Here is a 54500-nt window from a genome sequence, read left to right as displayed (position 1 = left end):
CGAGTGCCTCCTCCGGGGTGACGGTTTTCCACTCGCCGTCACCGAAACTGACCTGTACCATCCCGTCAGGGATGTCGGCCTCGACTTCGACGGCGTGTTCGGTGGCGATGTGTTCTGCGAGCCGGTCCTGTGCTGCTCGCGTCGTGGGCGCGACTGCGTGCCAGCCACAATCGTCGTTTGGACAGCGAAGCATTCGTGGCTGAGCAATCGGGGCAGATAGCTTAATGCTTTCCTAACAGCTGCTACCACGCCACACAAACGAACGACGGTGGGATGTCTCTCGCCTGACCGGACGTTCCCGATGCGAAGACGTCCACGAATTCGGGAAAACCGCCGAACGTGGCTCGTCTCGAGGCATACTTAATCGGCTATCTGACGTAGGTTCTGTATGGCATCGAGCAATCAACGATTCACGAATCCAGATCTCACGCCCGAGGAGTTCCGCGACCTCGGGTATCGGACGGTGGACATGATCGCGGAGTTTTACGAGGGTCTCGACCGGCATCCGGTGTTCCCCGCAAAGCACGAGCAAGATGTCGAAGCGCTGTTCGAGGAGCCACTGCCGATGGACGGGCAGGACCCGACAGCCATCGTCGAAGAGTGGCGGACCAAAATCCTGCCGAACGCGACCCACAACACCTCTCCGCGCTACTTCGGCTACGTGATGGGGTCGGGGACGATGATTGGCACCCTGGCCGAGGCGCTCGCCGCCGCGGTCAACATGAACACCGGCGGGTGGAAACCAGCCCCAGCCGCCACTGAGGTCGAACGGCGCACCATCTCGTGGCTGTCGGAACTCATCGGCTACGACCCAGATTGCGGTGGTTTGCTCACGAGCGGCGGAACGATGGCGAACTTCATCGCAGTTCTCACCGCGCTCAGAAACGTCGCCGAATACGATACGACCGTAAAGGGTCTCCAGACGGCCGACCGACCGGGGCGCTACACGCTCTACATGGCCGACCACGAGGGTCACTCCTCGCTGTACCGGGTTGCGGATATGCTCAACCTCGGACGCGAGGCAGTTAGATTGGTCCCGAGCAAGGATGATTTCACGATGGATACAGCCGCGCTCGAACGACTGCTCGACGAAGACATCGCGAACGGCGACGTTCCGTTCTGCGTCGTCGCGCAGGTCGGGTCGATTAACGTGAGTGCCATTGACCCGCTCGCGAAAATCGCCGATATCTGCGCGTCTCGCGGCCTCTGGTTCCACGCAGACGGAGCCTGTGGGGCCGTCGGCGCGATGCTGCCCGAACTCGAAGCGCGCTACGAGGGCCTTGACCGCGCGGATTCGATAACGCTCGACCCGCACAAGTGGCTGTACGTCCCCTACGAGTGTGGAGCCGTTCTCGTCCGCGAGGGGGACCGCCTGCGCCGGTCGTTCGACATGGAAGCGCCCTATCTCCACGGGACGCTCCCCACCGAGTACGAGGGTCACGATTTCTACCAGCACGGCCCGCAGATGTCGAGAGGATTCCGGGCACTCAAACTCTGGATGAGCCTCAAACACTACGGCGTGGAGGGCTACCGCGAACTCCTTCGCCAGAACATCGCGTGTGCTCATCACCTCGACGCGGTCGTGCGAAGCGAACCCGACTTTCAGGCGGTTCAGGAGCCAAACCTCTACATCTACTCGTTCCGGTACGTCCCCGCGGACCTCCGGGCCGAGGAACTGCTGGACGACGAAAACACGGCCGTCATCGACGAGTACCTCGATACGCTCAACCAGAAAATCGCGGACGCGATACAGGAGAGTGGGCTCGCGTTCTTCGGAACCACGTCGATTCACGACCGGACCGTGCTTCGGTTTTCGATTTGCTCTCACCGGTCAACGACCGCGGATATAGATGACGTGGTCGCGGCGATTCGCGCCGCTGGTGACGAACTCGACAACGCGGATAGACCGACGCTCGCAGCGACGAATCCGGACCTCGCACGGCGATAAAACGTGGGTGCGGGTGGTTCAGCAGGCGGTCGTTAGGAGTTGTTTTCGTCTTTGTCTTTGATGTCGACGTGCACTGGATCGTCGTCACGACGCTCCTCATCGCCCATCAGGCGATTTCGGAGGTCGTCCGTAAACGACTGGACACGGTCTTTGAGCGTCTCCATCTCGTCTTCGAACTCCTCTACGTTTCGTTCGACGTGATAGACCCGTGTGTGCGGAATCCGTCGAATCGTGTCGTTTCCCTCCTCGTCTTCCCCCGTCTTGATAATCCAGTGGTCCTGGAAGTAGGCGACGTGCTCGTTGTCGACAGTCTGTTCTGTCTTTCCGTCTGCACTTTCGTAGACGATAGTCGCCTGACCGAGGTCGTTTTCGACCATATCTGGTCACGTCGCCGGACACAGAAAGGTGCTGGGGCCACCGCCCGGTTGAAGGGGCTGAGGTCGGCCAGAAGAGTTAATTACGTTAGTTTTCGTCGTTGCGGTACATCCGCAGCCCGCGACTGCCCTTGTTCCAGACGCCGTTTTTGATGTGGCTGCGTTTGATGGTCACGTCGGAACTCATCCGGTTGAGTTTGACCGCTTCGTGCCCGGAGAGTGATTGGGCGTCGATGCGTTCGAGCCACGCGCCGTTGCTGTTTACGACGATTGGGACGTGATTGGCCGTCTGTGACCCGCGGTAGACGAGTACGTCGTCGCCGTTGAGGACGAGGCCGCGACGGAAGTGGGAGCCCGGCTGGTTGATGTTCACGACGCGGAACTCGCAGTTGTTGCGGTTGCAGCGAATCGCATGACGCCACGACTCCCCGTCTGCATTGCCCGTGATATCCACGTATTCGAGGTGGACCTTCCCGGCGTCGTCGCCGTTGATTTGAATCGCATTCCCACCTTTGGCGATGTCGATGTTGGTGTCGACGATTTCGGTCGGGCCAGCCTTCGACTGGACGACGATACCGTGACAGACGCGGTCACCGATGGTGATGTCGAGCCCGCGCAGGTAGGCGCTCTCGCAGTCGTTCATCACGGTGAGGGCGTGACCGTTCGGTTTTACGAGCCGAATCTTCGTGTTCACGACCATCATGTTCGGCCCCTCGTCGAGGCGGATGCCACGCTGGTTCTGGTTCTGGGGGTTCTGCTTGTCAACGACAACTTCCGCGCCGGTGACAAGACAGTCGTGACCGCCGAGACGGATGCTCGCTGCCTCGCTGTTTGCGTAGCGCCCGCCGTTGACGATGACTCGCCCGTTGGTCACGGCGTAGAGGCCGTTGTCCGGCCAGTCGTCGAGTTCGCAGTCTTTGAACTCGATTTGGCCCTTGTGGTAGCGACTGCAGAGGATGCCCGTCGGCCCACGCCAGAGGTCGCCCGGCGTGTCCTCGTCCCACGCGCCGCCGTCGTTCGCCCGGAATCGCTTGACCATGCCCTTGCCGTTCGGCGACGTGATAGAGAACAGCGCCGGGCCGAACGTGCCCGAGTCGTGGCGGCCGACGATTTCGATGTCGTCTACGAACAGGCCGTCGTCCACCATCGCGTCGATGGCTCGAATGCCCGTGTGCTTGCCCCGGAGGTCGACTTTGAAGCCCTGAAAGTGGAGGTCGACGCCCGGGTTGTAGTAGATGCCGAGGCGGAACAGGCGATACTGTGGCCCGTCGAAGTCGTAGTAGTTCGCCGGGACGAACGTGGCGTCGTCGCCCACCATTCCGAAGTTCCGAAAGCCCGTAAACCGGAACTGCTCGTCCATGAAGTACCGGCCCGGCGGGAACTTGAGCAGCGTGTCGTTGCCCGCGACACGGCGCAGAATCGGCGTGATGGATTCTCCGCCCGTCGGGTCCGCGCCCGCGTCCTCGACCATGTCGATGACTCGACTGTAGCTGTCGTCTACGTGGTCGTGCGCTTTCGCCGTACCAGAAGAAAGCAGCGTCGTCCCCGCCGCAGTCGCCCCGACTGCGCCCATGAACTGCCGCCGCCCGATGGTGGTGTGCTGTGCCTGCTGGTTTGCGTCGATGTCCTCGTTTTGCATGTGATTTGTGGGGTGCGATTCTCGGGCCCGGTCGGATGCCGTATGAGTGGAGTTGAGACTAAACCCGTAGCTATCGCGAAGCCGCATATTCGTATTTCGATGACAGTAATTCCCGTTTGAATTACTTTCTAATATTAACATTCTAGTAAGGATATAAAATTGTTATGATTTCAGTAGTATACTGACATAGATTAATTACTGTCTGGAAATATGAGTAATAAATGCAGTCATTAAGGGGCTATTAATTGAAACATAAAACCCTGAATTTCAGGTTTCTAGCGGCTAGAAACCCAAAATTCTCATTCCGCAATTATTCCGATGCATTCCTTCCTACACGTTCTATCATACTTTTCAAAAATCAGAGTAATGGACCGTTTCACACCGCTTAGACAGGTTCTAAACCCCGGAATTCGCGAGTTTCGTATCAATCTACTAGAGTAGTCTCTGAGCGGGGTAAACCGGGTTCATCGCATCGGCGTTCACGTCACTCGGGATGAATGTTTTGGCAATATTTGCTAGGTCTGCGACGCCATATTTTGGTCGTGCGCGCAGTCACCTCCGACCACGCGCGGTGCTCACCAGTTACGACAGGTCGGATTGAAGTCGAGGTGAGCCGTGGCAATAGTAGTCCCAACCGGATATCGAACCACGCGAGCTGCTCGCGCCGCTCTCCCGTTTGAACCGGGGTTCAGTTACGATTTACGCGTTGGCTTCCCAGCGCGAAAATACGATAGTCCAAACCGGATATCGAACAACGGTCGCAGATAAGCTGCTCCCTTATTCGAATCCGGCGCTCTTTCAGCGTTACAGCCGAGGCTCAACGTGGAGCCTCGGCAGAATATATAGTCCCAACCGGATATCGAACTGAAGTCGCTCCCTTTGGTCGCTCCAAACTTCGAATCCGGTGGTCAGTCACGAATATAGCCGACGCTCGCAGTTGAGCGTCGGCAAAGTTAGTAGTCCCAACCGGATTCGAACCGGTGTCAACGGCTCCAAAGGCCGCTATGATTGGCCACTACACCATGGGACTGCACTCACTTCGTTCGCTCATCCCACGTACCTCGCAGTTCCTTCGGAACTGCTCACCACCGCGAGACTCGATTTGCTCGCCTCGCGTGATTCGCAATCCGTACCGGATTGTTCATCACCATGGGATTGCACTGCGTTTGTCCCATTAGCCTTCACGCGTGGCGTGAAGACACCATAGGACTGCTCGATGTGAGACTTCACTTCGTCCTATCTGTTCCCTATACTTGAACGCTTCGAGAATCCGCAGACTAAGACGCGATTCAGTCGCGGTCCTGCATCATGACCGTGACCGGACCGTTGTCGAAATTGAGGAGCACCGACTGTGCGACGTCGCCGAACAGCGCCTTGCCGGAGGGCGAGCGACGCGTCCCGATGAGGAAGATGTGGTCTGCCTCGAAGTCCTCTGCGGCGGCGAGGATGCGCTTCGTGAGCTGGCCCACGACACTCACCGTCTCGTACTCAATGCCGAGATCCTTCAGCTCCTCAAGGCCGAGCTTCGTCGCGAGGCGGAGGGCCTCGTCCTCTGCCTCTTCGAGGGTGTAGGTGGTTTCCCCGGAAGAACCTTGACGGCGGGCCTCGTGGCGCTCGTCGTATTCTTCCTCGGGAAGAATCGAGAGGAGAACGAGTTTCGCGCCGCTGCCTTTGGCGAATTCACCCGCTTCGCGGACCAGTTCTCGGTTGCTGTCGAGGGGTTCGACCACGACCAATCCGGTTTGCATGGCAGGGGCTACACGACGGGATGTGATAAAAGGTTACGACGGGACGCGATTACGATTATTTCGCGGGGCTCGACTGGGAGGACGACTGGGAGAGCTCCAAGTCCTGGACGAGAAGCGAGCAAACGTCGTCCTCGGCGGAGAAGCAGTCAGGACAGCGTGAGTCGCGGTCGATAATCGTGTCGAGGCGGTCTGCCACCGTCTCGTCGATGACGCTTTCCAGTGCCTTCGCCTCGGCATTGAACTCCTCTACGTCCAGCACCTCGATGAGGAAGCGTTCGATGATGCAGTAGGTCTGGAGCGAGTCCCGCGCACGCATGATTCCCTCGTCGGTGAGCGATGCGCCTTTGTACTTCTCGTGGATGAGCAAGTCCCGGGCTTCGAGCTTGCCGATCATTTCGTTTACACTCGCGGGACTCACCTCGAGCATGTCCGCGAGTTTGCCCGTGGCGGCGGGACCGTCTTCCATCTGCTGGACGAGGTAGATTGCTTTCAGGTATTGGTCGGCGGTGTTCATTCGCGCGTCTCCATGAGTTTAGTCACTGCTTCGACACCCTCTGCTTCCTCTTCGCGGATGGACGCAAGGGTTTCGATGAGGCGGTCTCGGTCGATACTGAACGCGGTTTCACTCGCTTCGATGGCGTCGATGAGGTCGTCGTAGAACTTGTACGCCGTCTCCTCGTTACAGAGCTGGTCGTAGAGCAAACCGTCGAAATCCTCTGGCTTGGTGCGCCCGTAGCGTTCCGAGACGAGCATCTCGATTTCCTCGTAGCCGATGACCTCCGCATCGAGTTCGTCGATGAGCGCAGAGAGTCGCTCGCGGTGTTCTGCTGACTCCTCTGCGGCGTGTTCTAAGAGGTGGACGATTTCGTCGTCGAGTTCGTCCGCGCCGAGCGATTCGTAGTGGTGGTGGGCTCTCGCTTCGACGACTTCCTCTAAGACGACCCCAATCTGGAGCAGCCGAGCGAGCTGGTGGTCCGACGAGACGCGCTGGCCAAGGCTCATGGGGCGCACCTCGCATGACGACCAGATACCGTCGCCGTCGTGACCATTCGCATAAAGCTAGTTCGGAGAGACGGGAACTTAAGCCGTTCCCTACTCACCGGGTTAGTTGTGCAGGCGCTCTTCGATGAGCGCTTCGAGGTCGGTGCGGAACTCGTCGACCTCGATTTCGTCGAGTACCGGGACGAAGAATCCTTCGACGAGCATGTTCTTCGCCACCTGCTCTGGAATCGACCGGGAGGTCATGTAGAGGAGGTCCTCTTTGTCGACCTGTCCGACCGACGCCGAGTGGCTGGCCTCGGTGTCGTGGTTGTTGATGATGAGCTTCGGACTCGCATCTGCCTCGCTCTCGTCTGAGAGCATCAGCGTGCTCTCGCGCTGGTAGGAATTGGTGTCCCACGCGTCGCGACCGACGTCCTGGACACCCTCGTAGACCGAGCGGGCGGCGTCGTCGAGAACGCCGCGCGTGACGAGGTCTGCGGTCGTGTGCTCTGCCATGTGCCAGACGCGGGAGGCGATGTCGATGTGCTGGTCGTTGTGACCGAAGAACGCACCGATGATTTTCGTCTCGGAAGTGTCTCCATTGAGGTTCGTCTCGACCGAGGACTTCGTCATGCGAGAGCCGATGTTGCCCTCGATGAAGTTGATGGTCGAGTAGGTGTCCGTGTCCCCGCGCTTGAGCTGGTAGTTGTACGTCTCCTCGTCCAGGTTCTGGAGGGAGCCGTACTGTACGTGGCTGTTCTCACCAGCGACGATTTCGACGATGCCGCTGTAGTAGCGCTCGCCCTCGACTGCCTCACCCGTGGACTGGCGTTCGAGGATGGTCACCGAGGAGTTCTCCTCCGTGACGACGAGCGTGTAGTTGAACAGCGACCGCGAGTTCATCGTGGTGCGAATCTTCACGTCCTCTGCGTCGACGCCCTTCGGGACGTAGACGACGGTGCCCGTGGTGAACAGGGCCGTAGAGAGGGCGGTCAGGTAGTTCTCCTGGGTCGGAACGACGGAGCCGAAGTGCTCTTTGACGAGGTCTTCGTGCTCGTTCAGCGCTTCCGCGAAGGAGAGCACTTCGACGTTGTCGGGACCAACCTGGTCTTTTTCCTCCGCCGCGTTGAGCGGGTCGACGAACGACTCGAAATCCAGGTCTGCGAGGTTGGTCCAGTTGCGCCCCGGCGTCCGGATGACGTGGGGCATGTCTGCGTCCTCGAGGGCCGCGAGTGCGTCGAGACGGGTCTCGAGCATCCACTCGGGCTCGTCGAGTTGCTCGCTGATCTGGCGGACCTGTTCTTCGGTGAAGTTGGCGTGTACTTGCGCACTCATGTTATCCGAGGCTGCCCTCCATTTCGAGTTCGATGAGCCGGTTGAGTTCGACTGCGTACTCGATTGGCAGTTCTTCCGTGATGGGTTCGATGAACCCGGCGACAATCATCTGCTTGGCTTCGTCGTCGTCGAGCCCGCGACTCTGGAGGTAGAAGATGTCCTCGTCGCCGATCTTACCCACGGTTGCCTCGTGAGCGACGTCGACCTGGGACTCCTGAATCTCCATGTACGGCATCGTGTCCGAAGTGGACTCGTTGTCGAACATCAGTGCGTCACATTCGACGCTCGTAGAGGAGCCAGTCGCCCCACGCGAGATGTGGACGAGGCCACGGTAGTTCGTTCGGCCGCCGTCCTTGCTGATGGACTTGGACTCAATGGTGGACTTCGTGTTCGGCGCGTTGTGGTAGACCTTCGCGCCGGTGTCGATGTTCTGGCCCTTGCCGGCGAATGCAATCGTGATGTGGTTGTCACGCGCACCTGGTCCCTTGAGGATAGTCGCTGGGTAGAGCATGGTTGCCTTCGAACCCATCGACCCGGAGACCCATTCCATGGTCCCGTTCTTCTCGACGATGGCGCGCTTCGTGTTGAGGTTGAACGTGTTCTTCGACCAGTTCTGGACGGTCGAGTACTGGACGTGTGCGCCCTCCTTGACGAAGACTTCGACGCCACCGGAGTGGAGGTTGTGGACACCGTACTTCGGTGCCGAACAGCCCTCGATGTAGTGGACTTCGGAGTTCTTCTCCGCGATGATGAGCGTGTGCTCGAACTGGCCCATCCCCTCGGAGTTCATGCGGAAGTACGCTTGGACTGGCATCTCGACCGTCACGTCCTCTGGGACGTAGACGAACGACCCGCCGGACCAGACTGCGCCGTGCAGCGCCGCGAACTTGTTGTCGCTCGGCGGCACGCATTTGGTCATGAAGTACTCTTTGACGATGTCTTCGTGCTCCTGGACCGCCTGGTCCATGTTGCAGAAGATGACGCCCTTTTCCTCCCACTGTTCCTGCATGTTCTGGTAGACAATCTCGGATTCGTACTGCGCACCGACACCGGAGAGTGCCTTGCGCTCTGCTTCTGGAATCCCGAGTTTGTCGAACGTGTCTCGAATCTCTTCTGGCAGTTCGTCCCAGTTATCCACACCGCCGCGTGTCTCCACGTCTGGGCGGATGTATGGGACAATCTCGTTGATGTCGAGCTCCGAGAGGTCCGGCTGACCCGGCCAGTCGGTGGGCATCGGCATCTTCTGGAACTGCTTCAGCGCGCGCAGACGGCGCTCGAGCATCCACTCGGGCTCGTCCTTGTCTTCGCTGATGAGACGGATTGTCTCTTCAGTGAGGCCTTTTTCCGTTTTGAACGCCGACTTCTGCTCCTTTTTGAACTCGAAGCGGGCCTCGGTGTCGGTTTTCTTGAGGTGGTCTTCTTGTGAACTCATTGTTGTTAGTGGGTGTTTGTTCGCCAGTCCCTTTACGCTGTCTCGTAGACTTCTTCGCGAATCCAGTCGTACCCCTTGTCTTCGAGCTCCTCAGCGAGCGACGCGTCGCCGCTCTTTACGACCTTCCCGTCCATCATGATGTGGACGTGGTCTGGTTCGACGTAGTCGAGGATGCGCTGGTAGTGGGTAATCTGAAGGATACCCGTGCCGACCTCGTCGCGAAGCGCGTTGATGCCCTTCGAGACGTCCTGCAGGCGGTCGATGTCGAGCCCGGAGTCGATTTCGTCGAGCACGGCGATGGATGGCTCGAGGATGGCTGCCTGCAGCACTTCGTTTTGCTTCTTCTCACCGCCGGAGAACCCGGCGTTCAGGTAGCGCATCGCGAACTTCTCGTCCATGTCGAGGAGTTCCATCTTTTCTTTGAGAATCTGCTGGAACTCGGCGACACCGACTTCGCCATCGTCTGCTGGGCCTTCCATCGGGGAGGTGGAGTAGCCCGCTTCTTCTTCTTCCTCGTCGTCGTCCTCGCCGAAGATGAGGTCCTCGCGCTCTTCGAGTTTCGCGTTGAGCGCGGTGCGGAGGAAGTTAACCATCGTGACGCCCTCGATCTCGGCGGGATACTGGAAGCCGAGGAAGATGCCGAGTGCGGCACGCTCTGGTGGTTCGAGGTCGAGGAGGTTCCAGGTGCGCTTTGCCTCTGGAATCGCCTCGTCCAAGTCCGCGAACTCGTCTTCTTCGAGGTGGAGGAGGATTTCTCCGGCGGTGACCGTGTAGGCCGGGTGACCGGCAATAATCTTCGCCATCGTCGACTTCCCGGAGCCGTTCGGTCCCATCAGGGCGTGAATCTCGCCGGACTGCACTTCGAGATTGACGCCGCGGAGAATCGTCTCGCCGCCCTCTTCTGCTACTTCTGCGTGTAGGTTTTTGATTTCTAGCCTAGCCATTCTGGAGACACCTAAGTCGTCTTGAGATGGGTACGTCGCGCCCATAATCCTTTCGCAATCCTGCGCAAGACTTTTCGATTTCAGAAAACAGAATTTTGTGTTTGAGAAAAGAAAACGTCCGTCAATGCAAAGTCAAATTCCTGAAAATAGAACGGTTTTCGGTCCAATACAGTCTCTGTGTCTTGGTTTTTGCTAGAGAGACTCAAGCACAGATGAGTGAGCGTCGAAAACCGCCACAAAGCGTCCGAAATCCCTCCAGAAAAATTAACTATCTAACAGTCACATGAAGCTCCCGAGCCCAGTCTGCTCCTGTCCCGATTTGACTTCTTCCCAGGAGATGTCGAGGGCTTCGAGAATGCGCTCGATTGGTCCCTGTAATGTCTTTTCTAACATCTTGTCCCAGTCAACCTGGAACTCTTCTGGAACCTGGTCTGCGTACTCGAAGCAGATGACGTCCGGGTCGCGTTTGAACTCGCCGTAGAGCAGTTCGTCCGCCGTCATTCCGGCAGGGTCGATGCCGGTCTCCGTTTCGATACGTCGGAAGAACGCCGGGTGCACTTTCGCGAGATAGAGGCGCTTTGGCTTGCTCCCGCGCTGGAAGTTCGTCCCGAGCAGCAGGTTCGCGTATTTCGCCCCGCGTACGTGTGCGGTGTCGGTGTCGTAGTTGTCTAACTGCTTCCCGATACCGCCCGGAATCGCCACGTCGTCCAACCCGACGTTCCCTGCTCTGAAGTCCTCAATGACGTCGTGGACGTAGGTTTTCACCTTCTCTAAGTCCTCTCCGTGGACGATCATTTCGATGACCCGGAGCTGGACCTCCTTCGTGATGGGCGCGATGTCGGAGCGCTTGTACTCGAAGCCGGTGATGTCGATGTCGTCTACGTCTTTGCCTTCCTTCCAGATGATGTGGCCCGCGTAGCGCTTCTTCTTCCCCGCCTGGAAGAACCGCCGGTAGAGTTTCTCGAACTCGATTTGGAAGCGGTGGTTCTCTGCGTTCAGTTTCTCGCGCGCGAACTCGTCGTAGGCTTCGTTGATGTGTTCCTCGATGTCGAACGACTGCTCGATGGCCGACTCCTTGTCTACGTCTGGTCCGAGTTCCAGCATGATTGAGTCGGTATTGTGCAACACTAGTCCACCAACGGCATCGACGAAGGTCTCGTTCTTCTCGACGCTCAAGTCGTAGACGTAGCCATCGTGTTCGACTTCAGTAAGAACTGGGTCGCGACCGCTGCGGTAGTAGTCGCACGTTCGAATCGTGTATGTCCCCTTCGAGTCTCGATATTTCATCGAGTGTTTCTGGTTTTGTTGGGTCAAAAGCATGGAGAGCCCTGCAGCAAGCTCTCTACTAGTGGTTTCGTAATCGAAATTCCGTTTCGCATAGTCGTCTGCGTATCGTGGGAATTTTCGAGAGCCGTCACCTTCTACGAGGACTTCCAGGAAGACGTCTTGGAGCTGGTTTTCGAGGTGGAAGACGAATCCAGGGATACGCTTTCCACGAGACGTTTGTCCAGAAAACTCCCTAAAGAATACAGCAGAGAGTTCGTTCATCATCTGAAGCTTCAATGTCGTGTCGTTGTACGACACCGAAGCCGGTTCACCTCCTGTCTCGTACGAAACCGTCCGCTCCGCTTGTGAATCGCTTGCGATGATACTTGCGGTCGCTCCCTCGAAAAGACGGTGGTAGTCGTCTTTGAGTTGGGTAAGCCACTCTTGACGCGATTCCGAGATGCTCGCACCAAATTTCGAAGCAGTCGTCTCTTGTGTCGAGGAACTTCCCTCCGCTAAATAGGCAGCAAGAAGCCGAATCAGTGCGGCCCCGTCCGCACTTTGCAAGTCGATTCGGCGCTTCACTTTCACCGTTGACTGTAATCGACCGTGGTGTTCGTGACCGAACCAGACCCATTCGTCGTCTGCGTGGATATGCTTTATCTTCGTTTTTCCGCGCTCGGAACCAACACTCCTGCCGTCGGTGTATTCGCGTTCGTAACCGTTCAGCATCTCGTAGACGTCTATCGAGTCAACAGAGGCAACATCCGGAAACGATGGAATTCGAAGCGGCTCGCGAACGTCTGCAGGCGAGGCCTCGACGAATGTGCCATCGTTTTCGACCATGTAGGAGTGGTCGTGTGTTGTCGTAGACTCACCGAATTTGTGCTGCAGCCGAACCACTTTCTTGTCCGTCTTGTGGCGAATGACTTGCGTAATTGGCTGCCACTCTGCGTCCCCGGTCTCGCTCAGCGAGAGCGCGTTCCATCCGTCAAGCGAGCGGCGTGATTTCCCAACTGTCGAGTGGGCAACTGGACCTCCATCTGCAGTGATAAGAATGTCGGCATCGTCGGCAGATGCCAATTCGAACAATTGCTCGATTGGTATTATCTGGACCGTTCCAGACGGGTCTTGCACAACGATTGGTCGGTCACCAGTAACGCTATCGCCGTACACCACGTTGTAACCCAGGTCGTTCGCGGCCTGCTCGGTGAAGTTGATGACCTCACGGCCAGTCGCGGTCACCGCAGCGCCCATCTCCTTGTCGTACAGGCGGAATCGCTCCCAGCCCAGCACCCCGTATAGGGAGTTCATGATGACCTTCACGGCGGCCTGCTGGCGGTCGAAGCGGTCGTAGTCTGTCGAATCGGGGTCGTTCTGGTTGCGAAGTTCCTTCTTCTGTTCGCGTTCACTCAAGAGTTCGTCCACCATCTCTCGGATGATGCCGTCTGGCTGTTTTCGGAAGTGCGTCCCGTTCGGGGCTTTGAACGTCTCGCCCTCATAATCGGGGCCGACCTTGGAGTCGGGCGAGGCATTGATGGTGACCATGCACATCGGGTACAGCGACTTCAGGTCGAGCACCGTGACGTTCTCGCGGACGCCCGAGATGGGGTCGAACACCGCACCGCCTTCGTAGTCTTCGCTCTCAGCTCGGCCCTTCGAGGGCAGGGCGAAGTTGCCGTGGACCTTGTGCAGGACGTAGAGGTCCACCGCGTCGCCCGGCGTCGGCGCGTCTTCGAGTTTACACCCGACGAACGACGCCACCTCGCGCCAGAACGGGATGATTCCCTGCTTACGGTCGAGTTCGACGCACAACTCCACGTCGCGCAGGTTGTACTCCAGCAGTTTCGACGGGTTCTCCTCCCAGAGGTCGCCAATAGACCCGGCATAGCGCTCCTTTCCGATGCCGAGTTCGACTTCACCCACCGCGTCGAGGCGGTAGGAGTCGAGTTCGGTGAACTGAGTCCGTTTGTAGCCATACAGCAGGTCGAACACGACGCGTCCTTTGATGTTCGGCCCCTGCCAGTCAGAGCGCCAGACCTCGTCTACGCGCGAGAGACGATTGTAGTCGAGGTCGTACGCTGAACCGCGTTCGAGTTCTTCGAGGCGGTCTAAGAGGTACGGCGCGTCGAAGTCCGCGAAGTTCCACCCGGTCAGCACGTCAGGGTCGGTTTCGACCAGATAGTCGAGGAACGCCGCGAGCATCTCGTCTTCTGCCTCGAACCGGCGAATCTCGAACTCGATATCCCCCTCTATCGGGTCGTAGGCAGAGAGGTCGTCCGGTCCCGTCGCACCGTCGGGAGCCTCGTAGAGCCACATGACGTACTCGTCGTCGAACGAGTCGTGGCTGGTCAGGCAAATAATCGGCTCCTCGCCGTCTTCGGGGAAGCCGTTTCGGTCCTCGACTTCGATGTCGAACGTGTTCACGCGCAGGTTCGCATCGACGTCGACCGCCTCGATTTCCGTGTGCGGGACGTGGATGGCGCCGTCGTCGCCGCGGCGTTCTGGCACCCGAATTCCGCTTGTGATGTCCTTGTCGATGAGCAGGCGGTTCGGGAACAGGATGTCCGCCTCGAAGTGGTCGAAGCGGTCACGAATCTGCCCCACGTCGCGCGGCGTGCGCCCGAAGATTTTGGTCAGTTTCTCTCCCCGAATGCTCTCGTAGCCCTCTTCCCACCCCGTGATGACGTCCATGTCGAGTTTGTCGTCAGAGAGCGAGTCGGTCGGCGCGTAGAAGTACGGCCGAAAACCAGAGACGAGGACGTGTTCGAGTTCGTCGTCCGCCGTGCGTCCGAAGACGTGGAGGACGGGGGCTTCTGCGTCGCCACTGCCGACGAGCGTGTAATCGACCTGCGAGACGGCCAGTTCGATGGTTCCGGTGGCGTCGGGGAATTTCTTGGCCGCCGAGTCGACGACGTCCGCGTGCGTCGCGCCGTCGCCGGCGACCGCTCGTGCCTCCGCTGCGAGCCGGTCTGTCTCCTCCGCTGGCTCCGTGGCATCGAACTGGTCGAGCCCCATCTGCGTCATTGTAGGAAGAACTCGTCCAGCCGATAAAAACACCCGCGGTCCAGCGTCTACACTTGCAACATCCACAAAAGATTTAATGTGATAACACATATCATACTTCGAGGTGAAATGGCCTAATGTCAAACCACGCAAGTTCGCGTCGGCAGCCAGATAGCGCTGACAGACCAGAGCCAGCCGTCCCGGCAGGAGTCGAGACCACAGAGGTCTACGAGACAGAGGACGGAATTGTGCTCTATGACGCGGAGAACCCGCTTGCGTGGGTACAGGCCACGCACGCTGTTCGACTGAGTGACGTGGCATAAGGGGAGTATCGTGACGTGGCGACACGTCGGAGAATACTTTTTTGCGGACGACGTAGGACGAAGCGTGTTCGACCTAGAGGAAGAGGACTCAGACGCGTGGCCGGACGAGCCAACGGAGTTCGACCCCGAGAAGGACATCGGCCCGAAGATTCCCCAGGTCCAGATGCCAAAGACGGACATGTCGGACGTCCCAGACGACGTGTTCCGTACTTTCTGGTCGCTCGTCCTCACGTTCAATATCGCGTTGTTCGCCCTGAGCCTCGGCGCGATGCTGATGTACTTCCGTGGCCAGTTCCAGACCGGCGGAGCCGTGTTCGCACTCGGGGTCGTCTCACTGGTCTACGGCGTCGCAAAGTACCGCGCCTTCCAGAACCGATAACCGGCCTGCCTCCCTTCCTCTACCCATGCGGACGGTCACCGACGACACCGGACGACACCTCCTGCTCATCGCCGAGTCGAGCGACGCAAGTCGCGTTCGAGACCCGGAGACCGGCGAGGAGTTCTACGTCGAAAACGACCGACTGTCGCACGTCGACGGCGAATCGACCTTCGAAACCGTCGCCAGAAGCGTCGACGAACCCGTCCGAAAACTGCTCTCTGCGGTCCACACCGAGTGGGCGCTCGGCTTGCTCATCCACCTCGACGAGAACGGCCCCGTGTCCGCCCGCGAACTAATGGAAACCGACGACAAGTGCGAGAGCACGCTGTATGGAACCATCAGCGAGTTTCGCGCCGCCGGCCTCGTCGTCGAGGCGGACGTGTTCGGCGAGCGCGGCTATCGAACGACCGAGCGGGCGAGCGCGGCGCTACACCAACTCCGCGGGTAACTCCCGCGCCTCGCGTTCTGCACTCGACCGGTTGCTCGTCGCGTCTTTTTCCACCACGACGAGGTCGTCGGCCGCGCCGACGAGTTCCTCGTCGTGAGAGACGACCACGATTTGCTCCACCCCGAGCGTGCGCATCGAGTCGATGAGTTCGATGAGTTGCGTGACGTGCCCGTCGTCTAAGAACACCGTTGGCTCGTCGAGGATGAGCGGCGGCATCGGGGCAGCCCCGTCGATGCCTTCGGAGAGCAGGCGGTAGATGGCACAGCGCAGGCTCAGGTTGAAGATGGCGCGCTCGCCGCCGGACAACTGGTCGGGAGCCAGTGCCTCGCCGTCCTTCTGGAACACCGTGAGTTCGTAGTCGCCGTCGAGTTCGATGCGCGAATACGAGTCGTTCTGGTAGACGAGGTCGAACACCTCGTTCAACATTCGCTCCAGGGTCTCGACGTTGCGCTGGCGGAGTTCGCTGCGCAAGTCGCCGTACATGTGCTGGAGGTCTTCTGCCTCCTCGTAGAGTGAGTCGAGATGGGAGACGACAGACGCGACGCGGTCACGTCGTTCGCGGAGGTTTTCGAGGTCTTCGATGGCGTTTTCGAGCGCACCGATGGTTCCCTTGAGCGAATCGCGTTTGTCCGTGAGGTGGTCGAGTTTGTCCTCGTTCTCACTCAGGTAGGTCTCTGCGTGCTCTTTGCGGTTTTTCGCCGCCTCGATAGCCGACTCGTCGAATTCGGATTCGAGTTCCTGCTTTCGCGCGGTCAGGTCGGCGAGGCGCTCGCGGCGCTCCTCGTTCATCTCGGCGAGATGGGACCGTCGGTCGCGCTTCTGGGTCATCTGGACCTCGTTTTCCGTGATGTCAGAGAGAAGCGTTTGCATCTCGGTGAGCCGGGATTTCCGCTCGCGTAGGGCCGTCCGTTGCTGATTCAACGTGGCGATCGCCTGGCGCGCCACCGTCGCTTTTTCGGTCGCTTCACTCGCGGCCTCACGCTTCGATTCGGCTCGTTCTTCGAGCGTATCGGCTTCGTCGCGGAGGGTTGCCACCGTCTCGCGGCGCTCTTCGAGCGTCGTCTCGCGCTCTGCGACGAGCTGTGTGACGTTCTCCTTCTGTCGTTCTAAGTCGGCGACTGTCCGCTCTGCGTCGCGGAGCGATTCTGCCGTCTCGATGCGAGCTTCGAGGGCGGATTTCTCCTCCTCGAGTTCCGCGAGTTCGGCGTCCAGCGACGCGAGTTCCTCACGGTCGTCGTCCAGCGAATCGACGTGCGGAGAGTCCTCGACGGGCTGGCCACACTCCGGGCACTTACCTTCGTCGAGCAAGCGTTCTGCGTCCTCGATGCTGGCCTGCAGACTCTCGCGGCGGGCGCGAAGATTCGTCTCCCGGTCCGCCAATTCCTCGCGCTCGGCTTCGAGCGATTCGCGGAGAGTCGCCGCCTCGCCGAATTCGACTGGTGCGTCGTCGAATGCAGCCCGCGTGTCCGCGATTTCGTCGTCGATGTCGCCAACTTTCTCGCGGCGCTCTGTCAGCGTCTCCTCGTCTTCGGCGATGGCTGCCTCCGTTTCGGCGGCCTCCTCGCGCTTCTGTGTCGCCTGTGCGTCGAGTTCCTCAGCCCGCTCTTCGAGCGATTCCGCGTCGCTCGTGTGCGACTGGGCTTCGACGCTCCGCTCCCGGATCTGTTCGTGCAATTCGTCGTCTTCGTCCTCCACCGCAGCGAGTGCCTCCTCGACCGCCTCGGGGGTCGCTTCGTCGAGAGCGCTCGCTTCGACCTGCGATTCGAGGTCGGCGCGAAGTTCCTCGGTGGCTTCCCGGAGATTTCGAAGGCGTTCTTTGAGCGCGTCACGTTCGCTCTCGTCGGTGCGGATACTCTCGCGCACGTCCGAGATTTCCTCGGTCAGGTCGCCGAGTTGTTCGCGTTTCTCTTCGTACGCGTCGAGCGTCTCCTGGGCGTCGTCTCTCGTGTCTCGGGCCTTCTCCAGATTCCCCTCTAAACGCGAGAGCTTTTCCTCACAGTCTGCGAGTTGCGTCTCCGCCTCGTTGAGTTGATCGTGGAGGTTCTGCGCTTCTTTCTCCGCAATCTGGTCGTCGAGCTGGGTGAGACTCCCGTGTTGGTCGTCGAGCACGCTCCGCACGCCGAGGCGGGCGTCGCTCGCCCGTTCGCGATACTCCTCTAACTTCCCGAGCTGGAGGAGGTCGTCGATCATCGACTGGCGCTCGCGGGGGGTCGCGTTGATGAGTTTGTTCACCTCGCCCTGCCGGACGTACGCGCAGTTCACGAACGCCTCGTCGTCCATCCGAAGCAGGGACCGAATCTGTGTCTCCACGTCGGTCACGCCGTCGATGGTCCCCTCCGGCGTTTCGAGGATGCACGACACGGTTTGTGCTCGGTCGCCGCGCACCTTGATGCGGCGCTCGATACGGTACTCCGCGCCCGCGTGGGCGAACCAGAGTTCGACCGACGCCTCCTCCGCACCGATGGTCACGAACTCGTCTAAACTGCGGTCGAACCCGCCGGGGCCGTAGAGGGCGAAAAAGCACGCTTCGAGCAGCGTGGACTTGCCGCTCCCGTTTACCCCGTGGATGACCGTCACCCCGTGGTCGAGAGACAGGTTGGCGTCGTCGTAGCACTTGAAGTTCTCCAGGCGAATCTGCTCGAATTTCATAGGTACTCCTCCATCGACCGCTGGGTCTGCCCACCGCTTGACGACTCACTTGTGGCGTCCGCCGATTCGTCGGCGGGTTCGGCAGCGTCTTCAGCTGCGTCCTCCTTCTCTCCGTCTTCAGCTTCGTCAGCCGTTGTGGCTTCGTCTCTCACTGGCTCTCCCTCGGGGTCGGTTTCCGAGGCTATCTCTGTTGCTGTGTCGTCGTCCGTACCAGCCACCGCATCTGCGGATTCCGTGTCGGCTTCGTCTGCCGCATCGGCCGTTTCGGGTGCGGGTTCAGGTGACTCCGTGGTCGCTTTCTGCGTTGTGGATTCAACGGTTTTCTCGGTGTCAGTCTCTGTGTCCGCTGCCTCCGTCTCGGCGTGCTCCGGGCGAGGTGCGGCGGTGAACACCGAGAGGTCGTCTCCGTCGAGCAGTTCCCGGACGCGCGTTTCGACTTCGTCGCGGACGTTCGAGTCTGCGACTTTGCTGGCGCGAACCACCTCGTCGATTTCGATGGCGGCTCCGCTCAAGCCGAGTTCACGAACCCGTTCGCGGACGGCCTCGTCTGGGTCGGCAAAGGAGACGCTCACCTCGGTCTCAGGCGTTTCGTATTCGCGTTTGTCGTTGACGCGGGCGACGAGTGCCCCCCGTTCGGTGGCGAACTCCTCGACCGCTGCCTGCGAAAACGGTTCGCCGTCGCCCGTGATGGTGACGAGCGCGACGGCGTCGTCGAGGTCGTACTCGCGGACGCGCGCTCGCATCTCGTCGAGTCCCTCACCGTCACCGAGCTCAATGTCGATGAAGTGGAACTGGCGGGTGGGTAGTCCCCGGCGGGTGATGTCCACACCGTTTTCGAACGTGACGATGTTGTAGCCGCGTTCGTCGCGCTCGCTCGCGCTCGCGCGCTCGGTGGACCCACAGTAGGTGACCCACGTTTCACCGACCTGTTTTTTCGCGGGCTTGTGGTTGTCGCCGAGCAACATCGCGTCGAACTCGATGGAGGCCGTTTCGAGGAGCCCTTCCGTGTCCCAGTCGCCGAAGTCGAACGGCGTGAACAGGCCGTGGGTGACGAGCGCGGCGTGGTCGGCGTCGTGCGGTGCGAACTCGTAGTCTAACTGGTCGCGCCGGGAGGGCGGCACGAAGTCCAATCCGTAAAAAGCGGTGTTGCCGAGGACGTAGGGGTCGCTCCCGAGGCGCGTGGCGAGGCCGAGATTCTCGTAGAGGTCGAGCCACTGGCCGTTGCGCTTGCCCTCGTGGTTGCCGACGATTGCGAGAAACGGAATGTCGGCGTCGTCGAGCGTGCGAAGGACAGAGAGCGTCCCGAGAAGGTCCTGAAGGTCCGGTCTGCGGTCGTGAAAGAGGTCACCAGCGTGGATGACCGCGTCGACGTCCGCCGCCACGGCGTCGTCTACGACCTGTCGAAAGGCAGCGAGGAAATCCTCTCGGCGTTCGGCAGTGTGGTACTGCTGATAGCCGATGTGGGTGTCCCCCGTATGAATCACCCGAGTCATGTCCAGATTATTTTGCGTCTCGACGTAAAGGGATTCCGCGACCGGAGCGAAAGTGATTGGCGACGCGACGAAAGTCACGAACGGTTTCGATTGCGCGTCGGCCCGCTCCCGCGAGGTCGTCGTCGCCAGTGGCCGCACACCGTTCGACCGCGGCTTGGAACTGGTTGAGCGGAACCGCGGCGAAGAACTCGGCGGCGGCCTCCACGTCGTCGACGGCCGCGACGCCGCGGCGCACTAGGGCGTCGTCGGGTTCCGAAGTTATGTCGTCAGGTTCCGGAGGTATGTCGTCCAGTTTCGAGCGGGCGGCGTCCGATTCCGAAGCTGTGGCGTCGGCTGTAGGGGAGGCACCAACAGTCGGGGCGAACGCGAGGCGGCGAAGCGCACGTTTCACCGCGTCGGGGTCGGGAACGTCGTCTGACACGCCCCGCGATTGTCCCGGCTTCGTATATGAAGTTATTCGAGGTCGAGGGTGTAGAGGCGCTTTCTCGCGTCGGTGAAGGAGAATCGCGACGAAACCGCACCCGCGTCTTCGAGTCGGTTGAGCGCGTACCGGACGGTGCGCGGGGGCAACAGCGTCTCTTCGACGAGTTGTCCCTGCGTGAGCGTCTCGTTGTAGTCAAGCATCTTGGCAACGAGCTTTGCACTTGGTGGTAAGTCACGGACTGCGGCCCATCTGTCGTCCTCGGCGTCGGTTACGACTGGCTCCTGAGTACTCATTATCACAGTTCTACGAATACTCCGTATTAATATTTCCGGATGTAAAATATTACTAATAATCATACTGGCTCGGATGCCGGACTTTCAGGCTCGCCGTCATATGTGTCATTATTTGAGAGGGTTTACCCGAAGCCTCTTATGAACTAGCGACCTATGCCGGTGTAATGACTGATACTGTTGACGACGTGGACTTACCCTACGACGAGGACGCGTCACAGCAGGAGAAAATCGAAGCTTTGCGCCAGCGCTTGCAGATCGTCGAATCGCAGAACGAGGAGATGCGCGACAAGCTTCTCGACGCGAACGCAGAGAACAACAAGTACCAGCAGAAGTTAGAGCGACTGACTCACGAGAACAAGAAACTGAAACAGTCCCCGCTGTTCATCGCGACGATTCAGGAAATCACTGAGAAGGGCGTCGTCATCAAACAGCACGGAAACAATCAGGAGGCGCTCACCGAGGTCACGGACGAGATGCTCGAACAGATCGAACCGGGCACTCGCGTCGCGGTCAACAACTCCCTTTCTATCGTAAAGACCCTCGACGACGAGACTGACGTCCGCGCCCGCGTGATGCAAGTCGAGCACAAACCAGACGTCACCTACGAGGACATTGGTGGTCTGGACGAGCAACTGAACGAAGTGCGCGAAACTGTCGAGATGCCACTCGAGAACCCAGAAATGTTCGAGAAGGTCGGCATCGAGCCGCCGTCCGGCGTCCTGCTCTACGGCCCGCCGGGGACCGGCAAGACGCTGCTCGCGAAGGCCGTCGCGAACCAGACCAACGCGACGTTCATCAAGATGGCCGGGTCCGAACTCGTCCACAAGTTCATCGGCGAGGGCGCGAAACTCGTCCGCGACCTGTTCCAGGTCGCCCGCGACCACGAACCCGCCGTCATCTTCATCGACGAAATCGACGCCATCGCGAGCAAGCGCACGGACTCGAAGACCTCCGGCGACGCTGAGGTTCAGCGGACGATGATGCAGTTGCTCTCGGAGATGGACGGCTTCGAAGAGCGCGGTGAGATTCGCATCATTGCGGCGACTAACCGCTTCGACATGCTGGATCGAGCAATTCTGCGCCCGGGCCGGTTCGACCGCCTCATCGAAGTACCAAAGCCCGGACAGGAAGGTCGCGAGAAGATCTTCGAGATTCACACGCGCAAGATGAACGTAGACGACGACGTTGACTTCTCGAAACTCGCAGAGGAGACGGGTGAAGCCTCCGGTGCCGACATCCGTGCCATCTGTACGGAAGCCGGGATGTTCGCCATCCGCGACGGCCGCACCAACGTCACGATGAAGGACTTCGACAGCGCGTGGGCGAAGATTCAGGCCGAAGAAGAGGACGACGACGTCTCGAAGACCTTCGCCTGAGCGACACGGGATTGCTGTTTTCAAAAAGTTTCGACGCGACCCCTACGGAGTCGCCACACCCCACCTCGTTAGAGGATGAGGGTGATGAGCGCGAGGACGATGAAGATGATCACGAACCATCGCGCGACGTTCATCGTCACCCCAGCGACACCACGGGCGCCCACCAGCGCCGCGATGATGGCGAGGACGAAGAATACGACTGCCCACTGCAGGAATTGGCCAGAGAACGCCTGGAGCGGCATGAGCTGTGCAACCGATAGGACTGCTTGCGTTAGTTCCATGTAACGATAATTGGGTGTTGAGCAATTCGTTATGCAGTGGGCATCGACGGACGTACTCGAATAAGATAGCGTTATTCTGAAGCCTTCAGTCGAGTGAGCAGGTCCGCATACACGAACACAGGTCACTGTCAGTGGCAAGAGTGCGTGACTTTCGGTGTGCTTAAGCTATCTCCCACTCCCTGTACGCTCATTCGTACTGAGCGATGTCTCCCGCAGAACTCCTTGGCGCGGTGATGGTGCTGGTCGCGAGCGGTGTGCTCGGTATCCTCGCCCACGAGTTCGCCCACGCGCTGGCGCTTCGGGCGTTCGGCATCGCGTTCAGAATCGACTGGCTCCCCGACGGCCGCGAAGAAGGGTTGTTAGGAATGATTTTCCTCGGAAAACTCGCCGCCGTCACGCCCACCAGGTTCCCGCACGCCGACGCCGCGCTCCGATTGCGCATCTCCTCGATGATGCCACTGGCACTCCTCGTGCCGCTCGCGACGATTCCACTCGGCGTCGTTCCGGGGTCGCTGGTCGCTGACTCGCTTTTCGCCAAAGTGGCGCTCATCGGCTGGTGTGCATGTGCGCTGCCGAGTCCGCAGGATTTCTCTGTGCTGTGGTACGCACCGCGTGTCGTGGCGAAGAAGCGGGCTGCACGGAAGAAGTAGCCGGTCGATTACGCGCCGAGGGCGAGGAAGGCGAGATACGGCAGTCCGAACAGGACCACCGTCATCACGACGAGCAGGATGCCGTAGCTGAGAAACGTGCCGAGTGCGGCCGTAAACGAGGCGTGGTCGAACTGCGCGGGAAGGTTCATACGCGAGACGTTGCCCGGTCCCCTCTTGAGTCTTTTGCCGTCAGGTGCGGAGGATGTCGCCAATGCGACGAGCCGGACCGTTCAGGTCGGGATTCTTCTCGATGATTTTGAGCACCTCGTGGTCGGTGATGTCCGGGTAGGATTTTCCGATGGCCTCCTCGACGAAGTCACGTTCGAGGCGGAACTCAGACCCTTCGTACACGACGTCTATCCCATCTTTGTCGAACGAGAGAACCGTCATGCGGAGATGTTGCTCGCTCGCCCGTAAAAACCAACCGACCGCGTCAGCCACCCGTCAGACATTCGCGGAGGATTAATACGAACCGAGAGACGACATCACTACGTGCCACTGCGTTCGGACCCCCTCGATAAACTCAGCATCCCAGACGGGACGACCGTTGAGGAACACGACCTCGTGACCGACGGCGACGTGCTCGTCGGCGCGCGCAGCACGGTCGAATTTGGGGTTCGCGGACGCAACGTCATCGCCGGTGAGGGCGTCACCTTCGGCGGCGACATCGAAGCGGAGGGCGACTGTCGCATCGACATGTGGTCCGACATCGCCGGAAACGTCCTCGTCGGCCAGGACGCCTATCTCGGCGAGCGCGTCCACATCGAGGGCCAACTCATGGTCTCCGGCGACCTCGACATCGGCGACGACGTGAACATCGAAAACGGCTTCGAGGCAAACGGCTGGATCGTCATTCGCAATCCCGTCCCGACCATCGTCTTTCTCTTCATCTACCTCTCGCAACTACTCCGGCTCGGTGAAGAGGAAGCCGCAGAGGAGGTGCTCACCGAACTCGCAGACGGCGGCGAGCCAGAGGACGAACCAGTCGTCATCCCGCGCAACTCTCACGTCAGCGACGACGCCTGGCGAGTCTCGACGCCAGCGACCATCGGGGACGGCTGTCGGCTCCACGGGAACATTCGCGCGGATTCCATCGAAGTGGGCGACGACAACAACATCTTCGGGAGTCTGCGGGCGCGCGGAGACATCACCATCGGCGAGGGAACGCGCATCCACGGCGACGTGACCACGCGGAAGGGAACTGTCTCCGTGACCGAGGGAACGCGCGTCCTCGGCGACGTAGCCTGCGACGACCTGTTGCTCCACGAGGGCGCGGCGGTAGACGGGTCGATTCGGGCGCGCGGCGAGATTACACAGGTTCGCGAGAAACAAGACCGCGACCTCGAATAGACCGAAAGGCAATTTTGGGTAACCACGGTATGTGAGCACATGCTCTCTATCGCGCTCGCCGGGAAGCCAAACGCCGGCAAGTCTACCTTCTACAAAGCCGCGACCCTCGCCGAGGTTGACGTGGGCAACTACCCCTTCACGACCATCGACCCGAACCGTGGCGTGAGTTACGCCCGAACGGAGTGTCCGTGTCTCACCCGCGAGGAACGCTGTAACAACGAGAACTGCCACGACGGCAAGCGGTACGTCCCCGTCGAACTGCTCGACGTAGCGGGCCTCGTCCCGGGGGCACACGAAGGCCGGGGCCTCGGCAACCAGTTCTTGGACGCACTCACGAACGCCGACGTGATTCTGAACGTCGTGGACGCCTCCGGCGGGACGAACGCAGAGGGCGAACCCGTCGAAATCGGCGACCACGACCCCGTCGAGGACGTGACTTTCATTCAGGAGGAGATGGACCTCTGGCTCGCGGGCATCCTCAACCGGAACTGGGAGACGGTCACGCGCCAGTCGCGCTCGCCCGGATTCGACATGGACGACGCCCTGACCGAGATGCTCACGGGTGTCGGCGCGACAGAACACGACGTGACGACCATCCTGCGGAACATGGAGTACTCAGAGAACCCACAGGAGTGGACCGACGCGGACCGTGAACGGCTGGCCCGTGACCTCCGTGCTCGCACAAAGCCCATCGTCGTCGTCGGGAACAAAGCCGACATCGCGCCCCCCGAGAACATCGAACGCCTCCGCGAGGCAGCAGACCTGTTCGTTCCGGCCACAGCAGACGGCGAACTCGCGCTCCGACAGGGAGCCAAGGCCGGACTCGTCTCGTACGACCCCGGCGACCCGGACTTCGAAATCGTCGGCGACCTCTCGGGACCACAGGAGAAGGGCCTGGAGAAAATTCGCGAAGTGATGGCCGAGTACGGGGGAACAGGCGTCCAGCAGGCGCTCAATCTGGCCGTGTACGACCTGCTCGACCACATCACCGCCTATCCCGTCCAGAACGAGGGCAAGTGGACCGACGGCCAGGAGAACGTCCTCCCCGACGCCTTCCTTCTGCCTCGCGGTTCGACGCCCCACGACCTCGCGTACGCGGTCCACTCGGACATCGGCGACGCCTACCTGCACGCCGTGGACGCGAAGTCCAATCGCCGCATCGCAGAGAGCCACGAACTCGACGAGGGCGACGTCATCAAAATCGTCTCCGCGGCCAAATGAGCGAAACCGCGTGGCTGCCCATCGACGAGGTCAGGCCGAGCCAACTCTACCTGTCGAGTGAGAAACTGACCGCCGTCATGGGATGGTTCGACTTCGACGGGCCGACGTACGGGCCGCTTCCCGTGTTCGAACACGAAGGCGAGACGTACCTCGCGGACGGCCACACTCGCGCCTTCGTCGCCCACCTCGCCGGGTGTATGAAGGTGCCCGTCTCCTACGACCCAACCCTCCGGTCGAGCGACGACTTTCCAGTGTACCTCGAATGCATCGACTGGTGCGAACAGGAAGGAGTCGAAACGATTGCAGACCTCACGGGCCGCGTCCTCTCGCCCGAAGCCTACGACGTGGAGTGGATAGACCGCTGTCACCAGGTGGCAGAACGACTCGACTGACGAATCAGGCGACCCGTCTGAGAATCTCGTCTGCGAGGACGACCTCGGTTCCTGCAAGCCCAACCGAACAAAACACGGTGAGGTCATCCTCTCGCGCCCGCCCAGCGTGGTCGCCCCCGACGACGGTGGAGAGTTCGACCAGCTCGGCCCGACGGTCGCCCTCGATGAAGAACGGCTGTTTGTACTCCGCGTAGCCCTTCACCTGCGCCAGCGAATCAGTGACCACCGTATTGGCCCGCTTGACCGTCTCCATCGGGAGTTCGTGTGCGCCGACGTACTTTGGCCCGAGCGTGGTGACGTGCGCGCCGGGCGCGAGCCACCGGTGTTCGAACACCGGATTCCGACTCGTCGTCGCGCAGATGACGATGCCTGCCTCCTCGACGGCGGCTTTCGCACTCGCTGCGGCGACGACAGTCCCGCCCAGTTCGTCGTCGAGGTCCCGGACGGCCGCGTCGCGGTGGTCGGCTTTCGGGGAGTAAACTCGTATCTCATCGAGATTCCGCACGCTCGCGGCCGCCCGCGTCTGCATCCGTGCGTGTGGCCCGGACCCGATGACGGCCATCGTTCGCGCGTCCGGTTTCGCGAGATACTCGACGGCCACGCCGCCGATGCCGCCCGTGCGCAGGAGGCCAACCTGGTCGCCGAGCGCGATGCCCTTGAACGCGCCCGTTTCGCTGTCGAAGACGGCGACGAGTTGCGTGTGGTCTGGCGAATCGTCCTTGAACGTCTCGTAGACGCGGAAGCCGAGGGCCTGCACCTCGCCAGTCGCGGCCCCGGCGGTGAACACGAGCGACCCCTTCTCCACATCGACGCTGAACCGGGGCGGGGAGACGAGATTTCCGAAGGCGTGTTCGCGGATGGCGAGTTCCATCGTAGCGACGACGTCCGGCACATCGATGGCCGCGAGCACGTCGTCGTCAGAGAGGACGGGGAATGTCATTCTGCGACCTCGGGCAACTCGACGGTTTCCACGTCCCATCCATCTTCGGGAATCGTTGCCTCGATTTGCAGTTCGACGAGGGCACCCGGGAGAGCAAGGTTTGACATCCCAACCATCGTACTCGCCGGAAAGTGGGGGAGTGAGAAGAACTCGTGTCGAACTTCGTGAATGGCAGTTCTGGAGACTGGTGTCAACGCATCATCACGGACGTAAAATGTTGTGTGCGTAATGTCATCCAGCGTTGCGTCGAGAATATCGTCAAAGACCATTTGAACGAACCCCAACAGGGTTCGAACCTGTTCTGGAGCAGTATCGTCTTCGGGCCACGCCAACCCGGAGAGAGTGACCTCTCGGTATGTTTCGTGGTGGGTGACGACCCCGAGCGACGAGGCTGTCGTGTCGATAATTTCTGAGTCCATATCACTCTCCTCTGGAGCGATGACTGTCTTTTTCATACAGGAAAAACGGTTGGCTGGCTGAAAACTGTTCACCCGAGGGGGCGGAACCAGACGGCGACGAGCAACAGCGCGAGGAAGACGTAGGAGCCACGAATCAAGAGCATCGTCGCGAGTTTTGGGGTTGCGTGTCTGGCGATAAGTGCGACGACGCCGAACCCGGCGACGGCGAGCGTAGCACTCAACGGGAACACGCCGAGCAGCGAGAACGCGAGAACCGCACCGAGACCGAGCGCCATGAGGGCGTAGGCGACGCGGCGAGACCGTTCTTTGCCGAGGACGACCACGGCACTTCGCTTCGAGATGGAGCGGTCGTAATCGTAGTCTTTCGCGTCGTCGATGATTTTGATTCCCGAGAGGATGACGAGGAAGACGACTGCGAAGGCGACGACTGGGAGGGTAAGCGTCTGAGTCTGGACGTAGTAGCCCCCAAGGAGCGCGAAGGAGATGCCGAGCGGATAGCCCATCGTCGCGGTGACGGGATGCATGTCGAGTTGGGGGGCGTGGAGGAAGCCGATGAGCCACCCCGGAAGGGTAAGCAGCGCAGCCCAGAAATCGACGGTCAGGCCGATGATGATGAGGCAGGCGAAAAAACCGATAGAGGAGAGCGCGAGCGCGAGTTTCGCGCCGGGTGCGGAGAGGGGATGGTCGTCGTCCTCACCGCGGACGTAGAAGTCCACGTAGCCGTCCTTGACGTGGGCGGTGTAGAGCGCGAAGAACGCCGCGAGCATGTGGAGTCCCGCCAGCGTCGGGTCGAGGTCGATGGCGAGGACGGCCCCGAACCACGACGCCGCGATGGGCGGCAGCATGAACACGGGGTGAATCTGGGAGGCGAGGGCGCGGGTCGCCGCGGCCAGACCGGTTCCGTGGCGGGCAACGTGCATGCCTGTAGCATGGACGTGTTGGCTGATAAACGTGTGTGCGAAAACAGCAGGCGGGAGACCGGTCAGCGAACTGCCGTAACGGCGTCGCCCATGATGGAGAGGGCGGTTTTGAGGTCCTCGATGCCCGTCGCGTAGGAGATGCGGGCGTAGCCCTTTCCGTGTTCGCCGAACGCCTCGCCGGGCACAAGGATGACGCCGTGGTCGATGACTTCGTCGACGAAGCCGTCGGGGACTTTCGGCATGGCGTAGAACGCGCCGCGTGGACGCGGGGTTTCGAGGCCGATGTCCTCCAGCCCGTCTACGACCACGTCACGGCGCTCCTCGAATGCGGCGACCATCTCTCCGACGCAGTCCTGTGGCCCCGAGAGGGCGGCCTCCGCTGCGTACTGCGAGGGCGCAGACGCACAGGCCTGCGCGTACTGGTGGACGCGAAGCATGCGTTCGATTCGGCGGGTGCTGCCCGTGACCCACCCGAGTCGCCATCCAGTCATCGAGTAGGATTTCGAGCAGGCGTTCACGACGACGACGTTGTCCGACTCGGCGAATTCGAGTGGCGAGTAGTGTGCGCCGTCGAAGACGATGTGTTCGTACACCTCGTCTGAGATGCAGACCACGTCGTGTTCGTCCGCGATGCGGGCGAACTCCTGGATGTCTTCTTTCGATTGGACTGCCCCTGTCGGATTCGCTGGGCTGTTGATGACGAACGCGGCAGTGTCCTCGGTAATCGCTGCCTCGACTGCGGCGGGGTCCATCGTGAGGTCCTCGCGGAGGCCGACGGGTCGGGGAATCCCGCCCGCGATGTGGGTGAGCGCGTCGTAGGAGACGAATCCGGGATCGGGGTAAATGACTTCCTGGCCCTGGTCTACGTGCGCCTGGAAGGCGAGGTGGAGCGCCTCGCTGCCGCCAGCCGTGGCGATGACGTTCTCCGGGTCCACGGTGACGCCGTTGTCGCGTTCGTGCTTGACGGAAATAGCCTGACGGAGCGGGAGAATTCCCTTGTTCGGCGTGTAGGCGTCAACGGCCCCGTCTGCGATGGCCTGCTGGGCCGCTTCGCGAACGTGTGCTGGCGTGGGAAAATCCGGTTGCCCTATGCCGAGATTGATGGCGTCGGGGCCGGCCGCCTCGAACACCTTCCTGATACCGCTAATCGAGACCCGTTCGACTCGTCGCGCAAATTCAGTCATACGAAAACTCAGGTACGGGAGAGAATAACTCTGATGAGTGGTGTGTTGACACAGGCCTCGCGGCCTTCTTTTACGAATCTCGCGTTGCGATCAGTTCTCGAACTCTTCGCGAAGTTCATCGATGTGCAATTCCAGCACTGACAGCGCGGCGTCCGCGTCGGTGTAGCCACGTTCGTACTCGTTGTAGACGCTCTTCGATTTCCGCAAGAATTCGGAGACTGCGTCTTCTAAATCGCTCATAGAAATCCCTAGGACACGGACGTATTTCAAACTGTCAGAATGAACGCGCGGGAGACGGATTCGAACCCCGCCATGACACCGTCACAGACGAACCCTACCTGAAAGCGGCGCGGTTGCGTCGCGGAAGTGATTGCAGTATCAAAGCAGGCCTTGCGGTTTGCGGTGCAGGGCGGTAGCGGTGCGGCGACCGCCAGTGTAGCATCCGAACGCGCCGGTGGCGCGTTCGGCCTTTTTCATGAACGTTTTTGCAAGCGGGGTCGCTTCGCGACCCCCGCAGCAAAAAGGTTCATTGGAACATCCGAAGCGGCTTCGCCTGCGTACTTTCCTCGTCTGCGTCCTGCATGCGCTGGGCGAGTTGTTCTTTCGCCTCGCGGATTTCTTCGGCGCGGTCGACGAGGTCGTCGGTGTTCACGTCGATGTCGGCGATGGGTCCGATGCCATGCATGAGCAGAATGCGGGCAGCCTTCGGGTCGGGGAACTGCTTGTCGCTTTCGACGACGAGACCGACGCCGGTCAGGTCAAGTTCGATGGCGCGGTTGATGAGCGAGCCTGTCGGTCCGGTGATGACGCCGCCTTCAGTGGGGGACGCGATATCTGCGCGGTCGAGCAGCGAGGCCCCGTCACCGGTCGAGACGCCGTAGAGGGCGGGTTCGCCGTCGCCTTTCTCGGTCGGCAGGCCGGAGAGGAAGATGGGCGTCGCGCCGTGGTCTGCAATCCAGCCGGTGAGGCAACTCGAGAAATCGGCGGCCTGCGACGGCGAAACCGGAACGTCGCTCTGGAGGACGACGAGGTCGCGGTCTTCGTCCGCATAGAGGCGGACGGGCGCGCGGACGGTTGAGTCGCCCTCGCCGTAGACCGCGACGCGGGGAATGCCCTCGCAGTGGAGCGACCCGAAATGGCTCATCTCGAAGGTTTCGACGAGGTGGTCGGCCGCGATTTTTCCGACGAGACCGACGCCGGGGAGTCCTTCGACGAGTGTCGGCGCGTCGAATTCGAGCGACTCGTCGTGAATCTGGACGTGTGCCATATGCCCACATACTCGTGGAGATCGTATAAGCTTCCGGCCGGTGTGCGCGTTCGAAACCCACAAACGGTCGCCCGAAATAGAGACAGCAAATGGAGGCTCTGGAGCGGTACGAACCGCTGATGGACGACGTGACGGCCTACCGGGAGGCGTGCGCCCGCCCCCTGCCCTCCGTCGTCCGGGTGAACACGCTGAAAGCAACGGGAAAACAGGTTCGTGCGGCCCTCGACGAGGAGGGCGTCGGCTACGAACAACTCGAATGGAACGCAGACCTGTTCAAACTCGACACGCGCAGTCCGGGTACGACGTGGCCGTACTTCCACGGCTGGATTCACGGACAAGAAGAGGTGTCTGCGGTTCCTGCGCTCGCGCTCGACCCACAGCCGGGTGAGCGTGTCTTCGACACCTGCGCCGCACCGGGGAGCAAGACGACGCAGTTGGCAGCCCGGATGGACGACCGAGGCGTGCTCATCGCGAACGACAACAACCTCGGACGGCTCTCAGCACTTCGATTCAACGCGGAACGACTGGGCGCGACCTGTGTCGCGGTCACGAATCAGGACGCCCGCAACTTCTCGATGAAACCGTTCGACTCGCCAGACGAGGGTGGGTTCGACCACTTCGACCGCGTCCTCGTGGACGCGCCGTGTTCGTGTGAGGGGACGGTTCGGAAGAACCCGGACGTCGTGGACGAGTGGACGCTAAACCACGTCGAATCAATCGCCGGCATCCAGAAGGGCATCCTTCGGCGGGCGATGCAGGTGACGCGCCCCGGCGGGACGGTGGTCTACTCGACGTGTACCTTCGCCCCTGAGGAGAACGAGGCCGTGCTCGACCACGTCCTCGAACACGAACCGTGTCGCGTCGTTGATTTCGACCTCGACCTTACCCACGTCCCCGGTGTCACCGAGTGGCGCGGCGAGACGTACGACGAGCAGGTCACCAAGGCAAAGCGCATCTATCCCCAGCACAACGACACCGGCGGGTTCTTCTGCGCGAAATTGGAGGTGGAGCAATGAGCGAAGACGGCAACGTAGGCCAACAGTTCGACCGCCTCCCCGAGACCCACGACCAACAGGAGGTAGACGGCCGCGCCTCCCGCGAGCAGGTCGTGAGCTTCTGGCACGACCGCTACGGCGTGCCAAAAGATGTGTTCGACGACTTTTCCATCTGGGAGAAGGGCGCGGGCAAAATCTGGATTTTCGGCGGCGACGTGGCCTCGCCAATCCACATCGAGGGCCTCGGCATGAAGTTCCTGCGCACCCGCCAAGAACACTGGAAACCGACGACGAACGCTGCCCAGCGCTTCGGTCGCCACGCGACGAAGAACGTCATCGTGCTCGACGACGAACAGGCGGACCGGTTCGCCCACGGGAACGACGTGGACTACCCCGACTGGGACGGCGACTGGGGCTACCTCATCGCCGCTCACGAGCTGGCTGGCGTGACCGAGCCGATCGGCGTCGGCCTCTACCTCCACGGCGAACTGCGCTCTGTCGTGCCCAAGGGTCGGCAGTTCGATTAACCGAGGCGTTTTTCGAGTTCCGCCACTCGCGCTTCGAGCGCGTCGTAGCGCTCTTTCGGGACGTACCCCTCCAGATTCAACCCCTCGACTGGCAGTCCCTTGAAGTCGATACAGGGGTCGTCGCCTAGGGAAATTTCGAGCAACTCCTTCTTCCGCCCGAGGTCGTTGATGCGCAGCGACTCGCGGTCGCTATCGACGTAGATGACCACGCGCTCTCCGGCCCGCCGACTGCGGAGGTCGAGAATCGGCTGCTCTTCGGCATCGACCCACAGCCGGACGTTTTCGGGACTCATGAATCGGGCGATGGTGTCGGCCATGCCGCCGCTCATCGAGAGCCGTTTGACCCGCTTTCCGGAGGGGTTGCCGAGCGGGTGTTTGCGCGTGTAGACGCCCCAGTGGTTGTGTTCTGCGTCTGCGGCCGTCCGCGCGAGGAGCGTGCCGTCGGAACCGCAGTAATCGACGAAGCAGGCGTAGGCGTCAGATGACGTGCCTGCCGCGTCGTCCAGTGCGTGGAGCGCCAGTGAGTGTCGTCGTTCGCTCATACCCGAAAGACGCCCCTCACGGGCTACTGGCTTGCGGCCGAGTCGTCCCACAAGTAGCGGCCCAGCGGTGTCGGACCGAGCCATGGCGAAGCGACGGTAGTCCGGAAAGTACCGCTCGCGCTAGTCAATTGACTTTGCTCGCACCGTGCCGCCGGACAATCCCTCCCACTCGACGCGGTAACCGAGCCGCGAGAGAATCGCGCTCGCGTCGTCGAGTCCGTAGGTCGCAAAAACCCCCTCCGCCTCCGACAACGACATCCCGGCCTGAATCTCGTCACGGAGCGAATCGAGTACGGCAGGTCGGACGAGCGTCCGCCCCACTCGCTCGTGGTCGGGGAAGCGTTTCTCGGAGAGCACCGATTCGCTCACGCCGAGGTCGCTGGCAAGGGTTTCGAGCGTAATCACGTCGGCGTCCGGCGACAGTTCTTCCGCAAGGTCAGCGGCGCTCGCTGCGACGAGGTCGGCCTCGTACTCGCGGAGGACGTCCACCACGTCTTTGACCCGAACCGATCCGGTGTAGGGAATCGCGCGGTGGTCTCGGGCGGCGATATCCTCACCAACTCCGAGCGTGCTATCGACTGCGACGAGCAGTTCCACGTCCTCGACGAGGTCCATCTGCCGGAGCTTCTTTTCTACGTACTCGGGCGTCCAGAAGCCCATGATTTCGAAGTAGATTCGGTACTTCGAATGCTTCCAGTCGAACGCGAAATCCGGAATCATCACGCTCGCACCCGCTTCGAGAGGTTCGGGTTCGCGCACGAGATTCCAGTCCAGTCCGAGGGCGCTAAAGCGGGCGGCGAAGTCGGATTCGACGCCGCTGTCGAACGACACTTCTGCGACTGGGTCTGCGTCCGGGACCGCCACGTCTTCGTGAGTGAGGGTGAGCAGGCGCTCTGTTCCGCGGTCGTCGATGGTTGCCTCGATGCGCCACTCAGAGGCCTTCGCCACCGAGCGCAAGAGGCGGGCGAACCGCGTCCCGTAGCGCCGACTCGTCTGGAACAGGCCGGTCGGTCCGGTAACGATGACCTCGCGACCTGCCTCTGTCTTTCGAATCTCGTACATCAGGCGAAGGCGCTTTATCGCCGAGATGAGCGCCTTCGGGTCACTGCTCCGAATCCGCAGTTCCGTGGCGTCGAACAGCGCGGTTTGAGCGAGCGAGAGGTTATATTGGTCAAGCAGGTCGTCCGGGTCCCAGCGCACGCTGAGTTCGTCGAGGATCTGTCGCTCCGTGAGGTCGGCGTAGAGGGATTCTGAGACCTGCTCCGGCGTGGACGCGAGGTTCGTGGCCGCCTGTGAGAGCGCCTCCTCGCGTTCGGCTACCGTGACGACCGACCCCGCCTCCGCAGCGGCGAAGACGGCGGCACGAGTGCGCTCCGGTGGGAGCGGGGCGCGCGTCTCGAACGTCGCTTCGCGTTCGACGAGTTTCGCCAATCCGCGGACGAGTTTGAAGTCCGCGTCAGCTTCCAGCCGGGCGAGCGCCGCCTCCAGGTCGGCGCGGGGTTCGCCGACGTGACCCTGGAAGGTGCCGATGACCCGGGCGGCGAGCGGACGGTCGGCGCGGTCGGCGAACTGTGGAGCGTAGCCGCCACCCGCCCGTGAGATTCGGAGGAGGTCCTTCGTGAGCACACCTAAGCGTGGGAGACGGTCGCACAAAAATCGTCTGACGTCGGCCCCAACACTCTTACAATCGAATGGATACAACAGTAGTATGGAACGTCGGACTTTCCTTCGCAGTGTTGGCGCGACAGCCTCCGTCGCGTCTCTCAGTTTTGCCGCCGGTTGTTCGAACTCTCCGCTCGGCAGTGACGACGAAGAACCGCAAACGACCACACAGGGCGACGGCGGAGAATCCACCGTCTCCTACCCCGAGGGCTGGACCGCGGAACTCAGTAGCCTCGAGACCGACGGCGACGCGCCGTCGAACAAATTTCAGATGGAATCGTTCGACGTGCAAGCAGACGATTCGGGCAACCTCGTCGTCACGGGCACCGTCAAGAACACCGCGAGTGAGACGGCAACGCATGCTGTCGTCGTTCACGTGGACGTCGAAAAGGAGAGCCACAAGGCGGGGAAAGCCTTCGAACTCGACGGCGGCGCAACCAACTCGTTCGAACTCCCATTCCCGGTCACGATGGACGAGTTCAATCAGCAGGGCAGCCTTCGGTTTACCTTCCAGTAATCCGCTACCGTCTCCGGTCTGCGACCCGCTCTTCTGCCGTTTCGCGGCTGACGAGTTCGTACAGCAGCGCCCGTCCACCGTCTGCTTTCGGTCGGAGGATGCGGCCGAGTCGCTGGGTGAACTCCCGTTCGCTCCCGCTTCCGGAAAGGACAACAGCCACGTTCGCGTCGGGCACGTCTACTCCTTCGTCTAAGACGTTTGCCGTGACGACACGCGAGTACTCGCCGGTGCGGAACTTCGCGAGGATGTCACGGCGCTCTTTCGTCCCGGTTCGGTGGGTGATGGCGGGAATCAAGAATCGCTCGGAGATGCGGTAGACGAGGTCGTTGTGCGCGGTGAACACGATGATTCGATCCCCGCGGTGGCGAGCGAGAATCTCTGCGAGCTCGGCGAGTTTCGCCGCCGAGTTCATCATCACCTCGCGGGCGCGTTGCTTCGCCAGCAGCGCCTCCCGTGCACGCGGGTCCGACCCGGAGCGCATCACGAGTTTCTGGTAGTCGCTGCCGCTCCGGAGTTGCAGGTTCGAAGTGGCGAGATAGTCGGTAAATATCGACTGGTGACGCTCGTACTCGCGGCGTTCGTCGGGTGTCAACTCCACCTCGATGCGCTTTACGTCGTAGTTCGCGAGGTGTTCGCCCGCGAGCGTGTCGATTTCGACCGTGTAGACGAGCGGGCCGAGGAGCGATGCGACGACCTCGTGGGCGTCGTCTTCGCGCTCGAATGTCGCCGTCAGGCCGAGGCGGGCGGGTGCGGCGAGCAACCGCGCAATCTGGCGAAAGCCCTCGCCGCCGAGGTGGTGGACTTCGTCAAAGATGACGAGCCCGAACCGGTCGCCGATGGCGTCGGCCTTGAGGTAGGCTGAGTGGTACGTCGAGACGGTGATGGTTTCGAGAGTCTGCTCACCCCCGCCGAGTTGCCCAATCGGCACGTCGAACTCGGCTTCGAGTTCCTCGCGCCACTGGGTGAGCAGGTCGATGGTCGGGACGACGATGAGGGTCGGCGTACAGAGTGCCTCGATAGCGGCGATGCCGATGACGGTCTTGCCACTCCCGGTCGGGAGTTCGAGGACGCCCCGGTCGTCAGCATCGCGCCACGCGTCGAGGGCGGACCGCTGGTAGGGGCGCAACTCGTAGGTGGACTGAAGCGTGGGTACGTCCGGAAGCGAGAGGACGTGGTCAGAGACGGTGTGCGTTGTCTTGTCAAGGGCATCGCGCAGGTCCGAGTAGAACATCGCGGGTGCTCTCGCTGTTTTCGACCGCGGGTCGAACCGCGTGTGCGGGAGGGCAGTCGCTTCTGCCTCGGAGAGTCCGTCTACGCGGATAGTTCCGTCTTCGAAGGTGAGCGAGACCGCGGACACGTTTCAAAGACGGCGACGGCCACACTTAACTTCGCCACCCGTCGAGTCGCCGCGAACACATTTCTGAATTTTTATGGCCGCTGGAGCGCCTTGCTCCACCTATGAGCGAAAACCAGGGTGCAGACGAGCAGTCGCCCACGACTGACCCCGAGGAAGCCGCCGAAACCGAGGCCGAACAGGTGGACGCCGACGAGTCGGAAGCTGCCGACGCGTTCGCCGACCTCGTCGCGCGCGTCGAGGAGTCGGACCCGGAACAGCTCGCCCGCGAAATCGAGTCCCTCCGCGAGCGGGCGGCCTCCATCGACGACGTCCAGTCGGAGCGCGAGGACCTCGAAGCACGCCTGAAACGAAAGCAAGCCGAGTTCCAGAACTACAAAAAACGGATGAAAAAGCGCCGCGAACAGGAAAAACAGCGCGCGACGGAGGACCTCGTAGAGCGCCTCATCGACGTGCGCGACAATCTGGCTCGGGCGCTTGAAGAGGCCCAGGAGACGGACGCCGAAGGGTCTGATATCGTCGGCGGCGTCGAATCGACGCTGCGCCAGTTCGACCGCATCTTAGAAGACGAAAACGTCGTCGAGATTCGCCCGGAACCCGGCAGCGAGGTAGACCCACAGCGCCACGAAGTGATGCTCAGGGTGGACTCGGACCAGCCAGCGGACACCATCGCGGAGGTGTACCAGTCGGGCTACGAGATGGCAGACCGCGTCCTGCGTCCCGCGCAGGTGACGGTGAGCAAGGACTGACTGAGCAAGCGCTGACCGTGCGAGCACGCGGCGGTCGAATTGCGGTCATCATATAAGCACAGGGTGTGAGACGCACCCGCACGTTGAAATCGCCCGACTGAGGGGCTGTGTGAAAGGGGTGTGAGGCAGCGTATCTAGCAACTTTTAACCGGACGAAAGCGATAGTAGCCACCAAGATGGCGAGCAACAAGATTCTCGGTATCGACCTTGGTACCACGAACAGCGCGTTCGCGGTCATGGAGGGCGGTGACCCCGAGATTATCGTCAACAGTGAAGGGGACCGAACCACGCCCTCGGTGGTCGCGTTCACCGACGATGGCGAACGGTTAGTCGGGAAACCGGCCAAAAACCAGGCCATCCAGAACCCGGAGAAAACCATTCAGTCCATCAAGCGTCACATGGGCGACGACTACTCCGTCGACATCGACGGAGAGGACTACACGCCGGAGCAGATTTCGGCGATGATTCTCCAGAAGATAAAGCGCGACGCAGAAGACTACCTCGGCGACGAGATCGAGAAGGCGGTCATCACCGTACCGGCCTACTTCAACGACCGCCAGCGCCAGGCGACGAAAGACGCGGGCGAAATCGCCGGCTTCGAAGTCGAGCGCATCGTCAACGAGCCGACCGCCGCGTCGATGGCGTACGGCCTGGACGATGACTCCGACCAGACCGTCCTCGTCTTCGACCTCGGTGGCGGGACGTTCGACGTCTCCATCCTCGACCTCGGCGGCGGCGTCTACGAAGTGGTCGCCACGAACGGGGACAACGAACTCGGTGGCGACGACTGGGACCAGGCCATCATCGACTGGCTCGCAGAGGAGTTCGAAGCCGAACACGGCATCGACCTTCGCGAGGACCGGCAGGCCCTCCAGCGTCTGAAGGACGCAGCAGAGGAGGCGAAAATCGAGCTCTCCAGCCGCAAGCAGACGGAGATCAACCTCCCGTTCATCACGGCCACGGACGACGGCCCGGTTCACTTAGAGAAGGACCTCTCTCGCGCGAAGTTCGAGAGTCTCACGTCCGACCTCATCGAGCGCACCGTTGGCCCAACGAAGCAGGCCCTCGAAGACGCCGGCTATGCCGCCTCCGAAATCGACGAAGTCATCCTCGTCGGTGGCTCGACTCGCATGCCGCAAGTCACAGAGAAGGTCGCAGACGTCGTCGGCCAAGAGCCGAAAAAGAACGTCAACCCCGACGAAGCCGTCGCTCTCGGCGCGGCGATTCAGGGTGGCGTCCTCTCCGGCGACGTGGACGACATCGTCCTGCTCGACGTGACCCCGCTTAGCCTCGGTATCGAAGTGAAAGGCGGCCTCTTCGAACGCCTCATCGAGAAGAACACCACCATTCCGACGGAGGAATCGAAGGTGTTCACGACGGCCGCACCGAACCAGACCTCGGTGCAGGTCCGTGTCTTCCAGGGCGAGCGCGAAATCGCAGACCAGAACGAACTTCTCGGTGAGTTCCAGCTTTCAGGAATCCCACCCGCACCCGCCGGCACGCCGCAAATCGAAGTCACGTTCAACATCGACGAGAACGGTATCGTGAACGTCGAGGCGGAGGACAAAGGCTCCGGCAACGCCGAATCCATCACCATCGAAGGTGGCGCTGGCCTCTCTGACGACGAAATCGACCGCATGACCAAGGAAGCAGAGGAGCACGCAGAAGAGGACAAGGAGCGCCGTCGCCTCATCGAGGCGCGCAACGAGGCCGAAGGCTCCATCCAGCGTGCGAAGACCCTGCTCGACGAGAACGAGGAGAACGTCGACGACGAACTCCGCGAGGACATCGAAGCCGCAATCGAGGACGTCGAAGCGACCCTCGAAGACGAGGACGCGACGGCCGACGAACTCGAAGACGCGACCGAGGACCTCGCCGAGAACCTCCAGGAAATCGGCAAGCGCATGTACCAGCAACAGCAGGCCCAGCAGCAGGCCGCAGGCGGCGCTGGCATGGGTGGCACGGGCGGCGACGCCGATGCCGAGACCAACGGCGGCGACGAATACGTCGACGCCGACTTCGAGGACGTAGACGACGAGAAGGACAACTAACGTCGACTACTGATTCCCGCGGTTTTTCGGTTTTTCGACACCCTCACCAGTCACAGCGACTGCTGTGAAACCATCAGCGACGAACGAACAACCGCGAACTCAGAGTACCTCGTCGTCCCGGTACTCGTACGTGTTCTCGGGAGAATCGTCGGCGAAGAAGCCGAAGGTCTCGTCGTCCCGCCGGAGATAGTCGTTTTCGAGCATCTCGGTGACGACTCGGCCGAGCGAATCGAGTTCCAGTTCGATGTCGTCGACGACCGCCGGGTCGAGTTCGTCGCGGGCGTCGTCGGAGATCGTCGGCGACCGATAGCCAACTTCGTCACTACTGGCATCCCAATAGAAGTCGAACTCCTCGACGAGGTCGTATTCGAGGACGATTTCGAATTGGTCTTCGGACATCCCAGTGTGGGCCGCCCACTCGTCGAAGGCGTCCTCCCACGCACCGTCCGCTAAGATGGTCGCGAGTTCCTCTCGACGATAGTCGTCTTCGGGATTCTCGACCGGATTGGCAATCGCTTCGTAGGTGCCGCGGGACTGTGGCCCAGAGAGCGATGGTGGGTCCGGAATGGAAACGTCAAGCGCCATGCTAGACGATTCGTCGTTTGGTGAGAAAAATACGCCGTCTGCCAGCAGGAAGTCGGCTATTCGGTCGACTCCACGTCGATGTGGTGGACCGCGTTCGGGGACAGCAGGCGGCCACTCGAAACCTCGACCCACCCATTCGCCCGAATGCGAGCAGGGCCTTCGTGGAGAACTGTCGATTTGTCTTCGTCGCCGTAGATGACGACGTCGTCGTACTCATCTTCGAAAATTTGCGCGAACTCGTCGGCGAGCGATTCTGGTGAAATCACTATGACTCACCATTGAGCCTGCGAGTGAAAAATGTGGTTCACATGGCGGGAAACAATTATTGAATCTCCGACACGAGGTGGGGCATGTATCGACGAATCCTCGACGTCGGCGTCTTCCTGGTCATCGTCGCCATTCTCGGGTACGGAATCGTCATTCTCCAGCAGGTCCTGTTCGCGCTGGTTGCGGCGGTTGGTCTGTACCTCACGTACGCGGAGTGGAAAGGGGGCAAAGCGGAGCGCGCTCTCGTGCTTGTCTGCATCTGGGGGCTCCTCGCAGGGGCGTTCTGGACCGCGCGTCTCGAATTCGAACTCGGAGCTATCGTCGTGGCCATCATCGGGTATCTCGCGTGGGCGACGACGCGAAATCCCGACGAGCCGACGGTCTGATGGCTATTCCTCGTAGATTTTCTCTCCCCGGTGCAACCGCGACGCAATCGTGAACGTCTGTTCTGCCTCCCGGCGCGTCGGGAAGTGAGCGGCCATGTAGCGGGCCGTCGCCATCAGCGCGAGTCGCTTTTCGGATTTGGACTCGGCCACCTCGAACTGCTTGAACGAGGCTTCTACGTTCTGGAGCGTGTGGAAGTTCGCGTCCTCGCGGAGCAGGGCCTCGCCGAGCGTCTGTATGAGGTCGGCGGGGTCGCCGCCACAGTCGAAGTGTTCACTCACGAGTGCTGCGGCCCGGTTCACCTCGCCCTCCTCGTCGAAGGCGTCCATGAGTTGGGCGCGGATGTCGGCGGGGTCGGTGTCCGACTCGCCGGGTTCGGGAAGTGGCGCTCGCGGCATGTTCAGGAAGCGGTCTAAGTACACCGAGATGGCTCCGTCGAAGACGCCGCGATAGAGTTCGACGGCGTCGGTCCGGTGGGTGGCCTGCTCTACCGCGTTCGCGTAGGTGAACGTGTGGTGAACGGTGTTCCAGTCTGAGAACTCGTTGGACGTGGCGAAGTGAGCCACCCGGCGCATCGCGGCGATGGAGACGGCGTGGGCGAGTTCCGTCGTGGTCGCGCCGGATTCGACGGCTTCTACGAGGGCATCGACGATTGCGTGCGGGTCGTCCTGCAGCAAGGTTTCGGTGAAGTTTTCGGGTTTCTGCCAGGTCTTTCCGCGGCCCGTTTCGACCATCTCGTCTAAGTCTGCGTAGGCGTCTGCGAGCAGGCCGGCCACGTCGATTGGCTGTCGCCACGAGGAGAGTTCCTCGCTGCGGGTCGCGCCGGTCAGTTCGTCGACGAGCGTCGGGAGAACGTTCGGGGCGCTGTCCCAGCCGATGTGGTCGAGCACCTCGAACGCCTTGTTCACGAAGTCGAAGGAGTGGCCGGCGTTCAGATAGCGGTGGTCCGTCGCGGCAGTGTACATGATTTCTGCCACGTCCTCCGGCGGCAGGGAGCCAATCGCGGTGCGGAGGGTGCGTTCAGAGGGGTCGTTGTCCCGAACTTCGATGGTTTCGCGGAACCACGACTTGAGACGCGCTTTCGAGACGTCAGTCGTCGAGAAGCCGGGTTGCTCGAAGCGCGGCGGTTCGCCCGCCGCGTCGTTCGCGACGTACCGGAGGCCGGTGTAGAGGGCGCGTTTCTGGTCGACCTCGGAGAGCGCGGGGAGGATGTTCGCCATCGCGGCGTGGACGGTCAGCCCGCTGCCCCACCCGGCGTCGCGGTACTTCGTGCCGAAATCGACGCCGGTTTTGATGGGCACAGCGGGGTCTTCGCCTTCATCTGCGAGACCGATAACGGCTTTCGCCATGACGAGGCTGAGGTTCTCCTGGAGGCCGTCTGCGAGGCGGTTTCGCCAGTGGGTGGCCGGCGGGACGGACGGTTCTGGGTCGGGGTCAATGAGAACGTCGTCGCCATCTACGCGGACGGGGAACGTCTGGACGTCGTCTGCCCACGGGTCGAACGTATCACCGCAGGAGAGTTCGAAGCGGGCGTGGTGCCAGTGGCAGGTCAGGACGCCCTCGTCGACGGTTCCCTTGGAGAGCGGGAATCCCATGTGCGGACAACGGTTGTCCACCGCGTACACCTGGTCTTCGTGGTAGAACAGGGCGACAGAGCGCCCGTGGTGTGAGACGATTTGCGTCCCCTCGTCTTTGAGCTGGGAGAGCGATGCGACGGGGACGAAGTCAGCTTCTGCAGCCATAGATGTGGGTTGTTATCATGCAAACATAACCGTTCGCTGAATCCGATTTTTGTAGATTGTCTGAGGTTTCTGCGGCGAACCGTGACCCGTTCTTTTCAAGTATTTCCGGGGATTACCACGGATAACGAATGAGCGAGGACTTCTACGAAGTGCTCGGCGTCTCGCGTGACGCTGACGAAGACGAGATAAAGAGCGCCTTCAGAAAGAAGGCAGCGCAGTATCACCCTGACGTCAGTGACGACCCCAACGCAGACGAGAAGTTCAAGCAGGCGAAGAAAGCGAAGGAGGTCCTCTCTGACGAAGAGAAACGTCGCGCCTACGACCGCATGGGCCACGAGCGGTTCGAACAGGCCGAAAAACGCGGCGGGTTCGACGGCGGCGCTGGCGGTGGCGGAGCCGGTGGCTTCGGCGGATTCGGCGGCGGCGGTGGCGGCATGGGCGGGATGAACGACATCTTCGAGCAGTTCTTCGGCGGCGGCCGCAACCAGCGCAACGGCCCACGCCAGGGCCAGAACCTGCGCACGTCGATGACCATCACGCTACAGGACGCCCACGACGGCCTCCAGCGCCAGTTCACCCTCACCCGGCCCGAACAGTGTGACGACTGTAACGGGAAGGGCCATCCCGCGGACGCCGACGCGGAGACCTGCCCACAATGTGACGGTCAGGGCCAGACTACCCACGTCCAGCAGACGCCACTCGGACGCATCCAGCAGACGCAGACCTGTAACCACTGTGGCGGCGAGGGCACGCTCTATTCGGAGACGTGTGACACCTGCCACGGCGACGGGCGCGTGCGCCGCGAGGCGACGCTTTCGGTGGACGTTCCGGCGGGCATCCGCGACGGCCAGACCCTCCGGATGGACGGCGAGGGCGCACCAGGTGAGAAAGGCGGGCCAAATGGCGACCTGCTCATCGACATCCAGGTCGAACCCCACCCGGACTTCGAGCGCGACGGCGACGACCTGTACTACCGCCACCCAATCTCCTTCCCGCAGGCCGTCTTCGGCGACAAGGTGGAAATCGAAACCCTCGACGGCAGTGTCACCATGGACATCCCGAAGGGCACGCAATCGGGCGAAACCTTCCGCCTGAAAGGCAAGGGTATGCCGCGCCTGCGCCGCCGTAGCAAGGGAAGCATGTTCGTGAAGGTACAAGTCGTCACCCCGGAGAAACTCAGCAAAGAACAGAAGAAGGCGCTCAAGAAGTTCGCCGAAGCCGGCGGGGAGGAAGTGGACGTGAGCGAAGGCTTCTTCGAGAAGCTGAAGAACAGTTTCTAACCGTCTATGCCAATCGTACTTCTGACCAGCGTCTCGGTCGCCCGGCGAATGCGCTCTGAGGTGGCCTGATTCGACACGTCGAGTTTTTCGGCGAGCCCATCGAGGCTCGTCTCGCGCGGAACCTTGAAGAATCCGAGCGCAACCGCTTTCGTGAGGGTCTGTCGCTGTTTCTTAGAGAGTCCAAAACTCGCTTCCTCGTCGGTCCCGCCGCTCCGATAGAGTTGACGCAGTTCGACGGCGACGTCCGCGTCTCGACAGCGCGACTGAAACTCCTTCAGCGACTCTCTGTCTTGGAACCGCATCCGGACCCTGAGACCGCGATGTGTCGCAACCACCGAGAGTTGCGTCGCGCCGATCTCGACGCTGATGGGGTAAAGAACCACGTTCGCCTCCGGCGACACCGCCACGCGGTAGAGCTTGCGTTCAGAGAGGTCGTCTAATACGGTGTAGTCGAGAACCGTCTCGTCTCCATCCAATCCCGTTTCGAAACGTTCGAAGTCGTCGCCTGCGGCCCAGAGAAACAGTCGCAACTTCGAAGGGTCCGTCGCCACGGCTTGCTCGACGGTGAGTTCGAGGTCCGGAACGGGAGACAACGCTGCCATCAGCGGCAGTTCGTCGCTCGACAACCGGAGCTCTGCAATGACAGTCATTGACTGGCATTACGACTGAACGGACAAGTACCTTCCATCTCGAGCGGGTGGCTCGTGGGGCGACTCGCGCGGAGTTACGTCTCCAGTCCAAACGATTCAGTATCGAGTCGAATCACGCGTCCTTCCGAAGCCTCGCCCTCTGCAACCGCAATCGTTCCCTCGCCGTCGTCCCCGGGGAAGACAATCGTCCCACCGACGACGAGCGGCGCGAGAATCCCGGCGACGACGGTCCCGGGTTCGGTGAGCGGGGTGCGAACGGCAACCTCGTCTTCGTCGGTGAGGTCGTATTCGTCAACCACGCGCTCCGCCGCCGCGAGCAGTTGCCCCTGCGTGTAGACCGCCCCACCCGCCGAAAGCACCTCGTCGTCGGCCGAGATGTCGATGGGCGGAATCACCGGGTTCTCGCTCCAGACCTCCTTCTCGAAGAACATCGTGGAGGGGTCTGCGGGGCGCTCGCCGTAGGCGATTCGCTGGCCACCCGGAGGCAGTTCGTAGTCTGCGATGGTCTCGGAAGGCGCGACGAGTGCGCGGGCGTCGACCGCCTTCTCGGGTTCGAACTCGACCGTCGCACCGAGCAGGCCCGCGCCGAGGAACGTGAGCACGGGCTCCGGCGAGGGCGAAGCGGCGAGGGCGACCCGCCTCCCCTTCGCGACGCCGACGTGGCGGAGAACGCTCCCCGACTGCCACGAGAGGGTACACAGTTGGGTGTAGTTGTACCGCCGGACGCGACTCCCGTGTGCCCGCAGCGCCGGGGCGTTGCTCCGGCGGTCACGGGCCAGCAGGTCGGCGAACGTGTTCATGGCTGGTCGTAGAGACGGCGCGAGCAAAAGTGGTGCGAGTTGGTGTTCGGGGGTCGATTACCGTGCGTTCTTGATGGCGTCCAGCGCGTCGGGGTTCTCGATGCTGGAGAGGTCGCCCATGCTGCCGCCGCCGTAGGCCGAAGCGATGGCGCGACGGATGATTTTCCCGCTCTGGGTCTTCGGGAACTCGTTTACGAACAGAATCTCGCGTGGGCGGAACGGCTTGCCGAGTTCCTCGCCCACCTGGTCTGTGAGTTCCGCGCGGAGGTCGTCGGTCTCTTCGACGCCTTCTTCGAGGATGACGTAGGCGACGACGGCCGTGCCGGTGGTGTCGTCGTCTACCCCGACGGCGGCGGCCTGATTGACCGCCTCGTGTTCGATGAGCGCGCCCTCGACTTCTGCCGGGCCGACTTTGCGGCCAGCCACGTTGAGGACGTCGTCAGAGCGCCCGTGGAGGAACCAGAGGCCGTCTTCGTCCTTCTGGGCCCAGTCGCCGTGGTTCCACATGTCGTCGAACTTCGACCAGTACTCCTCTAAGTAGTGTTCGTCGCCGTCCCAGAGACTCTTGGTCATCGACGGGACCGAGTCACGGGCGACGAGGTAGCCCCGTTCGTGGTTCTCGGCGATGGAGTCGCCGTTCTCGTTTACGATGTCGATGGCCATGCCGAGCCCGGGGCCGCCGAGCGTACACGGCTTGAGTGGCTGAATCGGCATCGGCATGAGGAAGCAACCGCAGATTTCGGTCCCGCCGGAGATGTTGATAATTGGTGTGTCGCCGCCGCCGACCTCGTTGAAGAACCACATCCAGGACTCTGGGTCCCACGGCTCGCCGGTCGAACCGAGCAGGCGCAGCGACGAGAGGTCGTGGCCCTCGACCCAGTGGTCGCCCTTCTTGCGAATCGCGCGGATGGCAGTCGGCGAGATGCCGAAGGTGGAGAGTTTGTGGCGGTCGATCATCTCCCAGAATCGGTCCGGGTTCGGGTAGTCTGGCGCACCCTCGTACATCATGATAGTGCCGCCGAAGGTGTGGTTCCCGATGAGCGTCCACGGCCCCATCATCCAGCCGATGTCGGAGACCCAGAAGAAGCGGTCGCTCGGCTTCTGGTCGAATCCGAAGTGAATCTCTTTGGCCGTCATCAGTTGGACGCCCGCGTGGGTGTGGACGATGCCCTTCGGCATGCCCGTCGTCCCAGAGGAGTAGAGGAGCATCGACTCGTCCGAGGAGTCCATCGCGACCGTCTCGAACTCGTCGTCCTGCGTGAGGACGGCGTCCGCCCACCACTCGTCGCGGGCGTCGTCCCACGGCGTATCCTCGTCGTCGAAGCGGTTGTAGACGATAGTGTGTTCGACGTGCCCGGCCTCCTCGATAGCCTCGTCTGCCTGCCCTTTGAGGCGGACTTCGCTGCCGCGGCGGTAGAACCCGTCACCCGTAAAGAGGACGCGACACTCGGCGTCTTCGATGCGCGTCGCCGTCGCGTCGACCCCGAACCCGGAGAAGATGGGCACGGCGATTGCGCCGACCTTGAAACAGCCGTAGAGAATCGAGATGACTTCGGGAACCATCGGCATGTAGAGGCCGACGGTGTCGCCCTTCTCGATGCCCCGTTCTGCGAGCGCGTTCGCCACCTGATTGGACTGACGAGCGAGTTCGTGGTAGGTGAGTTCTCGCACGTCGCCCGGTTCGCCCTCCCAGATACAGGCGACCTTGTTTCGGTTCGGCGAATCGATAGCCGCGTGGCGATCGACCGTGTTGTGTGCGATGTTGAGTTTGCCGCCCGGATACCACTTCGAGAACTGCGGCCCGTCCGTGTCGTCGCGCACCTCGTCGTAGTCCTCGTAGAACTCGATGTCCATCCAGTCGACGAGTTCGTCCCAGAACCACTCCACACCCGACTCGCCGTCGCCTCGGTCGACGGTAGTTCGCTCGATGAGCTCGTCGTAATCTTCGATGCCGTGTTCCTGCATGAACCGCCAGACGTTCGTCGATTCGACGAACTCTTGGGAAGGTTCGTACACGATGTCGTCAAAGTCCTCGAGAGATTCCATGGGATGTCTATATGGAGATATTCAACGGAATACAAAGTAGTTGTGCCACGACATCACAACGCAGTGTCACAGTTTGACACCGAGTGGTGGGGCTTCCTCCCCCGAATCGCGCGCCAAATCCTTTTGCTCGTCGCGCGACAACGACCCAGCATGTACGTCCGAGATGCGAGGAACCGAGATGAGGTCTGGCTGCTCGACCACATCGAGGCGATGGGGCTCGACGGCACGGCCTTTCGCTCTCGGGACTACGTGATTGCGGTCGACGAGAACACGAACGAACGCGCTGGGTTCGGACGCATCCGCATTCACGTCCTCGACGACGACAGCGAGATTCTCGAACTCACGAGCATCGGCACGCTCGAAGATTGGCGCGGCCAGGGTGTCGGCGCGCACGTCGTCGAACGCCTCGTCACGAAGGCGAAAGACGCCGATTTCGAGACGGTGTACGCGCTGACCGGCGCACCAGAGTACCTCGCCCAGTTCGGCTTCGAGTCGATTTCGGCCGACGAGTTGCCCGAAAAGCTCCAGCAGCGACTCGACGAAAAGCGCGAGGAGTTAGAACCCGAGGCGGCGCCGGTCGTGGTCGAAATCGACGACTTCTCGATTCCAGAAGCGCTCAGAGAGCGATTCAAGAACGCGGAAAAGTACGTCGAACCGGAACCCGAAGACACGGCAGAGGACTTCGGTATCGACCCCAAGGGAGCGACGTACAAGTACGACACCGGGCGCTGAGTTTCGTCGGTGCGGTTTTATTCCCGCGACCAGTGCTCGGGGCGCTCTTCGTTTTCTCGCGTCCTGAGCTTCTGCTTCTGTATCTTCCCCGTCGGCGTGTACGGGAACTCGTCGACGAATTCGACGTACTGGGGGACTTTGAACGACGAGAGTTCCGCTTCGCAAACCTCGATGATTTCCTCCGGCGTGAGGTCGTGGCCCTCCTTCTTGATGACGAGCGCCTTCACCACTTCGTCGTAGAACTCGTCTGGACTCGGGATGATGGCGACTTCTTCGACCGCGTCAAGCGCCTTGATGACGCCCTCGATTTCGTACGTCGAGATGTTCTCCCCGCCCCGACGGACGATGTCCTTCTTGCGGTCTAAGAAGTAGACGAAGCCGTCCTCGTCGATTTTTCCGTAATCGCCGGTGTAGAACCACCCGTCGACGACCGCCTCGTCGGTCTTGTCCGGTTGGCGGTAGTAACTCGCGAGCATCGCCGGGCAGTTCTGGATGATTTCACCCTTCTCGCCGCGGGGCACCTCGTTGCCGTCGTCGTCCACGACCTTGATGCGCTTTTCGGCGGGTGGCAGGCCGATGCTGCCCACCTTGCGCTTTGCTTTGTTCGTGGGGTTGAGCATGAGCAGGGGGTCTTCGGTGAGCGAGTACCCCTCCACGATCTGAATGTCGAAGCGTTCCTCGAACGGTTCGAATAGGTCGGCGGGCGTTCCGGCCGAGAAGACGTACTCGACGGGGTTGTCCGCGTCGTCCTCGGCGGGTGGCATGTTGTCGAGCATCTTCAGCATGCTCCCCATCGCGTTGAACTCGGTGACGCCGTGTTCGCGACACCAGTCCCACCAGCTAGAGGAAGAGAACTTCTCGTAGATGACGACCTCCGCCCCGGCGGCGGCCGCGCCGAGCGTCGAGTAAATCTGGGCGTTCGCGTGGAACAGCGGCAGCGCGGTGAACAGCACGTCCTCGTGGGTGAAGCCCATCCGTTTCTGGAAGTCGATGGCCGAGATGGTCCAGTTGCGGTGTTCGCACTCGACCGCCTTCGGCGGCCCCGTCGTCCCGGAGGTGTACATGTGGAGGCCGATTGCCCGGTCGTCAGATGCAGGCGTGGTCACGTCCGTCGATTGGTTCGCCGCGAGCGCCGGCAGCGACTGGTAGTCTTCGACGTCGTCCACGACGAGAATCTCCTCGACGGTGGTTCCGCGGGCCGCCTCAATCGCCGTGTTGAGCAGCGGTTCCGAGGTGACGAGCACCACGGGCTGTGAGAGTTCGAGGGAGTGGCGAAGCGCGCTCGCCTTGTATTCGGGGTTCGAGGGCGCGGTGATGCTGTCGAGGTAGGCGTTCGCGAACATCGTGAACAGGAACTCCGGCCGGTTCTGCAGAAAGAGTGCGACTCGGTCGCCCTGTTCGACGCCCCACTCGGCGAGGGCGTTCGCGTAGCGCTTCGAGGCGGCGACGGTTTCGGCGTAGGTGTACTGCTGCGATTCGAACGTCAGAAACGGTTTCGCCGGCGTCTTTTCGACTCGCATCTCCAGCAACTCGTCGATTCGCATGTGTCCTGTGGTATGAAATACCAGTATAAGGGTTTTCGCAAGCCGTCGGCGGTTGCTGTCACCCCCGGTGACTGTTCAGCCGTCGAATCGCGTCAGGGTGGAGAGTTCATCGGGGTTCACTTCGTCGAAGGCGTCGCGGGCGATGACGCGCTTGTGAACCTCGTCTGCGCCGTCCACGATGCGGAACTGGCGGACTTCCTCGTAGAAGTCAGAGATCGGGAGGTCTTTCCCCATGCCGTTTGCGCCACAGAACTGTAGCGCGGTGTCGATGGCCTCCTGGGCGACGTTCGCGGTGAACACCTTACACATCGAGACGGGGATGCGGGCCTCATCACCCTCGTTCTGTTGCCACGCGGCGTGACGAACCATCGTCCGGGCGGCGTGGAGTTTCGTCTCGTGTTCGGCGATGGCAAAGCGAGGCCCCTGTTTCTCTGCGATTGGACCGCCGAACGCCTCACGCTCTGAGATGTAGGCCTTCGCCACGTCGAGCGACCGCTGGGCCATCCCCGAAAAGCGCATACAGTGGGTCAGCCGTGCGGGACCGAGGCGCTGTTGGGCGTGTGTGAAACCCATGTTCTCGGTGCCGAGGAGGTTTTCCCCGGGGACGCGCACGTCGTCGAACTTGATCTCCGAGTGGACCGTCCCGAGGACGCCGCCGCCGGTGTGCGGGATGTCGCGGACGATTTCCACGCCGGGGGTGTCGATGGGGACGAGGATGAGCGACGCACCTTGGTACGGGTGGGCGTCGAAGTCCGTCCGGGCCATCACGATGAGAATGCTCGCGTCGCTCCCGTTCGTGGTCCACCACTTGTGCCCATTTACGACCCACTCGTCGCCGTCCTTCTCCGCGCTCGTCTGGAGCATCTTCGGGTCGGAGCCACCGCCCTGAATCGGCTCGGTCATCGCGAATCCGGAGTGAATCTCACCCTCGACGAGCGGGCGAAGCCACTCGTCTTTCTGTGCTTTCGTACCAAGCATCTCGAAGGTGTGCATGTTCCCCTCGTCGGGCGCATCGACGCGGAGCGCCGGCGCGCCGAGGAGGCTCCGACCTGCCTCCTCGAAGGCGGGGAGCACGTCGCGGAATTCGAGGCCCATCCCACCGTACTCTTCTGAAATCTGGGGCGCGTAGATGTCGTACTCCTTTGCCTGCTCGCGGAGGTCCGCGAGCGTCGAATCGGAGACCAGCGTGCCCGGTTCGAGCTCTCGCTCTGCTGGAATCACCACGTCGTCCATGAACTCTCGTACCCGTCCCGCGACTTCCTGTGCGAGGGCAGAGTCGTTGTACTGCATTACCTTGTCAAGGGTAACCACGTCCTAAGACGTTTGGGATAAAAGCAACCGTGGCGAGAGCAATCGCCGGAATGACAAGTGCTAACTGCACTCACCCGTAGCTCTGGGCATGCTTTTCGACCACGAATTCGAACGGGCACGGTTCGTGTGGGGCGACGAGAGCGTCTCTCGACTCGACGACCTTCTCGCTGCTGACGCACGGGTGATGGTTGTCACGGGCGAACACGTCGGCGCGACGCCGTCGGTGATGGATCCCGTGAGAGCCGCGATCGGCGAGCGACTCGTCGAGACGTACACGGGCGCGCGGCCGAACGTTCCCCACGAGACCGTCACAGAGGGTGTCTCGCGGCTCGAAGCCAGCGGGGCGGACGCGCTCGTGAGCGTCGGCGGAGGCAGCGCGAGCGACACGGCCAAGGCCATCGCCATCTTCGCCGGCGAGGAGACGGACGACCTCGACCAACTCAGAACGCACACCGTAGACGGTGAGGTGACGGTACCCGACCTGCCGGCGGCGAAGGTGCCACTCTACTGCGTGGTGACGACGCTCTCGGCCGCGGAGGTGACGAACATCTGTGGCGTCTCGACGCCGGAGGAGAAGGTCGTCCTGCTCGACGAGAAGGTGCGACCGCAGGCGTGTCTGTACGACCCTACAGTCGCCGCGACCACGCCCGACGCCGTCATCGCGTCGACCGGGATGAACGCCCTCGATCACGCGGTGGAAATTCTCTACTCGGAGGGGCGAAGCGACAATCCGTTCTACCAGGCCACGGCGGAGAAGGCGATTCGGCTGCTCACCGAGAACTTGCCGGGTGCGGTGTCCGGCGACGCGGACGCTCGGGTACAGACACAACTCGGGGCCGCGCTCTCCGGCCTCGGCGTGGTCGGCGGCGTGAGCATCAATCACGGGGTGAACCACATTCTCTGTGCCCGTCACCCGCTCTCGCACGGTGACGGAAACAGCATCCTCTTGCCTCACGGCGTCCGGTTCACCGCTCCCGAGGCTCCCGAGGCGATTCGACGCATTGCTCGGGCGATGGGCGTCGATGCGACGGGTACCGACGACGAGGTCGTAAACGCCGTCGTTGACGCGATTGCGACGCTTCAGGAGACGCTCGGGACGCCGACTCGCCTCCGCGACGTGGGCGTAGACCGCGACGATTTCGAGGCGGTCGCGGCCATCGCCGTTGGAGAACCGTCGCTCGCGAGCAGCCCGCGCGATATCACGGAGGCAGACATCGTTTCCTTCCTCGGCGCAGCCTGGTGATTACTCGCGCGACCGGATGTATTCGAGCGTCTCACAGACGAGGACAGTTCGCCCGTCTCCCGTCGTCACTTCGTCGTGGAACGTGACGATTCCGCCTTCCTCGCGGTCCTCGCGGTCGATGATTTCGCGGGAGACGGTGATGGTGTCCCCGACGAACGTCGGGTTCGGGATGCGCATCTTGTCGAGCCCGTAGTAGCAGATGTTCGAGTCCTCGTGGCGGAAGTCGCTCGTGATGAGTCCCTCCATCATCGAGTAGGTGAGCGGCGCGTGAACCGCCCGCTCGCCGAAGCGCGTCTCCTTTGCGAACTCCTCGTTCATCTGGAGTTCGTTCATGTCGCCCGTGTTGCCCGCGTGAGTGACGAGGTGACTCTCGGTGATGGTCCGTCCGCGCGTCTCGAAGGTGTCGCCGACCGCCAAGTCGTCGTAGAAATACGCCGTGTGTGGCATACCCAGACAGGGTGACGCGGCGGCTTGTATCGTCGGATTGGCACCCGTTCTTGCCGTGAAATCCATCGGTTGCGGCAAGGTGAGGCACGAGGCCAATCGTTTTGTGTCGCGTCAGAGAGTCACACACATGAACTTAGGGCATATTCTCCGACGGGCCGCACGACGACACCCGGACCGAACCGCACTCCTCGGACGCGGTGTCCCCGACGGGCGCACCTACGCGGAACTCGACGACCGGGTGGACCGTCTCGTCGCGGGACTCGCCGAGTTGGGCGTCGAAGCCGGCGACCGCGTCGGCCTGATGGTGAAAAATCACGCCGCCTTCGTCGAAACGTCGGTCGCCGCCTACCGCCTCGGGGCGCTCAAAGTGCCGCTCAACACGATGCTCACGCCGGGCGACCACGACCACCTCGTCTCTGACGCCGGCATCGACGTGCTCGTGGTCGAATCACAGTTCGCAGCCCACTGCGCCGAGATGACGGCGCGCGCGTCTCACTACGTCGTCGTCGGCGAGGAGGCGACGTTCCCGGGTGAGACCCACGCCTACGAACGTCTGCTCGGGGCCGACCCCGACTCCCGAGCGGAGGGCAGCGGCGACGACCCCTGTGCGCTGATGTACACCTCCGGGACGACCGGCCTCCCGAAGGGCGTCACCCACACCCACGACACCTGGCTCTCGACCGCCCTCTCGCTCAAGACCGAGCTCGGGCAGCGCGACGGCGAGGTGACGCTGCACGCCGCCCCGCTCACCCACGGGACGGGCTTCCTCGTCGAATCGACGATGCTGGTCGGCGGGACGAACCTGCTCGTAGACGGGTTCGACCCCGATGAGTTCCTCGACGCGGTGGACGACCACGGCGTGAACTCTATCTTCGTCGTCCCGACGATGATTTACAAACTCCTCGACACCTACGACCCCGAGGATGGCCGCGACCTCTCGTCGCTGCGAAATCTCTACTACGCCGGTGCGCCGATGAGCGCCGCCCGCCTTCGGGAAGGGCTCGACACCTTCGGCGACGTGTTCGTCCAGTCGTACGGCCAGATGGAGTGCCCGATGACCATCACCGTCCTCGACCACGAGACCCACCGCCGGGCAGTCGCAGAAGACGAGCAGTTGCTCCAGTCTGCGGGCCGCGAGGTGGACACGGCAGAGGTACGCCTCGTCGACGACCGAAACGAGCCGGTCGAGCGGGGCGAGCTCGGAGAGATTACCGTTCGCTCGCCGCTCGCCACGCCCGGGTACTGGGAGTTGCCCGAGAAAACGGCGGAGACCATCGTCGACGGCTGGCTCCACACCGGCGACGTGGGCCGCTTCGACGAGAACGGCCTCCTCTACATCTTAGACCGCAAGAAGGACATGATAATCACCGGCGGGATGAACGTATACCCCCGCGAAATCGAGGAGGTGCTCGCAACCCACGAGGCCGTCTCGAACGCCGCCGTTATCGGCGTCCCCGACGACTACTGGGGGGAGAAAGTGGTCGCCGTCGTCGAACCGCGTCCCGACGCGGATGTAGACGAGGCGACGCTCGCGTCACAACTCGAAGCCACCTGCGAGGCCGAACTCGCGGCCTACAAGAAACCGAAACGAATCGACATCGTCGACGAGCTTCCGCGCAGTTCCTACGGCAAGGTCCGAAAAACCGACCTGCGAGAGGAGTACTGGGACGACGCGGAGCGAAACGTGAACTGAGTCAGCCGTAGACGCGCTCGCCGCGCTTCACGACCGTTTCGACGAGATTCGTCCCGTACTGGTACGGCACGTGAACGTGGTTCGGCGCGTCCACGACGACGAGGTCAGCGGGCGCACCGACGTCGAGGCGGCCAAGGTCCGGTCTATCCAGCGCGAGCGCCGCGTGATCGGTCGCCGCGACGAGCGCCTGTGCCGGCGTCATGCGCATCTCCACGCAGGCGAGCGACTGGGCGAAGCCCATCGAGTGGCTGTGGCAGTTCGGGTTGAAATCCGTCGCGATGGCCACGGGCGCACCCTGGTCGAGCATCATCTCGGCGTCTGCGAACTCTGCGCCGAGGCCGAATGCGGTGCCCGGCAGGAGGACGGGCACGACGCCCGCATCGACGAGCGCGGCGATGTCCTCCTCTGTCGAGTGAAGCAGGTGGTCTGCGCTCGTCGCGCCAATCTCTGCGGCCAGTTGTGTTCCGCCGATGTGCGTCAGTTCCTCGGCGTGAACCTTCGGCGTGAGGCTGTGCGCTTCGCCCGCTTCGAGGATGCGACGAGACTGTTCGACCGAGAACACGCCCTCCTCGCAGAACACGTCGTTGAACTCGGCGATGCCCTGCGCTTCGACGGCGGGCAGTTGTTCGTCGATTACTTCCTGGGTGTACTCGTCTGCGTCCATTCCCTGCGGCACGGCGTGTGCGCCCATGAACGT

55 protein-coding genes and 1 tRNA gene (2 of these 56 cut by a window edge) are annotated in these 54500 nt (G+C 61.7%); 19 read left to right on the top strand and 37 right to left on the bottom strand.

Annotated elements, in window-relative coordinates:
• Window positions 1-193, bottom strand: the 5' portion of a protein-coding gene (locus P0648_RS06830; protein WP_276248016.1) for a hypothetical protein. It extends 35 nt beyond the left edge of the window; 193 of the gene's 228 nt are visible here — the first part of the coding sequence; the start codon lies at window positions 191-193; the stop codon falls past the left edge of the window.
• Window positions 194-388: 195 nt separating this feature from the next.
• On the opposite strand from P0648_RS06830, the gene P0648_RS06825 reads away from it, so the two are divergent.
• Entirely contained in the window at window positions 389-1948 is a 1560-nt protein-coding gene (locus P0648_RS06825) for a pyridoxal-dependent decarboxylase (RefSeq protein ID WP_276248017.1), read from the top strand.
• A 32-nt stretch (window positions 1949-1980) separates the two neighbouring features.
• Here P0648_RS06825 and P0648_RS06820 read toward each other — a convergent pair whose 3' ends face one another.
• The 10 genes from P0648_RS06820 to P0648_RS06775 all read right to left on the bottom strand — a co-directional run bounded on the left by P0648_RS06820 (window position 1981) and on the right by P0648_RS06775 (window position 14685).
• The gene (locus tag P0648_RS06820) at window positions 1981-2325 is read right to left on the bottom strand and encodes a hypothetical protein (protein ID WP_277505721.1); all 345 of its coding nucleotides are present in this window, start codon (window positions 2323-2325) and stop codon (window positions 1981-1983) included.
• A gap of 85 nt (window positions 2326-2410) precedes the next feature.
• The gene (locus tag P0648_RS06815; RefSeq protein ID WP_277505720.1) at window positions 2411-3961 is read right to left on the bottom strand and encodes a hypothetical protein; all 1551 of its coding nucleotides are present in this window, start codon (window positions 3959-3961) and stop codon (window positions 2411-2413) included.
• A gap of 957 nt (window positions 3962-4918) precedes the next feature.
• A tRNA-Gln gene (locus tag P0648_RS06810) sits at window positions 4919-4991 on the bottom strand.
• 259 nt (window positions 4992-5250) lie between these two features.
• The gene (locus P0648_RS06805; RefSeq protein ID WP_277505719.1) at window positions 5251-5709 is read right to left on the bottom strand and encodes a universal stress protein; all 459 of its coding nucleotides are present in this window, start codon (window positions 5707-5709) and stop codon (window positions 5251-5253) included.
• Between the two features lie 55 nt (window positions 5710-5764).
• A complete protein-coding gene (locus tag P0648_RS06800) occupies window positions 5765-6223 on the bottom strand; it encodes a metal-dependent transcriptional regulator (RefSeq protein ID WP_276248021.1) in 459 nt (152 codons plus the stop codon).
• Window positions 6220-6711, bottom strand: coding sequence for a ferritin-like domain-containing protein (locus P0648_RS06795; protein WP_276248022.1), 492 nt, complete (start codon window positions 6709-6711; stop codon window positions 6220-6222). Before P0648_RS06795 ends, P0648_RS06800 begins: the two co-directional genes overlap by 4 nt.
• Window positions 6712-6813: 102 nt before the next feature.
• The gene (gene sufD, locus P0648_RS06790) at window positions 6814-8025 is read right to left on the bottom strand and encodes a Fe-S cluster assembly protein SufD (RefSeq protein WP_276248023.1); all 1212 of its coding nucleotides are present in this window, start codon (window positions 8023-8025) and stop codon (window positions 6814-6816) included.
• Between the two features lies 1 nt (window position 8026).
• On the bottom strand, window positions 8027-9457 hold the full coding sequence (gene sufB / locus P0648_RS06785; RefSeq protein WP_276248024.1) for a Fe-S cluster assembly protein SufB: 1431 nt from the start codon (window positions 9455-9457) through the stop codon (window positions 8027-8029).
• A gap of 32 nt (window positions 9458-9489) precedes the next feature.
• On the bottom strand, window positions 9490-10401 hold the full coding sequence (locus P0648_RS06780) for an ABC transporter ATP-binding protein (RefSeq protein ID WP_276248025.1): 912 nt from the start codon (window positions 10399-10401) through the stop codon (window positions 9490-9492).
• Between the two features lie 279 nt (window positions 10402-10680).
• Window positions 10681-14685: a DNA polymerase domain-containing protein gene (locus P0648_RS06775; RefSeq protein WP_277505862.1), complete on the bottom strand. Its 4005-nt coding sequence runs from the start codon at window positions 14683-14685 to the stop codon at window positions 10681-10683.
• A gap of 125 nt (window positions 14686-14810) precedes the next feature.
• Here P0648_RS06775 and P0648_RS06770 point away from each other — a divergent pair, with 125 nt between their 5' ends.
• The 3 genes from P0648_RS06770 to P0648_RS06760 all read left to right on the top strand — a co-directional run bounded on the left by P0648_RS06770 (window position 14811) and on the right by P0648_RS06760 (window position 15823).
• Window positions 14811-14996, top strand: coding sequence for a hypothetical protein (locus tag P0648_RS06770; RefSeq protein ID WP_276248026.1), 186 nt, complete (start codon window positions 14811-14813; stop codon window positions 14994-14996).
• A 64-nt stretch (window positions 14997-15060) separates the two neighbouring features.
• Entirely contained in the window at window positions 15061-15375 is a 315-nt protein-coding gene (locus tag P0648_RS06765) for a hypothetical protein (protein WP_276248027.1), read from the top strand.
• Between the two features lie 25 nt (window positions 15376-15400).
• The gene (locus P0648_RS06760) at window positions 15401-15823 is read left to right on the top strand and encodes a hypothetical protein (protein ID WP_276248028.1); all 423 of its coding nucleotides are present in this window, start codon (window positions 15401-15403) and stop codon (window positions 15821-15823) included.
• On the opposite strand, the gene rad50 is transcribed toward P0648_RS06760, so the two are convergent.
• The 4 genes from rad50 to P0648_RS06740 are packed head-to-tail and all read right to left on the bottom strand — an operon-like array spanning window position 15803 to window position 20682.
• Window positions 15803-18472 carry a DNA double-strand break repair ATPase Rad50 gene (gene rad50, locus P0648_RS06755; protein WP_277505718.1) on the bottom strand — a complete coding sequence of 890 codons (2670 nt, stop codon included), beginning with the start codon at window positions 18470-18472 and terminating at the stop codon, window positions 15803-15805. The genes P0648_RS06760 and rad50 overlap by 21 nt on opposite strands.
• Window positions 18469-19965, bottom strand: a complete 1497-nt coding sequence (gene mre11 / locus P0648_RS06750; protein ID WP_277505717.1) for a DNA double-strand break repair protein Mre11 — start codon at window positions 19963-19965, stop codon at window positions 18469-18471. Before mre11 ends, rad50 begins: the two co-directional genes overlap by 4 nt.
• Before the next feature lie 7 nt (window positions 19966-19972).
• Window positions 19973-20386, bottom strand: coding sequence for a hypothetical protein (locus P0648_RS06745; RefSeq protein WP_277505716.1), 414 nt, complete (start codon window positions 20384-20386; stop codon window positions 19973-19975).
• Between the two features lie 32 nt (window positions 20387-20418).
• Complete coding sequence (locus P0648_RS06740; RefSeq protein WP_276248032.1) at window positions 20419-20682, bottom strand: helix-turn-helix domain-containing protein; 264 nt, start codon at window positions 20680-20682, stop codon at window positions 20419-20421.
• A 164-nt stretch (window positions 20683-20846) separates the two neighbouring features.
• Between P0648_RS06740 and P0648_RS06735 the strand changes: the two genes are divergently transcribed.
• Window positions 20847-22058, top strand: coding sequence for a proteasome-activating nucleotidase (locus tag P0648_RS06735; RefSeq protein ID WP_276248033.1), 1212 nt, complete (start codon window positions 20847-20849; stop codon window positions 22056-22058).
• A gap of 68 nt (window positions 22059-22126) precedes the next feature.
• On the opposite strand, the gene P0648_RS06730 is transcribed toward P0648_RS06735, so the two are convergent.
• Window positions 22127-22339, bottom strand: coding sequence for a DUF1328 domain-containing protein (locus P0648_RS06730; protein WP_276248034.1), 213 nt, complete (start codon window positions 22337-22339; stop codon window positions 22127-22129).
• A gap of 203 nt (window positions 22340-22542) precedes the next feature.
• Between P0648_RS06730 and P0648_RS06725 the strand changes: the two genes are divergently transcribed.
• Window positions 22543-22989 (top strand): hypothetical protein, encoded by a 447-nt coding sequence (locus P0648_RS06725; protein WP_276248035.1) that lies wholly within the window; start codon window positions 22543-22545, stop codon window positions 22987-22989.
• An 8-nt stretch (window positions 22990-22997) separates the two neighbouring features.
• On the opposite strand, the gene P0648_RS06720 is transcribed toward P0648_RS06725, so the two are convergent.
• Window positions 22998-23138, bottom strand: coding sequence for a hypothetical protein (locus P0648_RS06720; RefSeq protein WP_276248036.1), 141 nt, complete (start codon window positions 23136-23138; stop codon window positions 22998-23000).
• 40 nt (window positions 23139-23178) lie between these two features.
• Complete coding sequence (locus P0648_RS06715) at window positions 23179-23379, bottom strand: DUF5800 family protein (RefSeq protein ID WP_276248037.1); 201 nt, start codon at window positions 23377-23379, stop codon at window positions 23179-23181.
• A 102-nt stretch (window positions 23380-23481) separates the two neighbouring features.
• On the opposite strand from P0648_RS06715, the gene P0648_RS06710 reads away from it, so the two are divergent.
• Genes P0648_RS06710 through P0648_RS06700 form a run of 3 tightly spaced genes read left to right on the top strand, consistent with a single transcriptional unit; the run spans window position 23482 to window position 25952 of the window.
• A complete protein-coding gene (locus tag P0648_RS06710; RefSeq protein WP_369685096.1) occupies window positions 23482-24339 on the top strand; it encodes a polymer-forming cytoskeletal protein in 858 nt (285 codons plus the stop codon).
• 39 nt (window positions 24340-24378) lie between these two features.
• Window positions 24379-25560, top strand: a complete 1182-nt coding sequence (locus tag P0648_RS06705; RefSeq protein WP_277505715.1) for a redox-regulated ATPase YchF — start codon at window positions 24379-24381, stop codon at window positions 25558-25560.
• Complete coding sequence (locus P0648_RS06700) at window positions 25557-25952, top strand: hypothetical protein (RefSeq protein WP_276248039.1); 396 nt, start codon at window positions 25557-25559, stop codon at window positions 25950-25952. The genes P0648_RS06705 and P0648_RS06700 overlap by 4 nt, the downstream gene beginning before the upstream one ends.
• 4 nt (window positions 25953-25956) lie before the next feature.
• Here P0648_RS06700 and P0648_RS06695 read toward each other — a convergent pair whose 3' ends face one another.
• The 6 genes from P0648_RS06695 to P0648_RS06670 form a co-directional block, all read right to left on the bottom strand.
• Window positions 25957-26892 (bottom strand): ornithine cyclodeaminase family protein, encoded by a 936-nt coding sequence (locus tag P0648_RS06695; RefSeq protein WP_277505714.1) that lies wholly within the window; start codon window positions 26890-26892, stop codon window positions 25957-25959.
• Window positions 26889-27347 (bottom strand): RidA family protein, encoded by a 459-nt coding sequence (locus P0648_RS06690; RefSeq protein WP_277505713.1) that lies wholly within the window; start codon window positions 27345-27347, stop codon window positions 26889-26891. The genes P0648_RS06695 and P0648_RS06690 overlap by 4 nt, the downstream gene beginning before the upstream one ends.
• Window positions 27348-27379: 32 nt before the next feature.
• Window positions 27380-28231 carry a UbiA family prenyltransferase gene (locus P0648_RS06685; RefSeq protein ID WP_277505712.1) on the bottom strand — a complete coding sequence of 284 codons (852 nt, stop codon included), beginning with the start codon at window positions 28229-28231 and terminating at the stop codon, window positions 27380-27382.
• A gap of 62 nt (window positions 28232-28293) precedes the next feature.
• Window positions 28294-29415 (bottom strand): pyridoxal phosphate-dependent aminotransferase, encoded by a 1122-nt coding sequence (locus P0648_RS06680; RefSeq protein WP_276248043.1) that lies wholly within the window; start codon window positions 29413-29415, stop codon window positions 28294-28296.
• A gap of 90 nt (window positions 29416-29505) precedes the next feature.
• Window positions 29506-29655, bottom strand: a complete 150-nt coding sequence (locus P0648_RS06675; RefSeq protein ID WP_277505711.1) for a hypothetical protein — start codon at window positions 29653-29655, stop codon at window positions 29506-29508.
• 286 nt (window positions 29656-29941) lie between these two features.
• A complete protein-coding gene (locus tag P0648_RS06670; RefSeq protein ID WP_277505710.1) occupies window positions 29942-30682 on the bottom strand; it encodes a proteasome assembly chaperone family protein in 741 nt (246 codons plus the stop codon).
• Window positions 30683-30771: 89 nt separating this feature from the next.
• On the opposite strand from P0648_RS06670, the gene P0648_RS06665 reads away from it, so the two are divergent.
• Window positions 30772-31698 carry an RsmB/NOP family class I SAM-dependent RNA methyltransferase gene (locus P0648_RS06665; RefSeq protein WP_277505709.1) on the top strand — a complete coding sequence of 309 codons (927 nt, stop codon included), beginning with the start codon at window positions 30772-30774 and terminating at the stop codon, window positions 31696-31698.
• The gene (locus P0648_RS06660) at window positions 31695-32204 is read left to right on the top strand and encodes a hypothetical protein (RefSeq protein WP_277505708.1); all 510 of its coding nucleotides are present in this window, start codon (window positions 31695-31697) and stop codon (window positions 32202-32204) included. The genes P0648_RS06665 and P0648_RS06660 overlap by 4 nt, the downstream gene beginning before the upstream one ends.
• On the opposite strand, the gene P0648_RS06655 is transcribed toward P0648_RS06660, so the two are convergent.
• Both P0648_RS06655 and P0648_RS06650 read right to left on the bottom strand, forming a co-directional pair.
• Window positions 32201-32746 (bottom strand): hypothetical protein, encoded by a 546-nt coding sequence (locus tag P0648_RS06655; RefSeq protein ID WP_276248048.1) that lies wholly within the window; start codon window positions 32744-32746, stop codon window positions 32201-32203. The two genes, P0648_RS06660 and P0648_RS06655, sit on opposite strands and share 4 nt — an antisense overlap.
• Before the next feature lie 120 nt (window positions 32747-32866).
• Window positions 32867-34372, bottom strand: a complete 1506-nt coding sequence (locus P0648_RS06650; RefSeq protein ID WP_276248049.1) for a DUF790 family protein — start codon at window positions 34370-34372, stop codon at window positions 32867-32869.
• Window positions 34373-34454: 82 nt separating this feature from the next.
• On the opposite strand from P0648_RS06650, the gene P0648_RS06645 reads away from it, so the two are divergent.
• Window positions 34455-34925, top strand: coding sequence for a hypothetical protein (locus tag P0648_RS06645; protein WP_276248050.1), 471 nt, complete (start codon window positions 34455-34457; stop codon window positions 34923-34925).
• 4 nt (window positions 34926-34929) lie between these two features.
• Here P0648_RS06645 and P0648_RS06640 read toward each other — a convergent pair whose 3' ends face one another.
• Complete coding sequence (locus P0648_RS06640) at window positions 34930-36282, bottom strand: DEAD/DEAH box helicase family protein (protein WP_276248051.1); 1353 nt, start codon at window positions 36280-36282, stop codon at window positions 34930-34932.
• 101 nt (window positions 36283-36383) lie between these two features.
• Between P0648_RS06640 and P0648_RS06635 the strand changes: the two genes are divergently transcribed.
• Complete coding sequence (locus P0648_RS06635; RefSeq protein ID WP_276248052.1) at window positions 36384-37028, top strand: nucleotide exchange factor GrpE; 645 nt, start codon at window positions 36384-36386, stop codon at window positions 37026-37028.
• A 176-nt stretch (window positions 37029-37204) separates the two neighbouring features.
• Entirely contained in the window at window positions 37205-39079 is a 1875-nt protein-coding gene (gene dnaK, locus P0648_RS06630) for a molecular chaperone DnaK (protein WP_276248053.1), read from the top strand.
• Window positions 39080-39178: 99 nt separating this feature from the next.
• On the opposite strand, the gene P0648_RS06625 is transcribed toward dnaK, so the two are convergent.
• Window positions 39179-39664, bottom strand: a complete 486-nt coding sequence (locus P0648_RS06625; protein ID WP_276248054.1) for a hypothetical protein — start codon at window positions 39662-39664, stop codon at window positions 39179-39181.
• Window positions 39665-39720: 56 nt separating this feature from the next.
• Entirely contained in the window at window positions 39721-39927 is a 207-nt protein-coding gene (locus P0648_RS06620; RefSeq protein WP_369685675.1) for a hypothetical protein, read from the bottom strand.
• Between the two features lie 87 nt (window positions 39928-40014).
• Here P0648_RS06620 and P0648_RS06615 point away from each other — a divergent pair, with 87 nt between their 5' ends.
• A complete protein-coding gene (locus P0648_RS06615) occupies window positions 40015-40317 on the top strand; it encodes a hypothetical protein (protein WP_276248056.1) in 303 nt (100 codons plus the stop codon).
• Between the two features lie 3 nt (window positions 40318-40320).
• Here the strand turns inward: P0648_RS06615 and P0648_RS06610 are convergent, their stop codons facing one another.
• Window positions 40321-42057, bottom strand: coding sequence for a Rieske (2Fe-2S) protein (locus P0648_RS06610; protein WP_277505704.1), 1737 nt, complete (start codon window positions 42055-42057; stop codon window positions 40321-40323).
• 128 nt (window positions 42058-42185) lie between these two features.
• On the opposite strand from P0648_RS06610, the gene dnaJ reads away from it, so the two are divergent.
• A complete protein-coding gene (dnaJ, locus tag P0648_RS06605) occupies window positions 42186-43337 on the top strand; it encodes a molecular chaperone DnaJ (RefSeq protein WP_276248058.1) in 1152 nt (383 codons plus the stop codon).
• Here dnaJ and P0648_RS06600 read toward each other — a convergent pair.
• The 3 genes from P0648_RS06600 to P0648_RS06590 all read right to left on the bottom strand — a co-directional run bounded on the left by P0648_RS06600 (window position 43334) and on the right by P0648_RS06590 (window position 46833).
• Window positions 43334-43987: a helix-turn-helix domain-containing protein gene (locus P0648_RS06600; RefSeq protein WP_277505703.1), complete on the bottom strand. Its 654-nt coding sequence runs from the start codon at window positions 43985-43987 to the stop codon at window positions 43334-43336. The two genes, dnaJ and P0648_RS06600, sit on opposite strands and share 4 nt — an antisense overlap.
• Window positions 43988-44061: 74 nt before the next feature.
• Window positions 44062-44787 (bottom strand): hypothetical protein, encoded by a 726-nt coding sequence (locus tag P0648_RS06595; protein WP_277505702.1) that lies wholly within the window; start codon window positions 44785-44787, stop codon window positions 44062-44064.
• 57 nt (window positions 44788-44844) lie between these two features.
• Complete coding sequence (locus P0648_RS06590) at window positions 44845-46833, bottom strand: AMP-binding protein (RefSeq protein ID WP_277505701.1); 1989 nt, start codon at window positions 46831-46833, stop codon at window positions 44845-44847.
• Between the two features lie 150 nt (window positions 46834-46983).
• Here P0648_RS06590 and P0648_RS06585 point away from each other — a divergent pair, with 150 nt between their 5' ends.
• Window positions 46984-47565, top strand: a complete 582-nt coding sequence (locus P0648_RS06585) for a GNAT family N-acetyltransferase (RefSeq protein WP_276248062.1) — start codon at window positions 46984-46986, stop codon at window positions 47563-47565.
• Window positions 47566-47582: 17 nt separating this feature from the next.
• On the opposite strand, the gene P0648_RS06580 is transcribed toward P0648_RS06585, so the two are convergent.
• Window positions 47583-49109, bottom strand: coding sequence for a class I adenylate-forming enzyme family protein (locus P0648_RS06580; RefSeq protein ID WP_276248063.1), 1527 nt, complete (start codon window positions 49107-49109; stop codon window positions 47583-47585).
• A 75-nt stretch (window positions 49110-49184) separates the two neighbouring features.
• Entirely contained in the window at window positions 49185-50399 is a 1215-nt protein-coding gene (locus tag P0648_RS06575) for an acyl-CoA dehydrogenase family protein (RefSeq protein WP_276248064.1), read from the bottom strand.
• Window positions 50400-50508: 109 nt separating this feature from the next.
• Between P0648_RS06575 and P0648_RS06570 the strand changes: the two genes are divergently transcribed.
• Complete coding sequence (locus P0648_RS06570) at window positions 50509-51663, top strand: iron-containing alcohol dehydrogenase family protein (RefSeq protein ID WP_277505700.1); 1155 nt, start codon at window positions 50509-50511, stop codon at window positions 51661-51663.
• Here P0648_RS06570 and P0648_RS06565 read toward each other — a convergent pair whose 3' ends face one another.
• Complete coding sequence (locus P0648_RS06565; RefSeq protein ID WP_276248066.1) at window positions 51664-52110, bottom strand: MaoC/PaaZ C-terminal domain-containing protein; 447 nt, start codon at window positions 52108-52110, stop codon at window positions 51664-51666.
• Window positions 52111-52237: 127 nt separating this feature from the next.
• Here P0648_RS06565 and P0648_RS06560 point away from each other — a divergent pair, with 127 nt between their 5' ends.
• Window positions 52238-53803 (top strand): long-chain fatty acid--CoA ligase, encoded by a 1566-nt coding sequence (locus tag P0648_RS06560; protein ID WP_277505699.1) that lies wholly within the window; start codon window positions 52238-52240, stop codon window positions 53801-53803.
• 1 nt (window position 53804) lies between these two features.
• Here P0648_RS06560 and hutI read toward each other — a convergent pair whose 3' ends face one another.
• Window positions 53805-54500, bottom strand: partial view of an imidazolonepropionase gene (hutI, locus tag P0648_RS06555; RefSeq protein WP_277505698.1) — the 3' portion only. Its footprint extends 519 nt past the window's final position; only the last 696 of its 1215 coding nucleotides appear in the window; its start codon lies off the right edge, out of view — the gene reads right to left on this strand; it ends in the stop codon at window positions 53805-53807.

It is taken from the genome of Haladaptatus sp. DYSN1 (genome assembly GCF_029489995.1).
GTDB lineage: Archaea > Halobacteriota > Halobacteria > Halobacteriales > Halococcaceae > QDMS2.
This window is presented reverse-complemented; position numbering and strand designations above follow the sequence as displayed.

What these genes read in the sequence shown, in the direction of transcription:
- P0648_RS06690 (WP_277505713.1), bottom strand. Translation starts at nt 27,347, where the DNA reads ATGAAAAAGACAGTCATCGCTCCAGAGGAGAGTGATATGGACTCAGAA.
- P0648_RS06590 (WP_277505701.1), bottom strand. Translation starts at nt 46,833, where the DNA reads ATGGAATCTCTCGAGGACTTTGACGACATCGTGTACGAACCTTCCCAA.
- P0648_RS06775 (WP_277505862.1), bottom strand. Translation starts at nt 14,685, where the DNA reads ATGGGGCTCGACCAGTTCGATGCCACGGAGCCAGCGGAGGAGACAGAC.
- P0648_RS06580 (WP_276248063.1), bottom strand. Translation starts at nt 49,109, where the DNA reads ATGCGAATCGACGAGTTGCTGGAGATGCGAGTCGAAAAGACGCCGGCG.
- P0648_RS06795 (WP_276248022.1), bottom strand. Translation starts at nt 6,711, where the DNA reads ATGAGCCTTGGCCAGCGCGTCTCGTCGGACCACCAGCTCGCTCGGCTG.
- P0648_RS06595 (WP_277505702.1), bottom strand. Translation starts at nt 44,787, where the DNA reads ATGAACACGTTCGCCGACCTGCTGGCCCGTGACCGCCGGAGCAACGCC.
- P0648_RS06615 (WP_276248056.1), top strand. Translation starts at nt 40,015, where the DNA reads ATGTATCGACGAATCCTCGACGTCGGCGTCTTCCTGGTCATCGTCGCC.
- P0648_RS06625 (WP_276248054.1), bottom strand. Translation starts at nt 39,664, where the DNA reads ATGGCGCTTGACGTTTCCATTCCGGACCCACCATCGCTCTCTGGGCCA.
- sufB (WP_276248024.1), bottom strand. Translation starts at nt 9,457, where the DNA reads ATGAGTTCACAAGAAGACCACCTCAAGAAAACCGACACCGAGGCCCGC.
- P0648_RS06805 (WP_277505719.1), bottom strand. Translation starts at nt 5,709, where the DNA reads ATGCAAACCGGATTGGTCGTGGTCGAACCCCTCGACAGCAACCGAGAA.
- P0648_RS06665 (WP_277505709.1), top strand. Translation starts at nt 30,772, where the DNA reads ATGGAGGCTCTGGAGCGGTACGAACCGCTGATGGACGACGTGACGGCC.
- dnaK (WP_276248053.1), top strand. Translation starts at nt 37,205, where the DNA reads ATGGCGAGCAACAAGATTCTCGGTATCGACCTTGGTACCACGAACAGC.
- P0648_RS06760 (WP_276248028.1), top strand. Translation starts at nt 15,401, where the DNA reads ATGCGGACGGTCACCGACGACACCGGACGACACCTCCTGCTCATCGCC.
- P0648_RS06585 (WP_276248062.1), top strand. Translation starts at nt 46,984, where the DNA reads ATGTACGTCCGAGATGCGAGGAACCGAGATGAGGTCTGGCTGCTCGAC.
- P0648_RS06655 (WP_276248048.1), bottom strand. Translation starts at nt 32,746, where the DNA reads ATGAGCGAACGACGACACTCACTGGCGCTCCACGCACTGGACGACGCG.
- P0648_RS06670 (WP_277505710.1), bottom strand. Translation starts at nt 30,682, where the DNA reads ATGGCACACGTCCAGATTCACGACGAGTCGCTCGAATTCGACGCGCCG.
- P0648_RS06740 (WP_276248032.1), bottom strand. Translation starts at nt 20,682, where the DNA reads ATGAGTACTCAGGAGCCAGTCGTAACCGACGCCGAGGACGACAGATGG.
- P0648_RS06610 (WP_277505704.1), bottom strand. Translation starts at nt 42,057, where the DNA reads ATGGCTGCAGAAGCTGACTTCGTCCCCGTCGCATCGCTCTCCCAGCTC.
- P0648_RS06575 (WP_276248064.1), bottom strand. Translation starts at nt 50,399, where the DNA reads ATGCAGTACAACGACTCTGCCCTCGCACAGGAAGTCGCGGGACGGGTA.
- P0648_RS06820 (WP_277505721.1), bottom strand. Translation starts at nt 2,325, where the DNA reads ATGGTCGAAAACGACCTCGGTCAGGCGACTATCGTCTACGAAAGTGCA.
- P0648_RS06685 (WP_277505712.1), bottom strand. Translation starts at nt 28,231, where the DNA reads ATGCACGTTGCCCGCCACGGAACCGGTCTGGCCGCGGCGACCCGCGCC.
- P0648_RS06720 (WP_276248036.1), bottom strand. Translation starts at nt 23,138, where the DNA reads ATGAACCTTCCCGCGCAGTTCGACCACGCCTCGTTTACGGCCGCACTC.
- P0648_RS06680 (WP_276248043.1), bottom strand. Translation starts at nt 29,415, where the DNA reads ATGACTGAATTTGCGCGACGAGTCGAACGGGTCTCGATTAGCGGTATC.
- P0648_RS06645 (WP_276248050.1), top strand. Translation starts at nt 34,455, where the DNA reads ATGGAACGTCGGACTTTCCTTCGCAGTGTTGGCGCGACAGCCTCCGTC.
- P0648_RS06715 (WP_276248037.1), bottom strand. Translation starts at nt 23,379, where the DNA reads ATGACGGTTCTCTCGTTCGACAAAGATGGGATAGACGTCGTGTACGAA.
- P0648_RS06780 (WP_276248025.1), bottom strand. Translation starts at nt 10,401, where the DNA reads ATGGCTAGGCTAGAAATCAAAAACCTACACGCAGAAGTAGCAGAAGAG.
- P0648_RS06560 (WP_277505699.1), top strand. Translation starts at nt 52,238, where the DNA reads ATGAACTTAGGGCATATTCTCCGACGGGCCGCACGACGACACCCGGAC.
- P0648_RS06700 (WP_276248039.1), top strand. Translation starts at nt 25,557, where the DNA reads ATGAGCGAAACCGCGTGGCTGCCCATCGACGAGGTCAGGCCGAGCCAA.
- P0648_RS06770 (WP_276248026.1), top strand. Translation starts at nt 14,811, where the DNA reads ATGTCAAACCACGCAAGTTCGCGTCGGCAGCCAGATAGCGCTGACAGA.
- P0648_RS06825 (WP_276248017.1), top strand. Translation starts at nt 389, where the DNA reads ATGGCATCGAGCAATCAACGATTCACGAATCCAGATCTCACGCCCGAG.
- P0648_RS06735 (WP_276248033.1), top strand. Translation starts at nt 20,847, where the DNA reads ATGACTGATACTGTTGACGACGTGGACTTACCCTACGACGAGGACGCG.
- sufD (WP_276248023.1), bottom strand. Translation starts at nt 8,025, where the DNA reads ATGAGTGCGCAAGTACACGCCAACTTCACCGAAGAACAGGTCCGCCAG.
- P0648_RS06705 (WP_277505715.1), top strand. Translation starts at nt 24,379, where the DNA reads ATGCTCTCTATCGCGCTCGCCGGGAAGCCAAACGCCGGCAAGTCTACC.
- P0648_RS06695 (WP_277505714.1), bottom strand. Translation starts at nt 26,892, where the DNA reads ATGACATTCCCCGTCCTCTCTGACGACGACGTGCTCGCGGCCATCGAT.
- P0648_RS06725 (WP_276248035.1), top strand. Translation starts at nt 22,543, where the DNA reads ATGTCTCCCGCAGAACTCCTTGGCGCGGTGATGGTGCTGGTCGCGAGC.
- P0648_RS06815 (WP_277505720.1), bottom strand. Translation starts at nt 3,961, where the DNA reads ATGCAAAACGAGGACATCGACGCAAACCAGCAGGCACAGCACACCACC.
- P0648_RS06660 (WP_277505708.1), top strand. Translation starts at nt 31,695, where the DNA reads ATGAGCGAAGACGGCAACGTAGGCCAACAGTTCGACCGCCTCCCCGAG.
- P0648_RS06635 (WP_276248052.1), top strand. Translation starts at nt 36,384, where the DNA reads ATGAGCGAAAACCAGGGTGCAGACGAGCAGTCGCCCACGACTGACCCC.
- P0648_RS06570 (WP_277505700.1), top strand. Translation starts at nt 50,509, where the DNA reads ATGCTTTTCGACCACGAATTCGAACGGGCACGGTTCGTGTGGGGCGAC.
- rad50 (WP_277505718.1), bottom strand. Translation starts at nt 18,472, where the DNA reads ATGAAATTCGAGCAGATTCGCCTGGAGAACTTCAAGTGCTACGACGAC.
- P0648_RS06600 (WP_277505703.1), bottom strand. Translation starts at nt 43,987, where the DNA reads ATGACTGTCATTGCAGAGCTCCGGTTGTCGAGCGACGAACTGCCGCTG.
- P0648_RS06730 (WP_276248034.1), bottom strand. Translation starts at nt 22,339, where the DNA reads ATGGAACTAACGCAAGCAGTCCTATCGGTTGCACAGCTCATGCCGCTC.
- mre11 (WP_277505717.1), bottom strand. Translation starts at nt 19,965, where the DNA reads ATGACTCGGGTGATTCATACGGGGGACACCCACATCGGCTATCAGCAG.
- dnaJ (WP_276248058.1), top strand. Translation starts at nt 42,186, where the DNA reads ATGAGCGAGGACTTCTACGAAGTGCTCGGCGTCTCGCGTGACGCTGAC.
- P0648_RS06675 (WP_277505711.1), bottom strand. Translation starts at nt 29,655, where the DNA reads ATGAGCGATTTAGAAGACGCAGTCTCCGAATTCTTGCGGAAATCGAAG.
- P0648_RS06565 (WP_276248066.1), bottom strand. Translation starts at nt 52,110, where the DNA reads ATGCCACACACGGCGTATTTCTACGACGACTTGGCGGTCGGCGACACC.
- P0648_RS06800 (WP_276248021.1), bottom strand. Translation starts at nt 6,223, where the DNA reads ATGAACACCGCCGACCAATACCTGAAAGCAATCTACCTCGTCCAGCAG.